Below are 56,450 nucleotides of genomic sequence, written 5' to 3' on the forward strand. Positions count from 1 at the left end.
GCAGGATCGCGAACGACTCGCGCACCGGCAGGTCCCACCACAACTGGGTGCGCTGCCCGAACACCGCCCCCACGTTGCGGGCGTTGCGCTCCCGCTCCCGGTACGGCACCACGCCCGCGACCCGGGCCTCGCCGGACGTGGGCGTGAGGATGCCGGTGAGGATCTTGATGGTGGTGGACTTGCCGGCACCGTTCGGCCCGAGCAGGGCGAGGAGTTCACCGGCGGCCACGTCGAAGGTGATGTCGGAGACGGCGTGCTTGGCCACCCGCTCGGGGTTGACCAGGGAACGGACGGCGCCCGCGAACCCGGGGCGGCGGACGGTGGTGTGGAAGGTACGGGACAGTCCTCGGACCTCGATGGCGACACTCAACTGACCCACCAACTCCCTTGTGGTGAACACAGCGGCGGCCGGTCGGCACAAGGGCCGACCGGCCGCGGATGACACCCCCGACACTCTCGGAATGTCGATCAATCGGTCAATCGATTAATCAGTTTCTTACCTGGCGGTCGAGAACACGAACGAGAACTCCACAGGCTCCGCCTTCAGGAAGTACTGCGGCAGCGGACCCGGACCGCAGGACTGCGAGCCGATGCCGTGCAGCCCGTGGTCGAGGTTGACCCACACCGTGTCCCCGGCCGTGAGGTCGGTGCGGTGCCGCGCGGCATCGAGCTGCTCGGTCGTCCAGCGCCGCGCGGTGAACCAGAACTCCGGGTCCCCCTCGATCCTCAGACCGCCGAGCTCCACCCAGCGCACATCGGCCCGGGCGCCGTTCTCCTGCGGACGGACGTACGGCGTCTGCAGCCCGTCCACCGTGGACTGCCAGCGGCCCACCATGGACGCCGTCCTGGTGTCCGGGTAGGCCTCGCCGGGACCGCCGCCGAACCACTCCACCCGGTCCGCCTGCGGCAGTCCGAAGCGCACGCCGAGCCGGGGCAGCGGCACCGTCCAGTCGCCCTCCGGCGTCACGGACACGCTCAGCCGCAGCCGCTCGCCGTCGGACGTCCAGCGGTACACCGTGTCCAGACCCACCTCGCGGGCGGCGGGCGCCACCCGGGTCCGCACCGTCAGCGCGTCGTCGCCCGCCTCGACCGAGACCAGGCGGTGCCGCATCCGGTGCAGGCCGAGCGTGCGCCACAGCATCCCGTAGCGGGTGTCGGTCTGCCACTCGGCGCCGTCGTCGTTGTCGGTCGTCGCCCGCCACACGTCCAGCCGCGGTGCCGCGCCGACCTCCACGCCGCCGATCGACAGCAGCGCACCGGTACGGGCGTCGAACCCGGCCGGACCGAGCGTGATCCGGTCGCCGTCCCGCACGGGCCGGTCGGTCGCGGGGAAGGACGGCAGCGGCCTCGCCCCCACCGCGAACTGGCCCCAGGCCACCACGTGCCCCTTCGCGGCCCAGGACGTGTCGTCCGCGAGCAGGGCCCGCACCGTCCACTGCCGCTCGCCGCCCCGGCCGTCCGCGGGCGGCTCCGGCAGCTTGACCTCGGCGCTCTCGCCCGGCGCGAGCGCCGGCACCGCGAGCGAACCCGACTCGACCGTCTCACCGTCCACCTGGCACGACCACTCGAAGGCCAGCGCGGACAGGTCGGCGAAGTCGTGCTTGTTGGTGACCCGCACGGTGCCGTTGGTGCCGTCGCCCTCGATCAGGACCGGCTCGATGACCTTCTTGTACTCGATCAGGCCCGGCGACGGCGTCCGGTCCGGGAAGACCAGCCCGTCGCACACGAAGTTGCCGTCGTGCAGCTCCTCGCCGAAGTCACCGCCGTAGGCGTAGCCCAGCTCGGCGTGCTCGACGCCGTGATCGATCCACTCCCAGATGAATCCGCCCTGAAGCCGCTCGTGCTTCTCGAACAGCTCCTGGTAGTCGGCCAGGCCGCCGGGGCCGTTGCCCATGGCGTGGCCGTACTCGCACTGGATGAACGGCAGTTCGCGGCGCTTGTGCGTACCGCCGTCGAGCCGCTGCCCGATCTTGGCGACCTCCTCGTGGGAGGCGTACATCCGCGAGTAGACGTCTGTGTCGCGGCAGTTCCAGTCGCCCTCGTAGTGCACCAGCCGCTCGGGGTCGCGGCCGTGGATCCACTCGGCCATGGCGGTGAGCCCGCGGCCGGTGCCGGCCTCGTTGCCCAGCGACCAGAACACGATGGACGGGTGGTTCTTGTCCCGCTCGACCATGCGCGCGGCGCGGTCCAGCAGGGCCGGGGTCCAGCGCTCGTCGTCGACCGGGTTGTCCCGCCAGTCCTGCTCGACGAAACCGTGGGTCTCCAGGTCGCACTCGTCGATGACCCACAGGCCGTACTCGTCGCACAGGTCCAGGAAGGCCGGGTGCGGCGGGTAGTGCGAGGTGCGCACGGCGTTGAGGTTGTGCCGCTTCATCAGCAGCACGTCCTCGCGCATGGTCTCCAGGTCGAGCGCGCGACCCTGCCGGGGGTGCCACTCGTGCCGGTTGACGCCCCGGAACAGGATCGCCCTGCCGTTGACCTTGACGAGCCCGTCCTCGAGGACGACGGTACGGAAACCGATCCGCAGCGGCACCCGCTCACCCTCGGTGGCCAGCACACCGTCGTACAGCCGCGGGGTCTCGGCGGTCCACGGCTCGACGGCGACCGTGATCGACTCGCCGGTCGCGACATCGATGTCCAGGGCCGGGACGGTCACCCGCCCGTCGACCTCGGAGTCGACGCGCAGGGTGCCCTCGCCGGTGGTGTGGTCGTAGGAGGCGTGCACGAAGAAGTCGCCCGCGCTGCCCGCCGGGCGGTGCAGCAGCGTCACGTCACGGAAGATGCCCGGCAGCCACCACTGGTCCTGGTCCTCCAGGTACGACCCCGCCGACCACTGGTGCACGCGCACGGCGAGCACGTTGCGTCCGGGCTTCAGCAGCTCACCGACCGTGAACTCGTGCGCCAGCCGGGAGCCCTTGAACTCGCCGAGCTCCGTGCCGTTCAGCCAGACGCGGGCGCACGACTCGACACCGTCGAAGCGCAGCACCGCCCCGCCGTCCGACGGCCAGTCGGACGGCAGGTCGAAGACGCGCAGATGGTCACCGGTCGGGTTCTCCGTCGGGACGTACGGCGGGTCCACCGGGAAGGGGTAGAGGTGATTGGTGTAGATCGGGGAGCCGAACGCCCCGTCGCCCTGGAGAACCCAGTGCCCGGGGACCGTGACCTCGGCCCAGTTCCCGGCGTCGTAGCCCTCCTCGGCGAACGAGTCGTCCTCGGCGTCGGCGGTGGCCGACACCCGCAGGCGCCAGCTGCCGTTCAGCGACAGGGACCGCGCGTCGGAGGACGCGTACCAGGCGCGGGGCGGCAGGGCCCCGCTGCCCGGGGAGACGTCTTCGACGTAATCGACGGATGGGGTCGTGCGGTAAGACATCGGTCTCCTAGCTCAGCCCTTGATGCCGGTCTGTGCGATCCCCTGCACCAGCCAGCGCTGGAGGAAGAGGAAGACGAAGACCAGGGGGAGGATGGATACGGCCGTGGCCATGAAGATCAGGTGGAAGACGACGGTCTGGTTGGTCATGTAACTGGACAGCGCGACCTGCACCGTCCAGGAACCGGGGTCCTGGCCGATGACCAGAGGCCACAGGAAGGCGTTCCAGCCGTTGATGAAGGTGATGGTCGCCATCGCCGCGAAGAAGTTCAGCGAGTTCGGCACTACGACGCGCCAGTATGCGCCCCAGTAGCCCAGCCCGTCCATGCGTGCCGCCTCCTCCAGCTCCTTGGGGAACCCCAGGAAGTACTGCCGGAACAGGAAGCAGGTGAAACCACTGAACAGCCCGGGAATGATCAGACCCCGGTAGGTGTCGACCCAGCCGAGCGAGGAGACCAGCACGAAGCTCGGGACGAAGGTGACCGCGGTCGGGACCATCAGGGTCCCCAGGACGGCGTAGAACACCTTGTTGGCGTGCTTGTAGGGGATGCGGGCCAGACCGTAGCCGGCGAGGGAGCACACCAGCAGGACGCCGACGGTGTGCAGGGTGGCCACGACCGCCGAGTTCCACAGGGACTGGGCGAAGGGGACCGTCTCGTCGGTGAAGAGCTCCTTGATGTTGCCCCACTGGATGTCCGTGGGGAAGAACTTCCAGTTCTCTCCGGTGATCTCGGCGTCGGTGGAGAGGGCGTTGCGCACCAGGATGTAGAACGGGATCAGGAACAGGAACGCGGCGACGCCCGTGGCGACGTAGAGGCCGGTGGAGCTCATCACGCCGCCACCGCGCCTGACCCGGCTGGGCGCGTCCGGCGCGGGGGCGGACTTGCGCACCTTGGTCATGGTGGTGGTCACTTGGACTCGTCACCCCTTCCGAAGCCCATGATCTTGCCCTGGAGCAGGGTCACGGCACAGATCAGCACGGTCAGGATGAGTGCCCCCGCGCTGCCGGCGCCGTAGTCCTGGCTCTCGCCCAGGGCCTTGTAGTACAGCTCGACGAGGGGCGGGCGTCCCCAGGTGGTCTTGGACAGCAGGTTGAAGAACTCGTCGAAGGCCTGGTAGGCGGCGATCAGCAGCAGCAGGATCACCGCGGTGGACGTGGCGCGCAGCTGGGGCAGCGTGATGTACCGGAAGGTCTGCCAGCCCGACTTGGCGCCGTCGATGGCGGCGGCCTCGTACAGCTCGTCCGGGATGTTCTGCAGCGCCGCGATGAACAGGATCATGTAGAAGCCGGACTGCAGCCACAGCCGGGCCGTCACGATGACCAGCCAGTACCAGGGCGGGTTGGGGTCGATCAGCCAGGCGATGTTCTCGATCCCGAACCAGCCCAGGACCGTGTTCATCAGACCGAAGCGGACTCCGCTGAAGATGGACATCTTCCAGATGAGCGCCGCGGCGACATAGCTGACCGCGGTCGGCAGGAAGAAGACCGAGCGGAAGAACGCCCGCATGAATCGCAGCCGGTTCACCAGCAGGGCCAGGCCCAGCGACAGCGCCCAGGTGGTGGGCACGATGAACGCGGCGAAGACGGTGAAGGTGCCGAGCGAGCCGACGAAGTCGTCGTTCGTCAGCATGTACACGTAGTTGTCGAAGCCGACGAACTTGTCCGGCGTGACGGTGAAGCGGGCCTCGAAGAAGCTCAGCCAGAGGCTCCAGAGGATCGGCGCGTAGACGAAGATCGCCAGGCCGATCAGGAACGGCCCGGTGAAGAGCCAGAAGGCGTAGGTGGGGCTGCCCCGCAGGCCCCGCCGCGGCTTGGCCGGTGAGGCCTTCGCCGGGGCGGAGCCCGCGAGGTCGAGCTTGGTGGTCGTCGACATGTCGTGGTCCGTCCCGCGGCCTATCCGAACAGCTTCTTGAGCTCGCGGTTCACGGCCACATCGGCCTTGTCGAGTGCCTTCTCCGGGTCCATGTCCTTGCGGACGGAGTTGGCGAAGACGTCCTCCAGAGCGGTGATCATCGCCTGGGTCCAGCCGATGTTGTCGAAGTGGCCGAACTCGTTGAAGAGCCTGACGCCCTCAGCTGCGTTGCCCGACTTGAGCTTGTCGGCCGTCTTGGCGAGCGAGGTGCGCGGCGGGATGTGGAAGCCGTAGGAGGTGGCCCAGTCCTCCTGGTACTGCTTCTGGTCGATCCACAGCCACTTCACGAACTCCTTGGCCGCGTCGACGTTCTTGCCCTTGGCGTTGACGAACATCGACCAGCCGCCGTTGTAGACGGACTGCTTGCCGGAGTCGACGGTCTTCGGGAAGGGGAAGACGCCCCAGTCGTCGCCGAGCGCGTCCTGGATGGCCGGCATCGCCCACATGCCGCAGAACTGGATGGCGCACAGGCCCTGGTTGAACGAGGACGGGTCCCAGGACTCGGTCGGGGCGCCGAGGAGGAGGTCGCCGCTGGTGAACAGCTTGCGCATCTTCTTGATGCCCTCGACGACACCGGGGGTGTGGTAGGCGATCTCGTTCTTCTCGTTGAGGGTGTCCGCGCCGGCCGACCAGATCATCGGGTTGATGACATTGTGCAGGTCGTTGCCCATGTACAGGCCCTTGACCTTGCCGGTGGTGAGCTTGGCGGCGGCCTCCATCAGCTCGTCGAGCGTGGTCGGCACCTCGACCTTGGCCTTCTCCAGCATCGACTTGCGGTAGAAGAAGAACTGCGGGTCGTCGATCATGCGGACGCCGTATATCTTCCCGTCGACCGTGTGCGACTTGATGTCGGCCGGGTTGAAGTCGTCCTTGACCGGGTCGATGATGTCGGTCAGGTCCGCCACCTGGCCGCTCTTCACCATCTGGATCTGCGGGTGGAACTCGAAGAGGTCCGGCGCGTCCTTGGTGAGCAGCGCCGAGAAGAGCTTGCTCTCGAAGTCGGCGCTGGTGATCCACTGCGTGGTCACGTTGGCCTTCTTGTACGCCTTCGCGTACTTCTTGATGGCCTGTTCGGTGCCCGCCTCACCGTAGGCGTGGAACATCTGCGTCAGGTTGGTGCCCGAACCGGAGCCGCCGCCCCGGCCGTTGTTGCCGCCGCACGCGGCCAGCCCGCCCGCGGCGGCCAGGCCCATCGCGGCCCGCAGTACGTTCCGGCGGTCCCAGTTCATGTTGCTCGATGCCGACATGCTGACGTCCTTGTCTCGAGTGCGGCTGCGGCTCTGCGGCTCACTGCCTGATGGCTCACGGCCCGAAGGCTCGCGCCAGATGGCTCAAAGAGAGGTGCGGTGCGGGACGCTAGAGCTTCGACTAAGGCTTCGGCAAGGGGTTGGACGAAGTCTGTGCGAAGCGTTGTGTCCGGTTCGCGATTTCGAACGCGTAGGAGGAGTGGAGGAGTTGGTTCCGCCGTTACGAGGGTGGGGTGGTGGTACGGCTCCTCACGGGGGCGGTGCGTTTGCCGTTCTTCTGCCCGACGGCCTGCAGTGCGCCTTCGAGCGCGAACGTCGCCGCGCCGAGGCACACCGGGTCGGTGGGGATCGGGGAGAGGACGACCTCGGTGGCGGCCAGCGGCCGTGGCAGCGCGTGCCGGGTCACAGCCTCGCGCACCTCGTGCAGCAGCGGCTCGCCCAGGGTGCGGGCCACCCAGCTGCTCAGCACGACGATCTCGGGGTTGAACAGGTTGACCAGGTCCGCGACTCCGGCGCCCAGATAGCGTGCGGTGTCGTGGACGACCCGGCGCGCCAGGGGGTCGTCCGCCGCGACCCCGCGGGCCAGGGCGTCGATGGTCGCCGTCTGGTCCTCGGCGTGCAGCAGCGCGCTGTCGGGACTGAGCTCGCGCAGGTTCAGCATGATGCCGCGCGCGCCGACGTACGTCTCCACGCACCCGTGGTTGCCGCAGCGGCACGGACGTCCGTCCAGCACCATCGTGGTGTGGCCCCACTCGCCGGCGCTGTTGCTGACCCCCCGGTGCAGGCCGCCGCCCAGGACGAGACCGGCGCCCACACCCGTGCCCAGGTTGACCACCACCGCGTTCCCGCGCCCGCGCGCGGCCCCGAACCACAACTCGGCGACCGCGCTGGCGCGCAGCGGGTTGTCCAGGTACAGCGGATAGGCGATGTGCTCGGTGAGCAGGTCGAGCAGCGGTACGTCGTGCCAGTCCCAGTTGGGCGCGTACTCGGAGACGCCGGTGGCGCGGTCCACCTGCCCCGGCACGCTCACCCCGACCCCCAGCACCCGGGCGCCCTCGATGCCGGCCTGCGTGACGACCGAGCCGACGGCGGTGACCACATGGCCGACCACCTGCTCGGGCAGGCTCTCGCCGGGCCGGACGTCCTCCTCGGCGCGGGCCAGCACGTTCAGCCCGAGGTCGAAGAGCTCCACGTGGACGTACGTCTCGGCGATGTCGACGCCGATCAGCGCGCCGCCCGAGGTGTTGACCGCGACCAGGCCCCGGGGGCGGCCGCCCGCCGAGTCCTCGAAGCCGACCTCGGTGATCATGCGCAGGTCGAGCAGCTCGCCGACGAGGGTGGCGACCGTCGCGAGGCTGAGCCCCGTGGCCGCTGCCAGCTCCTGCCGGGAGGTGGGTGACTCCGCGATGATCTGACGCAGCACCTCGTAGCGGTTCGCGGTGCGGATGTCACGTGATGTGCGCTTCACCGGGGTGCCCCATTCCTTCCCAGACCGGCCGGGCCGGATCGACGTCGGCACCGGCGCGGCGCAAGGCTATGGGCTGCCGGGACTTTCGACAAGGGGTTTGGAAAGGGGCTTTATAAAGTCCCCGCCCGATGCGGGCCGGTGAAGGCGGGTCGTGGCCTGACCATGATGCCTCAGTACGGGTGCTCCGGCCCCCGGCAGGTCAGTCCCGCTTCTCCGCGGGACCGCCCGTGGGGTACGCCGGCACCTCGTCCGGACGGTTCGCGCCGGCGACCGCTGCGGCCAGCTGCCGCTGCACCTGCTCCGGCAGTGTCGTGCCGCGTACGGTGCCCACCAGCTCCCCGGCCAGGTCGTGCAGTTTGGTGTTGGTGTTCTGGGAGGTCCTGACCAGCACGCTCCAGGCCGCCTCGGGAGTCAGGCCGAAGGAGGCCATCAGGATGCCGCGGGCCAGGTCGATGGTGGGCCGGGTCTGCATGGCGCGGCGCAACTGGGCGACCTCGGCGCGCAGGTCCTGGCCGTCCTCCTCCGGCGGGGCCGTGCCGGACGGGGCCGGGGGTGCGGCGTCCTCCAGCCGGCCGGAGTCGGTCAACAGCTCCCGCGTGCCGGTCAGCTCGAGAACGCGCTCGACCGCGACCCCGCAGGACCGGACGGTGACCGACTTGCCCAGGTCGACGGCACGGTCGTGCAGCTCCAGCAGGGCGCTGAGGCCGGAGCAGTCGCAGAACCCGACGGCGTCCAGACGCAGGTCGATGCCGTCGTCCGACAGGGTGAGCATGTCGTACAGCTCGGGCAGCAGCCGCCGGCTGCCCAGGTCCAGTTCACCCCACATCGTCACGGTCATCCGGTCGCCGTCCGCGACGACGTCCATGGTCGCCATGCAGGGCGGGATCGCCGTCGGGTCACAGTCGTCCCCCGCGGGTGCGGCGTCTTCCCGGGTATGAGACCGCGCAGAGTACGCAGGCTCCGGCATGGCCCTGTTCTCCCTCCTGCGTTCGCCTTGCCTCCGCTTCCAGCGTTGCCTCTCTACCCCATGCCCGTCAACCAATACATGAAATGCAGTACGTGTTTTTAGGTGCGTGAATGTTCTGTCGCTAGAGTTGGGGACATGGATGGAGTGCCCGAGCCACACACCGGATGGACGTTCCTCACCAACCATGCGCGCGTGCTGGCTGCCATTGCCGACAATCACAGTGCCCGTATCCGGGACATAGCGGCCCACTGCCGGCTCACCGAACGAGCCGTGCAGAAGATCATCGCCGACCTGGAGCAGGACGGGTACCTCTCGCACACGCGGGAGGGGCGCACCAACGCGTACCGGATCGACCCCGGCAAGGTGCTGCGCCACCCGGCCGAGGCGGGGCTGACCGTGGCGTCCCTGATGTCCCTGCTCGTCAAGGACGAGGCCGACCGCGCCACGACCTCGGTCACCCGCCCGCACGCCGCGACCCGACCCCCCGGCACCGAGCGGTCCGCCCTTCGGTGACCTGCCGGCCCGTGCCACCCCCACCTTGCCTACGCCCGCGCGAGCACCTCCCGCACGAAGGCGTTGGTGAACTTCCCCCTCGGGTCCAGCTCCCGCGTCAGCGCCCGGAAGTCGCCGAGGCGCGGGTACAGCTCGAGCAGGGCCGAGGCGGGCAGGGTGAACACCTTCCCCCAGTGCGGGCGGGCTCCGAAGGGGGCCAGCGCCGCCTCGACCCGCCGCACCACCGGCAGCACCGTCCGCGTGTCCTCGACCCAGGTGAAGTGCGCCGCGACGGTGTCCCGCCCGTGCGAGGGGCTCATCCACTGGTCGTCGCCGGCGACCGTGCGCACCTCGCAGGTCTGCAGGACGGGGGCGACATGCTCCCGGATCGCGTCGAGCGCGTGCAGCATCTCCACGGCGTGCCCGCGCGGCAGCAGGTACTCCGACTGCAACTCCGCCCCGCTGCTCGGCACGAACTCCGCCCGGAAGTGCGGAAGCCGCTGGTGCCACGGCCCCGGCACACCGAACTGCTCGGTGCAGTTGACCGCGGGCATGCCGGGCACCGGGTGCATCTTCTCCGCGGCGGGAGCGGCCCAGGGGAAGGCGGGCAGCGGCTGGTCGGTACGCCGCTTGAGCCACACCTGCCGGAAGCCCGGCTCCCGCCAGTCGGTGAACAGGCTGACGCTGTACCCCGTGGCCATCACCGTCTCGAACACCCCGGAGTCCAGGCCCTCCAGCGGCAATTCGGTGAACACGTGCTGCTCGACCTCGTAGGCCGGCTCCAGGTCCAGGGTGAGCGCGGTGACGACGCCGAGCGCGCCGAGCGAGGTGACGGCCCCGCCGAACCGCTCCTCGCCCCGCCCTATGGTCACCACCGAGCCGTCGGCCGTGACCAGCTCCACCTCGCGCACGGACGCCGAGAGCGGGCCGTTGAGCACCCCCGAGCCGTGCGTGCCGGTCGCGACCGACCCGGCCACCGAGATGTGCGGCAGGGATGCCATGTTGTGCAGCGCGAGGCCCAGCCCGTGGATCCGGCGGGCCAGTTCCGCGTAGCGCACACCGCCGCCGACCCGCACGGTCCGGGCCGCCGTGTCGACCTCCACCTGAGGGGGCAGGTCCGCCAGCGACAGCAGGACGCCCTCGGGGCCGGGTTCGGCGATCTCGTTGAACGAGTGCCCGCTGCCCAGGACCCGCACCCGGTCGCTGTCCGCGACGAGCGCTTGCAGCGCGGTCGACGAGGCGGGCCGGTGCAGTTCCTTGGCCGCGTAGGTGATGTTGCCCGCCCAGTTGGTCACGGTCCCGTTCATCCGTCGTCCTTCCCCGAGGCAGCGGGGACAGGTGAGCCCCCGGGGCGGAACCTACCCCGGCCCGGAGTCCATTGCCGCAGCCGTCCGGATCGGCCTACGGTGGGAATGTAGAGAGCGGTTTCTATCCGTGGTGCGGAGCCGTTTCAGCAGTGCCACCCGAGCCGGAAGGTCACCTCCTTGAGCCAGCGCCCCCAGGCACTGTTCGCCCTGGACGCCGAGAACGTGCCGCAGGTCTTCCCGCCCGAGGTGCTGGCACGGCTGCAGAAGTCCCTGGACATCGATCCGGACCTCGTGGTCCGGGACTTCACCGACCCGCGCGTCCTCGATGCGCTGGCCCGGACCGAGGTCCTGGTGACCGGCTGGGGCTGCCCCCGGATCGACGAGACGGTTCTCGACGCCGCTCCCCGGCTGCGGGCGGTGCTGCACTCGGCGGGCTCCGTGAAGTCCTTCGCCACCCACGCCCTCCGGGAGCGGGGCATCGCCGTCTCCTCGGCGGCCGTCGCCAACGCGCTGCCGGTCGCCGAGTACACCCTCGCCATGATCCTGCTCGCCGGGAAGGACGTCCTCGCCGCCCGCGACCGGATGCGCACGGCCCGCACGTCCCCGGGCTGGGGCGTCATCCCCGGCATCGGCAACTACGGCCGCCGGGTCGGCGTCATCGGCGCCTCCCGCATCGGCCGCCGCGTCCTCGAACTGCTCCGCCCCTTCGATCTGCGGCCGGTCCTCACCGACCCCTACGTCGACGAGCGCCGGGCCGCCGCGCTCGGCGTCCCCCTGCTGCCGATGGACGAGCTGCTGCGCACGTCCGGCATCGTCACCGTGCACGCCCCCGAGACGCCCGAGACCCGCCACATGATCGGCCGCCGCGAGCTGGCCCTGATGCCCGACGGGGCGGTGCTGATCAACACCGCGCGCGGTGCGCTGGTCGACCACGACGCCCTCGTGGCGGAACTGCGCACCGGGCGCCTGACCGCGATCCTCGACGTCACCGACCCCGAGCCGCTCCCCGCCGACTCGCCCCTCTACGACCTGCCCGGCGCCTTCGTCACGCCGCACCTCGCGGGCTCCCAGGGCAACGAGCTGGCCCGGCTCGGCCTGACGGTCGCCGAGGAGGCGGAACGCTTGCTGGCCGGGGAGGAGCCGGCGTACGCGGTCGACTGGGCGGCGCTGGAGCGGGAAGCCTGACGATCACCCCAGGACAGAGGGTGATGTACGGGGCGTTCCGTCGCCTCGGGGGGACCCGGGTACCGGCCTCGCGCACCCGGGGGCATACCGTGAGGAGTCGTACGTCCGAACCGGGAGGAGAGACGGGATGGGCAGCCGTACCGCGCTGGTCGAGGATCTGATGGAGCGGTTCCCGCACGTACCGCGGGAGGCCGTCTTCAAGGAGGACCTGCTCCGCGGCGGCGTCGCCTTCGACCCGTCCGCGCTCAGCGACAACGAGGGCGGCGAGGTCAAGCCGAAGTCGTACTTCATCTTCTCCTTCGACCACGGCACCCTGCCCGAACTGGGCGAGGCCGCACTGCGCCGGCCGCCCGAGGAGATCATCCTCACCGGCGGCCCCTACGACCTGCGCCGCACCGTCGTCTCGGTGCGCGTGAACCCGTCCTCGCCGTACCGCGTCGCCGCGAACGAGGACGGCGTGCTCGGCCTCTACCTCGACGGCAAGCGCATCTCCGACGTCGGTGTGCCGCCGATGCCCGAGTACTACCGGCACACCCTCGCCAACGGGAAGTCGGTCATGGAGGTGGCCCCGACCATCCAGTGGGGTTACCTGATCTACCTGACCGCGTTCCGCGTGTGCCAGTACTTCGGTGCCAAGGAGGAGTGCCAGTACTGCGACATCAACCACAACTGGCGCCAGCACAAGGCGGCGGGCCGCCCCTACACGGGCGTGAAGGACGTCGACGAAGTCCTCGAGGCGCTCGAGATCATCAACAGGTACGACACCGCGAAGGTGTCCACCGCGTACACGCTCACCGGTGGAGCGATCACGTCGAAGGTGCAGGGCCTGGACGAGGCGGACTTCTACGGGCGGTACGCCAAGGCCATCGAGGAGCACTTCCCGGGCCGCTGGATCGGCAAGGTCGTGGCCCAGGCGCTGCCCAAGGACGACGTCCAGCGCTTCAAGGACTACGGGGTGCAGATCTACCACCCCAACTACGAGGTGTGGGACGAGTACCTGTTCAAGATGTACTGCCCGGGCAAGGAGCGGTACGTCGGGCGGGACGAGTGGCACAAGCGGATCCTCGACTCGGCCGAGATCTTCGGCGCGCGCAACGTCATCCCCAACTTCGTGGCGGGCGTGGAGATGGCCGAGCCGTTCGGCTTCAAGACGGTCGACGAGGCCATCGACTCCACCACCGAGGGCCTGCGCTTCTTCATGTCGCACGGCATCACGCCCCGCTTCACCACCTGGTGCCCGGAGCCCACGACGCCGCTCGGCAAGGCCAACCCGCAGGGCGCTCCGCTGGAGTACCACATCCGCCTGCTCCAGGCGTACCGGCAGACCATGGAGGACTTCGGCCTCTCCTCGCCCCCCGGCTACGGCCCGCCCGGCGCCGGCAACGCGGTCTTCTCGGTCAGCTCCTTCATGGACAGCCTCCCGGCCGACGCCCCGACCGCCGTTTGATAACGCTTCGATGACATCGCCCCTCGGGGCGACGCGAGGTTGAGTCGCAGGGCGGCCGCATCCGTATGGCACTCCGAGACCGGAGTCGTGGGGTGCGGCCGTCCTGTCGTGATATCTGAACAGGGCGCTTGTCAGTTGTGTGGGAGGCGTGAAAAGCTCTCCCCCTGCCGCGAGGTTCCCCCCAACTCCAATGCCGCTGTGGTGAGTTGACCTCGCTTGTGGATGCAGGAGACCCATGCCCGACCTGCCGACCCCTCAGGACGCCACCGAGGCCGCGCTGTTCTCCGAGTGCTGGGACGCGGTCCTCGCGTACGCGGACCTGTGCACGTCCGGTTCCACGGCCGCCGCACAGCTCGGCCGCGAGGCGTTCGCACACGGCGTGCGCGAGGCCCGCGCCGCCGAGACCGGCCAGGTCCGTGGCACCGCCCGCCGCCCGGCCCGGCTGCCCCGCATACCCCTGCTGCTGACCTCCGTGCGCACCACGGCCGCGGCCTGGGAGGAGGAGGGGCAGGGCCACAAACTCGACCCCGACCTGCGCCTGTGGCTCAACTCGGACGCCGCCGCCCGCTACACCGGCCCGCCCCTGCAGCGCCCGCTCGCGCTGCGCGGCCTGCGCGACCTGCAGCAACCGGACGCCGAACTGCTCTGGTTCGCCGAGGTGGAGGCGCTGCCGCTGCCCCTGGTCGCCCGCCGCCTGGGACTCGATCCGGCCGGCGCCGCCGAGGAACTCCAGCAGGTGCGCACCCTGTTCCGGGACCGCTGCCACCGCAACCACCTCGACACGCCCATGGACGGCCGGTGCCGCAGCTACGCCCGGCTGCTCGACGCCGTCACCCGCTCCTCCGCCGCCGAGGCCCCCGGCGACCTCTCCCGGCACCTCGCCACCTGCGTGCAGTGCGCCGAGGCCGCCGCCTGTCTGCGCCTGCACGGCGGCGCCCTGCCCGGGGCGCTGGCCGGAGGGGTGATCGGCTGGGGAGGCCTCGCCTACCTGGAGCGGCGTCGCCGCGCAGCCGAGGTGCGGCTCGGTGCCGGCCGGGCCGGCTCGACGGGCCGGGCGGGCGCAGAGCCGGAGGACGGCGAGCAGAAGGCGCGCGTCGCCCGCAACGGGCTCCTCGTCGCCGCGGTCCTGGTCTCCGTGCTGGCCCTGGGGGTCTCCCTGATGCCCTTCGGCGGCGACGGCGACGACCTCGGCGCACCCGGCGCCGACCGGCAGCCGGTGGCCGACAGTGCTCCGCCCCTGCCGTCCGTCCCGTCCCTGCCACCCGCGACCTCGAAACCGGCCGACCGGCACACCCCGACCTCGAAGCAGCCGGAGAAACCCGGCAAGCCCGAGGACAAGAACCGCCACACCGAACCGCAGGGCACCTCCTCGCCCACCGACCGGGCCGAACCCGACGAGAACGAGGATCCCGTCTGCAGGGTCGAGTACGACCTGGTCAACCAGTGGCCGGACGGCTTCCAGGCCACGGTCACCGTCACCAGCACCCGGCCCCTCGACACCTGGCGCGTCGCCTGGTCCTTCCGGGACGGCCAGCATGTCGGCCAGATGTGGGACGCCTCCGTCTCCCAGGACGGCTCCCGCGTCAGCGCCACGGCCGCCGACTATAACAAGTCGGTCCCCGCGGGCGGCGACCTGGCCTTCGGCTTCCTGGCCTCCTGGCGCGGCAAGAACTCCCCGCCGTACGACTTCGAACTGAACGGCCACACCTGCGTGAAAAGCGGTTGACGCACCCGCGCCACGGCGGGATACCGTGACGTCGGTTCCGCGCACACCGCGGTTCCGCGCAGAGAAGATCCGAGCGACGAGGAGGTGTCGACCGATGGCTGTCAATGCGATGAGCGCTGCCCGCATCCAGTTCATGAAGTCCACCTCCATGGCCGCCGGCTGATCCGACCGACTGTCGGACCGGGGGCCGACCTCGGAAGGGTCACCCTTGTCTTCCTCCTCCGCTTCATCCGTTTCCTCCGCGCTCGCTCCCTACGGCTGGGACGAGGCCTGGGCCGAGGCGTTCGCCCCGTACGAGGCCGAAGGGCTGCTGCCCGGCCGGGTCGTGCGGGTCGACCGCGGGCAGTGCGACGTGGTCACCGCCGGCGGGCCGCTGCGGGCCGACACCGCGTTCGTCACCCCGCACGACCCCCTGCGGGTGGTGTGCACCGGCGACTGGGTCGCCGTCGAACCCGGCGGGAACCCGCGCTACGTCCGCACCTGCCTGCCGCGCCGCACCGCCTTCGTCCGCTCCACTTCCTCCCAGCGCTCCGAGGGGCAGATCCTCGCGGCCAACGTCGACCACGCCGTCATCGCCGTGTCCCTCGCGGTCGAGCTGGACCTCGGCCGCATCGAGCGCTTCCTCGCGCTCGCCTGGGAATCCGGGGCCCAGCCCGTCGTCGTCCTCACCAAGGCCGACCTCGTGCCGGACCCCGTGACCCTCTCGTACCTCGTCCAGGACGTGGAGACGAGCGCGCCGGGCGTGCCGGTCGTGCCGGTCAGCGCCCTTGACGAGGGGGGCACCTCCCTGCTCGAGCGCAGCCGGGAGCTCGGGGGAGGGCTGGGCGTGCTCGCCGCGATCGCCGGCGGCGGGACGTCCGTGCTGCTCGGGCAGTCCGGCGCGGGCAAGTCGACCCTCGCCAACGCGCTGCTCGGCGAGGACGTCATGGACGTCCGGGCCACCCGCGACGTCGACGGCAAGGGCCGTCACACCACCACCACGCGCAACCTGCTCGTCCTGCCCGGCGGGGGCGTCCTGATCGACACCCCCGGGCTGCGCGGCGTCGGCCTGTGGGACGCCGAGACCGGCGTCGGGCAGGTGTTCTCCGAGATCGAGGAACTGTCCGAGAGGTGCCGCTTCCACGACTGCGCCCACGAGGCGGAACCGGGATGCGCCGTGCTGGCCGCCATCGACAGCGGTGAGCTGCCGCAGCGGCGACTGGAGAGCTACCGCAAGCTGCTGCGGGAGAACCAGCGCATCGTCGCCAAGACCGACGCCCGCCTCCGGGCCGAGATCCGCAAGGACTGGAAGCGGAAGGGGGCGATCGGCCGGGCGGCGATGGAGGCGAAGCGGGGAGCGCACCGGCGCTCGTAGCGGCCCCGCGTCCCGCCGACCGGGCTTCCTGCCCGATCGCGGTGTCCGATTTCCGCCAGCGGCCGCCCGGCCGCCGGTGGAGACTGGACCCGTGATGGAGCAGGAAACGGACGAGGACACCAGGTACGAGGCCGTACGCAGCCGGGACGCCCGTTTCGACGGCGTGTTCTTCTTCGCCGTCGAGACGACCGGCATCTACTGCCGGCCGAGCTGCCCCGCGGTCACCCCGAAGCGGGCCAACGTACGGTTCTTCGCCACGGCCGCCGCCGCGCAGGGCTCGGGCTTCCGGGCCTGCCGGCGGTGCCGCCCGGACGCCGTGCCCGGCTCCGCCGAGTGGAACGTCCGCGCGGACGTGGTGGGCCGGGCCGTGCGGCTGATCGCCGACGGGGTCGTCGACCGGGAGGGCGTCGCCGGGCTCGCCGGACGCCTCGGCTACAGCGCACGGCAGGTGCAGCGGCAGCTCACCGCCGAACTCGGTGCCGGTCCGGTCGCCCTCGCCCGGGCCCAGCGGGCCCACACCGCGCGCGTCCTCGTGCAGACCACCGAGCTGCCCATCACCGAGATCGCGTTCGCGTCGGGCTTCGCCAGCGTGCGGCAGTTCAACGACACGATCCGGGCGGTGTACGCGTCGACGCCGAGCGAACTGCGCGCCACCGCGCCGCGCAACGGCGGGGGCCGCGCGCCGACCCCGAACGCCGGCATCCCGCTGCGGCTCGCCCACCGTGGCCCCTACCGGGCCGGACCCGTCTTCGACCTGCTGGAACAGCAGGCCGTGCCCGGCATCGAAGAGGTGAGCGGACCGTCCGGCGCCCGCACCTACCGGCGCACCCTCCGCCTCCCGTACGGCACCGGCATCGTCGCCGTCGACGAACGCCCGGGAACCGCCCGGACCGGACTCGGGGCCCACCCGGGCGGCTGGCTCGACGCCCGGCTGCACCTCACCGACCCGCGCGACCTGACCACCGCGGTCCAGCGGCTGCGCCGGCTGTTCGACCTCGACGCCGACCCCTACGCCGTCGACGAGCGCCTCGCGTCCGACCCGCGGCTGGCACCCCTGGTCGCAGCCCGGCCCGGGCTGCGCTCGCCGGGCACCGCCGACCCGGAGGAACTCGCGGTACGCGCCCTGACCGGCCGGACGGAGGCGGAACGACTCGTACGCCGCTACGGCAAGGCCCTCGACGCCCCCTGCGGGAGCCTCACCCACCTCTTCCCCGAGCCGGCCGTGCTGGCCGGGGCCGAGCCCGCCGGCACCCTCGGCGCGCTCACCGCCGCCCTCGCCGACCAGGCCGTACGCCTGGACCCGGGCGCCGACCGGGACGACGCGCAGGAGGCCCTGCGGGCCGTGCCCGGTCTGGACGCCCGTACCGTCGCCGAGATCCGCACCCGCGCCCTCGGCGACCCGGACGTGGCCCCTCCGGGCCTTGACGCCCCCGACAGCTGGCGCCCCTGGCGCTCGTACGCCGTGAACCACCTGCGCGCAGCAGGGGAGTGGGAGTGGTGATGACCTGCCCGACCTACTGGACGAGTGTGCCGGGCCCCCTCGGGCCGCTGCTCCTGACCGCCGCCCCGACCGGCGAGCTGACCTCCCTGTCCGTGCCCGGACAGAAGGGCGGACGCGTGGTGCGGGACGACTGGCGGCGCGACGCCGGGCCCTTCCGTGAGGCCGAGGAGCAGCTCGCCGCGTACTTCGCCGGGGAACTGAAGGAGTTCCGCCTGGCCTGGCGCACCGAGGGCACCGCCTTCCGCGAGAAGGTCTGGGCCGCGCTGGACGACATCCCGTACGGCTCGACGGCCACGTACGGCGAGATCGCCGCGCGCATCGGAGCGCCCCGGGCCGCCGTGCGGGCGGTCGGCGGTGCGATCGGGGCGAACCCGCTGCTGGTGGTCCGCCCGTGCCACCGGGTGATCGGGGCGGACGGCGCGCTGACCGGGTATGCGGGCGGCCTGGACCGCAAGATCCGGCTGCTGACCCACGAGGGGGTGCTGCCCGCGTGAGGGCTGCCCGCTCAGGGGCCCCGCTCAGGGGCCGCGTGAGGGCCGCCGGCTCAGCGGGGCCGCGTGAGGGCCGCCGGCTCAGCCCCAGAGGACCGCGCCCAGCCAGGCCGCCGCTATCAGCTGGCAGGTGAACAGTTCGGTCAGGATGCCGGAGCCGCCCGCGCGCATGACCGTGCGCAGGGCGGCCACCGCGTCGGTGTGGCGGCCGAGGCGCAGCCGTTCGAAGAGGTAGACACCGCCCAGGAAGCCGGGGATCGAACCGATGACGGGCACCAGGACGAAGCCCAGGACGGATCCGGTCCCGGCGCAGGCCAGCATGCGACGGGTGGTCCTGTTCATACGCAGCCGCCGGGGCGGGAGCGCCCAGCGGACGGCCTGGGAGGCGAGCAGCAGGACCGTGGATCCGACCAGCACCCACCACGCGACGGGTTGCGGATCCTTCAGCGCCCACCACATGACCGCTGCCCACACCAGCAACGATCCCGGCATGGCAGGCAGCAGCACTCCGCACAGCCCGAGCAGGATGACCAGCCCGACGAGCAGGAGGTCCCACACTCCCATCTGACCAGACTGCCGGAAAACGGGAGAACGCGCAGGTCAGAAGCGTGGCCGGGGCTCAGACCCGCAGGTCAGCCACGCGCGCCGCGCCGGGCTCCGTTTTTCGCATGACCGTTCTACAACTCACTCGACGTGCCGTTCACCGCACCTCAGTGGGCCGGTTTTTTCCACAAGCCCCGTTTTCATCCGGCTCGTGCGGTGGACAATTACGGGCATGAGCCAGCAGGGGGGAAGGCCCACCGGTCACGAGGACGACTGGTGGAGGGAGTTGTACGACGACTCCACCGACGACACGGGCCCGACACCGGCTCGGGATTCCCTCGACGACCGGTTCGCGTCGGCGTCGGGGGCGGTGGGAGACGGAACAGAGACGCGCACCGACCCCTCGGACCAGCCGGGCTCTTCGGACCGGCCGAGCTCTTCGGAGCGGTCGGGCTCCTCGGACTGGTCGGGCTCTTCGGACCGTCCGAGCTCTTCGGACCGGCTGGGCTCTTCGGAGCGGTCGGGCTCCTCGGACTGGTCGGGCTCTTCGGACCGTCCGAGCTCCTCGGACCGGCTGGGCTCTTCGGAGCGGTCAGGCTCCTCGGTCCGGCCGGGTTCCTCGGACCCGTCGGGCTCTTCACAGCGGTCGGCGGGGCGGGGCTTCGGAGCGGAGCCGGTGGTCCCGGCGCCGCGGGCCGGGGTCGACGACATGCCGGACACGCCCCGCCCGAACGGCGGGCCTCCGCAACGCGCGCCCTGGGAGCCACCACCGCCCGGCCCCACCGGGCCGATGAGCTTCCCGGCCACGGCGCGCCCACCGCAGCGGGCCGACCAGCCCTGCGCCCAGGCACCCCCGGACGAGCCCCCGGGCCCCTCCGCCTCGGCCTCGGAGAGCTCCGGGCAGCCGCCCGCGCCGACCGTTCCCGGCGCGGGGACGCCCCGGGTCCCGCCCCCTCCCACGGCCCCTCCGATCTGGCCGGACCCCGAGGTCCACCCGGATACGGGGGCCGCCCCGGCGCCCCCCGCCACCGGGTCCACCAACCCCTCTCCCGACGAGCACATCCCCCGGATCGAGCGCCCCGCGCCCGTCTCCCGGTCCCGCGGTCACGTCGGCACACGACCGCCCACGTACGACGCCGAACCCACCGCTCTCCCGGCCGCCGATCCGGACGATCTCGACGATCTCGTGGCGGACACCGTGCTGGACGGTGCCCGGTACGGGGCCTGTACGGTGCGGGCCGTCTCCCTGCGGGGGGACTCCGCGCGGTATCGCGGAGAACCCCGCCGGGACGCGCTGCTCACCGCCCGGTTCGGCGCGGGGGAGCACGCGCTCCTGCTGGTGGCGATGGCGACCGGCGCCCGGGCCGCGCCCGGGGCGCACCGGGCCGCCGCCGAGGCCTGTCACTGGATCGGTCGAGCCGTCGGGCGCAGCCACGCACGGCTGGTCGAGGACATAAGGGACGGCCGGCGCGGCGACCTGAAGTCCGGGCTGCACCGGCTCACCGACCGCAGCCTCGGCAAGCTGCGGGCCAGCGCCTCCGAGCAGGGCGTCGACCCCGGTCAGTACGCGGCCAGCCTGCGCTGCCTGCTGCTGCCGGCCGACCCCGGGTGCCGGACGCGGGTGTTCTTCGGGGTCGGACCGGGCGGGTTGTTCCGGCTGCGGGAGGGGGAGTGGCAGGACATCGAGCCGCAGGTCGCCGAGGTCAAGGGCGACCCCGTCGTGGGCTTCGGTTCGCCGCCCTCCGAGACCCCCGAGGGTGACCGGCTCACCATGGACCTGGGCATCCCGACCCCGCCCAGCCCGTACGAACCGGCCCCGGAGCCGCCCCGCGAGCCCTTCCGCTTCCGGACGTCCGTCGCCCGCCCGGGTGACACGCTCCTGATGTGCAGCGGAGGCCTCGCCGACCCCCTGCGCGGCGAGCCCGAACTGGGCGAGTACCTCGCCGAGCGGTGGTCCCGTCCCGACCCGCCCGGTCTCGCCGCGTTCCTCGCCGATTCCCAAGTACGGGTCAAGGGTTATGCGGACGACCGTACGGCCGCCGCGGTGTGGGAGGCGTGAGCGCTGCCCGTGTGACTTGATGGAACCCGGAGGGATCCCAGGAGACCGAAGGGGCAGACGACAACCATGGCCAAACAGAACGTCGCGGAACAGTTCGTCGACATCCTGACCCGCGCCGGAGTCAAACGCCTCTACGGCGTCGTCGGCGACAGCCTCAACCCCGTGGTCGACGCCGTCCGCCGCAACTCCGCCATCGACTGGATCCACGTCCGGCACGAGGAGACCGCCGCCTTCGCCGCCAGTGCCGAGGCGCAGATCACCGGCGGGCTCGCCGCCTGCGCCGGCTCCTGCGGCCCCGGCAACCTCCACCTCATCAACGGTCTCTACGACGCCCACCGCTCCATGGCCCCGGTCCTCGCCCTCGCCTCGCACATCCCGTCCAGCGAGATCGGCCTCGGCTACTTCCAGGAGACCCACCCCGACCGGCTGTTCGCCGAGTGCAGCCACTACAGCGAGATGATCTCCAGCCCGCAGCAGATGCCGCGGCTGCTCCAGACCGCCATCCAGAACGCCGTCGGCCGCAGCGGCGTCAGCGTCGTCACCCTGCCCGGCGACATCGCCGACCGGCCCGCCCCGGAGAAGGCCGCCGAGACCGCCCTTGTGACCTCCCGTCCGACGGTCCGCCCGGGCGACGCCGAGATCGACCGGCTCGTCGAGATGATCGACGAGGCCGGAAAGGTCACCCTCTTCTGCGGCAGCGGCACCGCCGGTGCGCACGCCGAGGTCATGGAGTTCGCCGCGAAGGTCAAGTCCCCGGTGGGGCACGCACTGCGCGGCAAGGAGTGGATCCAGTACGACAATCCCTTCGACGTCGGCATGAGCGGACTGCTCGGCTACGGCGCCGCCTACGAGGCCACCCACGAGTGCGACCTGCTGATCCTGCTCGGCACCGACTTCCCCTACAACGCCTTCCTCCCCGACGACGTGAAGATCGCCCAGGTCGACGTCCGGCCCGAACACCTCGGCCGGCGCTCGAAACTGGACCTCGCGGTGTGGGGCGACGTACGGGAGACGCTGCGCTGCCTGATCCCTCGCGTGAAGGAGAAGAAGAACCGGCGCTTCCTCGACCGGATGCTGAAGAAGCACGCGGACGCGCTGGAGGGGGTGGTCAAGGCGTACACCCGCAAGGTCGAGAAGCACACGCCGATCCACCCCGAGTACGTGGCGTCCGTGCTCGACGAAGTGGCATCCGACGACGCCGTGTTCACCGTCGACACCGGCATGTGCAACGTCTGGGCCGCCCGCTACATCTCACCCAACGGCCGTCGCCGCGTCATCGGTTCCTTCTCCCACGGCTCGATGGCCAACGCGCTGCCCATGGCGATCGGCGCCCAGTTCACCGACCGCAAGCGGCAGGTCGTGTCGATGTCCGGCGACGGCGGCTTCTCCATGCTGATGGGCGACTTCCTGACGCTGGTGCAGTACGACCTGCCCGTGAAGGTCGTACTGTTCAACAACTCCTCGCTCGGCATGGTCGAGTTGGAGATGCTGGTCGCCGGCCTCCCGTCGTACGGCACCACGAACAAGAACCCCGACTTCGCAGCCGTCGCCCGTGCCTGCGGTGCGTACGGGGTGCGTGTCGAGAAGCCCAAGGACCTCCCCGGGGCCCTGAAGGACGCCTTCAAGCACAAGGGACCCGCGCTGGTCGACATCGTCACCGACCCCAACGCGCTGTCCATCCCCCCGAAGATCAAGGCCGAGATGGTGACCGGGTTCGCCCTGTCCGCCTCGAAGATCGTGCTGGACGGCGGGGTGGGCCGGATGCTGCAGATGGCCCGCTCCAACCTGCGCAACATGCCCCGGCCCTGACCCTGACATCTGTCAGGACCGGCCCGGTCGGCATCCTCCTAGCCTGGTGGGGGCGTGAGCACGCCCCCACCAGTCCAGCCGCAAGGAGCGCCATGCCGAGCGAGGAGGGCCGGTCCGATGAGGCGTCAGCACTCGCCCCGCCACCGCACCTTCGTGACGTAGGCCTGGGCTCCCGGATAGTCCGCGACCATCGAGTGGCCATTCGGGTCGGGGTTGTAGTGCAGGCACTGGACCCGGGTCGTGTCCCCCGCCCAGTGCCAGTGGACCTCGATGTGGTCCAGACCCGGATAGGGCACGCCGTTGTTGAAAATGGAGCGGAACGGAACGCTTCCGGACCAGTCGCCGCCGCTGCGCAGCACCAGCCCCGTGAAATTGGCGTTGCTGTACACACAGAAATTGCCCTTGCTGCAGCCTTCCGGGTCGGGTGCCGCCGACGCCGTCGGCGCGGTGACCAGAATGCTGGTGAAAGCGGCCGCCAGCAGCGACCCCCACATACGCTTCTTCACTTTCCCTGTCTCCTTCGTTTCGCTGGTTCGGTGTTGTGTCGATGACTGGTAGTGAGGCTGAGCCCAGCATTCACCAATTACGCTTGTTCATCGTTCTCGGGGAAATGCGCCATTTCGGGCGCGCTGCCGCCTCTCTTTTCATCACCCAATCCGCGTTGAGCCAGCAGATCCGTGGCCTGGAGAAACGCCTGGGGGTGCGCTTGTTCGAGCGCACCAACCGGATGGTCGATCTGACAGACGCCGGGCGGACGCTGCTCCCCGCGGCCAGGGCGGCGGTCGACGCCATGGTTCAGCTGCGCCGCACCGCCGACTCGCAGGTGCGTCGGGTCTCGGGCCGGCTCGTTGTGGGGACCGTCGGAGCAGAGGCCGCCATGCCTCATACGCACGCCGTGCTGCGGGCCCTGCAGGAGGAAGGCCACCCGCTGCTGACGGTGCACATGGTCACCCTGGACGCCTACCGGTTCGCTGCCGCCCTGCAGGACAAGGAAGTCGACGTGGTGTTCGGACGCCCTCCTGTGCCGGAGGGCATCGAGCAACAGCATCTGGCCACCGAGCCCCGGGTGGCGTGTCTTCCGGCCGACGATCCCCTGGCCCGGCCGGCCGACAGCGCTCTCGCCCAGTTCGCCGGCCACCCCGTGGTCGACTGGCCCGCGCAGGTGCCGCGCGCCTGGAGGGAGTTCTGGGCCGTCGATCCCCGCCCTGACGGCAGCCCCGTGCGGTACGGGCCCGTCGTCACGGACATGGAGACGCTGCTGCACACCGTGGCCCGGGGGGAAGCCATGGCCTTCCTGCCGGCCGCGGCCCGTGACCTGTTTCCCCGTCCAGGCGTTCGCTACGTCGATGTCAGGGACCTGCCGCCCTGCACGTCGGCCCTGGCCTGGCTCGCCGAGCGCCGTGACGAGCCCGCCATCACCGCCATCCGGCAAGCCGCCCGCAGCGCCACCCGCAGCTGCGGACTCCAGGAAGCGGGCGGCCGGTGAGCGGGAGGCCGGAGGTGGCGACGGTCAGCCGACTTCGCCGGCGGACCGCCCCCCGTGGCGTTCCCGCTAGACGTTCGTGACCCGGTAGCCGCTGACCCACGCACCGATGGCGTAGTAGCCGGATCCGTCGATGACGATCGAGCCACCGGTGCAGTCGGAGTTGTCCCACAACTCCACCCTGGTGGTGGCGCTCGACGACTTGGCGGACCGGGTCTTGTCGTTCCAGTTGTCGCCGACGTACTTACATGCACCGACCTCCCCGGAGAACGTCGTGTCCGGGCCCTCGTAGTTGGTCTCGCTGTAGGCGCGCCAGCTGCCGCTCGCCTGGGGCTGGGCGAAGGCCGGCTGGGTGGTGATGACGATTCCGGCCAGAGCCGCAACCGTGAGCATGGTCTTCCGAATGGCGGGCAAGACATCTCCTTTTCGATCACGCGATGCCCGAATGAGAAACTGTGAAAGAGATGGTGTTTCCACCCTCTGTCAGTCCTCTCGGTGCGGTGCTCGGATACTTTCAGCCCGAGCGCACCGTTGTCAGTGGCCGTGATCAGACATAATTCCCGCCGGTTGATAAGTATCAGCTTATGACTGCAGGCCGCGGAACCGGTGACGCCGTGACGACGCACCACGAACAGACCAACGCACCGAACACTTTGCGGACACGACCTAGCGGTACGGCTTCCACTGGCGTGCCGAGGTGTCGTACAGGTAGCGGGGCAACCCCGCGATGCCGCTGGTGCGGAACGGGCGGCCGCCGTCGTCGATGCGGACCGTGCCGCTGCGGCCCTGGGAGGACCAGTCCAGCTCCAGATACCAACGGCAGTCGCAGCCCCGCGTCCGTGCGTTGACCAGCAGCACCTCGGGGTCCTGCGCCGAGACGCGGTACGGCATGCTCACCGCCGGGATCGGCGTGCCGGCGTCGCTCCCGGCGACCGCGCGGGCGATGGGGCGGTTCTTGTCCAGGTCCACGTCGAAGGACCGCGGGGTGAGCGAACCGCCGCAGCCCTGGTCCATGGCGTAGGCGTTGCCCTGGACGGGTGCCGCGCGCCCCACCACGCGCACACGCAGGGCGGTCAGCACGACGGCCGCGTCGCTCCGCCCCTGCACGGACAGCCGCACGAGCGTCTCGCCGCCGTGCACCGCGTTCTCGGACGCCGCCCACGCCCCGGCGTCCTGCGGGACCGGTGGCGGCGGGACCTGGGCCGGCGGTCTGGTGATCACGTAGTCGTGACCGCAGCCGAGCTGCCACGCCTGGGAGTCCGCGGACCAGGTGAGCGGTGCGGCCGGGTCCGCCCCGCTCTGCGGCGGGGCGGTGGTGCGGCCGGAGGGCGCGGGTGCGGGCCTCCCCCTCTCCTTCTCCTCCCGCTTTCCCTTCTCTTTCGGGTCGGCGGAGGGCGAGGAACCCTCGGGGGTGGGGGAGGCGCTCGGCGAGCGGGAGGCACCGCCCCGCCCGGGTGCCCCGGTTTCCGTCGCCCCGGGTGTGACCGGACCCGTCTCGCGGGCACCGTCGTCGGCGGCCGCACGCCGCCCGTCCGGCAGCGCGGCCAGACTCCCGAGCGTCGCGAACACGGCACAGGCGGCGGCCAGCCCGACCGCGAGGCGCCTGCGGCGGTACCAGGGGCGACGGGGGAGCGCACCTTCGCCGGCCGGCAGAACCACCGGCTCCACGTCGGTGGTGGCGGGCAGGCCGCTGAAGCCGAGCTCTGCGACACCTGCCACCTCCTCCGGGGCGCCTGTGTCCCGAGCCGCGCCTGCGGCCGTGCCCCCCTGGTCGCGCGCCGGGTCCGCCTCCCCCGTCGAGCCGTCCGCTGCCGCCCCCCGCGGTCGCTGACGGGCCGCCACTGCGAGGAGCCAGCGGCGGTGGAGCTCCAGGCGTTCCTCCGCGGACGCCCCGCACAGGGCGGCGAAGCGCTCCACGGGGGCGAAGTCGACCGGGACCGCGTCGCCCGCGCAGTAGCGGTGCAGGGTCGAGGTGTTCATGGCCAGGCGGCGGGCCAGCGAACCGTAACTGCGGTCCGTGCGTTCCTTGAACGTCCTCAGCAGCGCCGCGAACTCCCTGACGCCGTCGACGTCGTCCTGTGCCGACACCGTTCCCCCGTCTCATAGGTCCGACCCGGCCCGGAACGGCATCCCAGGCACCCCATGTACCTGCACGTCAGATGGGCTGGGATGGTTCCACCGGGGCCGATCCGATGCGGGCTGTTGCATCCGCCCGGTGGGACCGCTGATGCTCTTGGTGTCGCACCGACCAGGTCCGGGCCGACCAGCCGGCCTCGGGGCGGCATCCGACATCCACGCATTCACCACGGGGGACACCCATGCCCAAGCACATCCGAGCGAGCGCGCTCACCGCACTCACCGTCGCCGCCCTCGCGGCGGGCACGGTCCTCACGGCACCGGCCGCCGGTGCCGCGCCGAAGGCCGCCGCACCGAAGTTCCTGTCGGCGTCCCAGCTGCCGCCGCACCCGGCCTCGGCCTGGACGGCCGGCCCGGTCACCGAAGGGTTCCCGGAGGGACTCGGCTCCTGCGTGAGCACGGAGGGCGTGCCCTCCTACGACTACCGGCACCGGGAGTTCCGGACCGACCTGGACGCCAACGCCGTGCAGTTGACCGTCGTGGCGGACACGACCGCCCTGGCCAAGGCCCTGGCGAAGCACTACGACGACCTGATCCGCACCTGCGCGGACCGCATCGAGAAGAACGACCCCGACGTCGAGGCCGAGGGCCGGGACTACGGCACCCTGCCGGTCGAGGAGGGCGCCCGCGTCCGCGGCCTGCACACCGAGACGTCGTGGGGCGCCACGGACATCTCGCTGCTGTCCGTCGGGCGCGACGGCAGGACGGTCACCGTCGTGCGGTGGGGGCAGATGGGCGACTTCGACGACGCCCCCGTCGGAGCCTTCAAGAAGACGACGACCACCGCAGTCGACAAGCTGTACTGACCGCGCCCGACGGAAGACCGGGGCCGTCCTCCCGCCACGGGGGTGGGGAGGACGGCCCCGTACCGGTCGCGGTGCCCGTCAAGACCGTCGTACTTCGGCCAACTTCACCGGAGCGCCCCGCAGGGGGCCGGTCGCCCCGGCCCTTCACCGTGTACGCAGGGATCGGCAGCCGGCCGTCGGCCCATCGTCCGATCTCCGGCGGTCAGGATCCGTCCGGGGACGATGACCGGCTACCCTCTTGTCCCCCTGCCCTCCATCGCCGTACCGCTCGGCGACCCGCCGCCCGGGCCATCCGCCGCGTTCCGGTGGCCGAACACCCGGTCGTTGACGATTCGACATGACTGCCGCGTTTCCGATGGGGCATGGATCCCCGTGAACGTGTTCGAGCAGGAGGGGAACCGACATCGGCGCGCGGGCGGGGGTCATGGAGAGGCAGGCACGACGAGGCGGTCCCATAGCGATCAGGGGCTTCTCGGCGAAGACGGTGGAGGACAGGACCGACGATGTCACGGAACACGATCGGGCGCCGCAGTTGAGGCGCCGACTCGGACGGGCGGACCTGCGGGCCGTCCCGGAAGCCCGTAGGGCCCTGCGGGAGCTGCTCGGCCAGTGGGGGAAGCAAGGGCAGTCCGACGTGGCGGAACTGCTCACCAGCGAGCTCGTCACCAACGCGATCGTCCACACCGACCACGACGCGGTCCTCACGGCCACCGTCGGACCCCGCGGACTGCGGGTGGAAGTCCGGGACTTCGTCGCCCGCAGACCCCGACTGCGCGCACCGGTCGCCGACGAGGGCACGAACGGCAGGGGCCTGTTCCTGGTGCAGTCCCTCGCGGACGCCTGGGGTGTCCGGCCGCACGGCGTGGGCAAGGCCGTCTGGTTCGAGCTGGGGGCCGGCGCGGCGTGAACGCCGAAGGGGCGCGGCCCGCAGGCCACGCCCCTTCGCCGCTGTGCTGCGGCTCGGCTAACCGAACTGCTGCTCGAGGTCCTTGAGCTTGCGCTCCAGGGAGTCCAGACGGGGCAGCGCCATGGTGTCGTCCTCCGCGGTGAGGTCGACGGTCACCGGGTCAGCTCCTTTGCGCACCGGCTGAAGGGAGGGACGCGAGCGGACGGGCAGGGGCTCCGGCGCGGATATGGCAGGCTCCGCGGAGACCTGCGAGGAGCCGCGCTCCACCTGCACCTCCAGCTCACGTCCGCCACCCCGGCCGAAGTGACCGCGGTGACCGCGGCTGAGCGCCTTCAGCTGGGCCCGCTCCACGCGCTGCTGGTCGCGCCGCCGCTGCCGGGTCTCTTCCTTCTTGCGCCTGTCGTCGCGCACCTCGTCGACCGCCTCGTCCAGGCTGCGCACACCTTCGAGGAGCATCAGCGACCAGGCGCGGTAGGTCTCGCGGGGGGCCCGCAGCCAGCGCACCATCCGGATCTGCGGCAGCGGACGGGGCACGAGACCCTGCTCCCGCAGGGCCGCACGGCGGGTCTGCTTCAGCGCGCGGTCGAAGAGGACCGCCGCCGACAGGGACATGCCCGCGAAGAAGTGGGGGGCACCCGCGTGGCCGATGCCGCGGGGCGCGTGCACCCAGTTGAACCACGCCGCGGCGAAGGCGAACGTCCAGACCAGTATCCGGGAGCCGAGCGCCGCGTCACCGTGGCTGGCCTCGCGCACCGCGAGGACGGAGCAGAACATCGCCGCGCCGTCCAGGCCGAACGGGACGAGGTACTGCCAGCCGCCGGACAGTCCGAGATTCTGCTCGCCGAAGCCGACCAGGCCGTGGAAGGAGAGCAGGGCGGCGACGGCCGCACAGCAGAAGAGGAGGAGATAGGAGAGGGTGCCGTAGAGGGCTTCCTTGCGTCTGCGGCGTTCCTCGCTGCGCTCCCAGGAGTCGTCCGCGCTCGTGTCCTTGACCGAGGAGCGCTTGCCGCGCGCGAGCACCGCCACCGCCGCCAGCATGCCCAGGAGAAGCACGGCGCCCGGAAGCAGCCAGTTCAGCGATATGTCGGTCAGTCTCATCTGGGTGGTCCCTTGCATTGGGATAGGGCGTAACGCCCGCCATAGTGGCCCAATCCCATCGACCCTCAGGGGGTTTCGGGGCAAGAGGCCGCCAAGGAAGTGCAAGGGAATGCCCAAGGCGGCGTTCTGCTCGAACTGCCGCTTGAGGCTCGGGAGTTGAGTTCGAACAAGACTACCCGTACGAGTGGTTCTCCGGAAAGTTCCCGTGACACGTGGGGATGACGTGAATCGCCTGTGGTTACGTGGGTGCCCGATCTCGCGGTGATCTTACGGAGCGGTGATCTTACGGAGCGGTGATCTTACGGGGCGGCGGAGGAGGCGGACCCCGCCCCTGCCTCAACCGGCCGTCGCCAGCAGCTTGGTGACGCGGTCCGTGTCGCAGGTGCGCGGGCAGGTGGCGCAGGTGTCCTCCGGGCGCAGCGTGTAGAACATGCAGCAGCTCGCGCGGTCCCGGGTGAGCAGCGGCTCGCCGCCCGGGCCGGTCAGCTCCCGGAACGCCGCCGTGCCGACGTACGGCTTGGTCGCGCCCGGCAGGAGCAGCTCCAGCTCGCGCATCGCACGCCGCTCCTCGATCTCGCCGAGCAGCTGGGCGATGTACCACAGCCCTTCGACGATCTCGTCGGTCGCCATACCCCACAGGGCGCGCCCGCGGCGCCGCATCCGGGGGCCGAAACCGGTCAGTACCGGTTCCAGGTGCTCGGCGACCGCGGCCCGTACCTCCGCCCGTAGCGCCTCCTCGTCGGGGACGACCCGGGCGCCCGGCAACGCGGCCGCCTCGTCGCCGGGCAGGCAGGCGAAGCCGGCGGGGCGGACGGCCAGGTGCCCGAGGGCGTGGCCCGGGGCGGTGCGGTCGTAGGAGACATGGGTCACGGGGTAGCGGGGGACCCGGCGGTGCAGGAACCACGGCACGGTGATCAGGAGGCAGGCGGGCCAGGCGTAGCGGTGCAGGCCGAAGCCGGCGACGACGTCGGGGCGGGCCCGCGTGCCGTAGTCCCGCTGGATCTGGTCCACGTCCCACGCCAGGAAGCGGTCGAGGGCGGGACCGGCGGCCGCGAGGTCGGCGGCCGTGGTCCAGCCGCGGCCGTGCGGGGCCTCGTGCGCTGCGTCCAGTTCGGTGACGGCGAGCCCCGGGAGGACCTCGGCCAGGCGGGCGTAGGCGCCGGAGACGGCCGAAAGGGGCGCAGGCATGTGATCACCGATCCGTCGGGTGAGAACGGGTTCTTGAAGGTAAGCCTAACCTTACTCAAGATCTCGGGGCGTCGAACGAGGATTTGAACTCGGGGCCCGGACGCTTATGGTGCTTGACGGACGAGTAACAACCCGCCGTAATGACCCCAAGTACCGACACGTCCGGAGGAGGACCCGTGAGGCAGGGAGCGCAGGGCTCCGCGGAAACGGGGACTCCGTGGGCAGCGGCGGGAGCGGCCGCGCCGGGCGGGCCGGCCACGTCGGGCGGGCCGGGTGGTCCGGTGGGGTCGGCGGAGCAGGCGCGGATGCCGCGGCAGGCCGGGACGGTGCGGGGCGAGCACACCCACAGTGAGCCGCCCGCGCCGGTAGCCCCGCGGGTGCGGCCGGTGGTCCAGCGGGCCTCGGTGCGCGGGCAGATCCTCGACGCGCTGCGTGCCGCGCTGGTGGCGGGGGACCTGCGGCCCGGAGAGGTGTACTCGGCGCCGGTGCTGGGCGAGCGGTTCGGGGTGTCGGCGACGCCGGTCCGGGAGGCCATGCAGCAACTGGCCCTCGAGGGGGCCGTCGAGGTCGTGCCGAACCGTGGGTTCCGGGTGGTCGAGCGAGGTGTGCGGGAACTGGCCGAGCTGGCCGAGGTCCGGGCGCTGATCGAAGTCCCGGTGATGCTGCGGCTGGCCCGTACCGTGCCCGCCGAACGCTGGGCCGAGCTGCGCCCTCTCGCCGATGCGACGGTCCGCGCGGCGTCCTCGGGCTGCCGCGCGACCTACGCGGAGTCCGACCGGGGGTTCCACCGGGCCGTGCTGTCCCTGTCGGGCAACGTGCAGCTGGTCCAGATCGCGGAGGACCTGCACCGCAGGGCGCAGTGGCCGCTGGTCGGGGGTGGTCGGGTACCTCGGGGGCGTGCCGAGCTGCTGGCGGACGCGCACGAGCACACGGCGTTGCTGGACGCGCTGGTCGCCCGGGACCTGGATGTGGTGCGGGCGCTGGTGGGCGAGCACTTCGCGGGGGCGGCTGCTGCGGGCTGAGTGGCGGTGTCGCGCCTTCTCTGGTCGGGGGCCGGGCCTTCTCTTGATTGGGGGGCCGGGCCTTCTCGGTGGTGGGGGCGGGCTGGCCGCGCCGCGTGGGGGTGCGCGTCTTCGAAACGCCCCGCCCTCGGCGACACCGCCGAGTACCCCGCACCCCCCTCAAACCGTCGCAGCCGGCGGTACCGGCGGAGCCAACTGGCGGGCCAGCCAGGTCGGTACGCCCCCCAGCAGGCGGAACAGCCGGCGGGCCTCCTCCCGCAGCCGGGACGCCTCCGGCTCCGTCTCCGTGTCGGCCAGGGACACCAACGCCGGTGCCGTGCCCACCAGATAGCCGAGCTCCTCCCGGATCCGCAGCGACTCCGCGAATCCGTGCCGCGCTTCCGCCAGCTCCCCTTCACGCAGGGCGAGCCCGGCCAGGTGACGCCAGGTGAACGACAGCAGCAGCGGGTCGGAGTGCGCCGTCGCGCCCGCGTGGGCGCGGCGGTACGCGGCGCGGGCGGCCTGGGGCGCGCTCGTCAGGTTCTCGGCCAGGAGCCCGCGCCGGAAGTCGAGCAGAGCCCGCGCCGGAGCTCCCGGAGGGACCAGCGCCGCCGCCCGGCCGAGCGCGGCCCGTGCCTCGTCGGCCCGGTCCCGTACCGCGAGCAGAGTCGCCGCGTAGGCCAAGTACCCGCGTTCACAAGCGGCCGCGCCCCGTTCGTCGTCGCTGTGGGCCATCGCCTCGGCCGTGCGCAGCGCGTCCTCGGCCTCCTCCCAGCCCTGCTCCGTGTACAGACACCGCTCCACCAGCAGCGACGCGCGCTGGAGCGCCGCCGCCGGTGTGGACGGCAGGAGCAGGGCTGCCGCGTCGGCCCAGCACCCGCGGGAGCGCAGCCGCCATACCGCGGTCTGGAGGGGATCGTCACCGGCGGTCGTTCCGTTACCAGACATGGCGGTATGCGCCACGTTGCCCTCCCCGAGCACGCCATCGAGCTGTTGAGTGGTGGCGGCATCTCAGCATGAATCGGCGGGCCGGGCCAAGGGGGTGGGTGAAGGATTTCACAAAGTCGTGGGACTCGGGGGTGCCCCGGGTTTGCCGCCGGGACACCCCGCGTATCAGCTCATGCGCAGTGCGAGGAAGAAGTCCAGCTTGTCCTCGAGACGTGACAGGTCACGGCTCGTCAACTGCTCGATTCGGCCGACCCGGTAGCGCAGCGTGTTGACGTGCAGGTGCAGACGGGCGGCGCAGCGGGTCCAGGAGCCGTCGCAGTCGAGGAAGGCCTCCAGCGTCGGGATCAGCTCTGCGCGATGGCGGCGGTCGTAGTCGCGCAGGGGGTCCAGGAGGCGGGCCGTGAAGGCCCGGCGGACGTCGTCCGGGACGAAGGGCAGCAGCAGGACGTGCGAGGCCAGTTCCTGGTGACCCGCCGCGCAGACCCGGCCCGGCCGGGCGGCGGCGACGCGCCTGGCGTGGCGGGCCTCCTCCAGCGCTCCGCGCAGGCCCTCCGCCGAGTGGACGGCCGCGCTGACACCCAGGGTGAGCCGGCCGTCGTCGTCGAGGCCCGCCGTGAGGGGGTCCCGCACCGATGCCAGGAGCGTGTCCGCGAGGACGCCCGTCTCCGAGCCGTCGTGCTCCGTCGAGACGGCCGGTAGGGGGACCAGGGCGATGGCCTCGTCGCCCGTGTGGGCCACCGCGATGCGGTCGGAGTGCTCCGGCCCCGCGACCGCCGGATCGACGAGGACCTCCTCCAGCAGGGCCTGTGCCACCGGTCCGCCCTCGATCTCCCCGCCCTCCCAGTCGACGCGGGCCACGACCACCTGCCAGTGTGGCGCGGCGCCCAGACCGGGCAGCAGCACCGGCGCGGCCACGCGCAGGCGGGCGGCGATCTCGGCGGGCGCCGCGCCCGTCTGGACCAGTTCCAGGACCTCCTGGGCCAGGCGGCGGCGGACCGTGCGGGCCGCGTCGCGGCGGTCGCGTTCGACCGCGATCAGCTGGGTGACGCCGTAGAGCAGGTCCAGGCGCTCCTCGGGCCAGTCCCCGGCGTCCGCCTCCACGGCCAGCAGCCAGTCCGCCAGGACGGTCTCGCGCACGTCCCGGGCCGACTGCGGGGAACGGCCCGTGGAGCGGACCGGGAACAGGGAGTACGTCGTGGCGCCCAGGACGACGCGGTGGGGACCGCGGCGGCCCGTCCGGGTGGCGGCCAGGTGCTCCCCGGCGAGCCGGGCGCACGTCTCGGCCGGCAGGGCGGGACCCGTCGCCTTCGAGCCCGCGATCAGGCGGCCGGTGGGGGAGAGGACCCAGGCCCGCAGGTCCAGGTCCGTGCCGAGCAGGTCCAGGACCACGTCGGGGCCGCCGCCCGCCGGGCCCGCGGTCATCATGCGGCGGTGGCGGTCGACCACCGCCGCGAGGTCTCCGGCGCGCTCGCCGGAGACCTGCCGTACGACGTGCTCGGTGATCGTCGCGAAGGCCACCGACTCGTGCACCGCGAAGAGCGGGAGACGATGGCGGGCGCAGGCCACGACCAGGTCCTCGGGCACGTCCCCGAGCTCGGCCTCGCCCGCGGCGAGCGCCGTCACGCCCGCCTGCACCAGGATCCGGACGAACGGCTCCGAGTCGCCCGCGCCCCGGCGCCAGGCCAGGCCGGTGAGCACCAGTTCGCCGCCCGCGAGGTAGCGGCTCGGGTCACGCAGGTCGGTGGTCATCACGCCCCGCACGGTGCGGTCCAGCTCGTCCTCGCCGCCGAGCAGCTTGAGGCCCAGCGCGTCGGTGTCCAGCAGTGCGCGCAGCCGCATTCTCGTCGCCGCCGTTCTTTGTCTCGAAATCTATGGTGGATCTAGGGAAGGGGTGCGGGGAACGCCTGTTCGGCGGGCTGTGGGCGATGCCCGCCGCCCCCGGACCGTGCTCCGGCTGTGTCCCAGGTCACGCGGCTGTGTCGCGCGTTTCCACAGGAGAACGAGGAGGTTTCCGAGGGCCTCCGTTCATACGAATCTACAAGATGCCTGTCCTGGCCAGCCAACTCCTTCATGGTTTCCGTGACTGACTCGCTCGGCGCAGCGCGCTGTGTACTGAGGCCACTACGCGTGAACAGAACATGAACGAGCCGGGACCGCCGCACACGGATTGGCTCAATCTGAACGCCCCACGAGAAGACGAAGAAGAGAGCCGGTCATGGACTTCCTTCGCCCCGCCAGCTGGGAGGAGGCGCTCGCCGCGAAAGCCGAGCACCCCACAGCTGTGCCGATTGCGGGTGGCACCGACGTGATGGTCGAGATCAACTTCGACCACCGCCGGCCCGAGTACCTCCTGGACCTGAACCGCATCGGCGACCTCTCCGAGTGGGAGGTCGGCGAGGAGAGCGTGCGACTGGGTGCCTCCGTGCCGTACACGAAGATCATGGAGAACCTCCGCGCCGAGCTGCCGGGTCTCGCCCTCGCCTCGCACACGGTCGCCTCCCCGCAGATCCGCAACCGCGGCGGCGTCGGCGGCAACCTCGGCACCGCCTCCCCGGCCGGTGACGCCCACCCCGCCCTGCTCGCCGCGGGCGCCGAGGTGGAGGTCGAGTCGGTGCGCGGCAGCCGTCTCATTCCGATCGACGCGTTCTACACCGGCGTGAAGCGCAATGCGCTCGCGGCCGACGAGCTGATCCGCGCCGTGCACGTGAAGAAGGCCGACGGGCCGCAGCAGTTCTCCAAGGTGGGGACCAGGAACGCGATGGTCATCGCCGTGTGCGCCTTCGGGCTCGCGCTGCACCCCGGGACGCGGACCGTGCGCACCGGGATCGGCTCGGCCGCCCCGACACCCGTCCGGGCCAAGGCCGCCGAGGAGTTCCTGAACGCCGCGCTGGAGGAGGGCGGCTTCTGGGACAACGGGCAGATCATCACCCCGTCGGTCGCCAAGCAGTTCGCGGACCTGTGCTCCGCCGCCTGCAACCCGATCGACGACGTCCGGGGCACGGCGAGCTACCGCCGCCACGCGGTCGGCGTCATGGCCCGCCGCACGCTGACCTGGACCTGGGAGTCCTACCGCGGCGCCCGCCGCACCACCGAGGGAGCTGCCTGATGCGCGTCAACTTCACGGTCAACGGCCGTCAGCAGGAAGCCGACGACGTGTGGGAGGGCGAGTCCCTGCTGTACGTGCTGCGGGAGCGGCTCGGGCTGCCGGGCTCGAAGAACGCCTGCGAGCAGGGCGAGTGCGGCTCGTGCACGGTCCGTCTGGACGGTGTGCCGGTGTGCTCCTGCCTGGTCGCCGCCGGGCAGGTGGAGGGCCGCGAGGTCGTCACCGTCGAGGGGCTCGCCGACTTCGCCAAGCAGCGCGCCGAGGGTGGCGGCTGCGCATCCGGGGCCTGCGGCACGACGCTGCAGAACGCCCAGCTGGGGGTCCCCCCGGGCGAAGCCTCGGGGAGGGAGGCCGGGGGCACCGACTCGCAGACCGGCGAGGGCACCGAGCTGTCGCCGATCCAGCAGGCGTTCATCGACGCCGGCGCCGTGCAGTGCGGCTTCTGCACCCCCGGCCTGCTGGTCGCCGCCGACGAGATGCTGGAGCGCAACCCGACCCCGACCGACGCGGACATCCGCGAGGCGCTGTCGGGCAACCTGTGCCGCTGCACCGGCTACGAGAAGATCATGGACGCGGTCCGCCTCGCGGCCGCCCGGCAGTCAGAGGCGGTCTGATCATGGCTTCTCCCAGCGGGACCCCCACGAAGATCACCCAGGGCTCCCGGACCAAGGGCGGCATCGGCGAGTCCACGCTCCGCCCCGACGGCACCCTCAAGGTCACCGGCGAGTTCGCGTACTCGTCCGACATGTGGCACGAGGACATGCTGTGGGGGCAGATCCTCCGCTCGACCGTCGCGCACGCCGAGATCGTGTCCATCGACACGGGCGAGGCCCTGGCCATGCCGGGCGTCTACGCCGTACTGACGTACGACGACCTGCCCACCGACGTGAAGAACTACGGCCTGGAGATCCAGGACACCCCGGTCCTCGCCCACGGCAAGGTCCGCCACCACGGTGAGCCGGTCGCGCTCGTCGCCGCCGACCACCCGGAGACGGCCCGCCGGGCCGCCGCGAAGATCAAGGTCGACTACCGCGAGCTGCCCGTCATCACCGACGAGGCCTCCGCGACCGCCCCGGACGCGCTCCTCGTCCACGAGAACCGCGACGACCACCACGCCGGTCACGTCCCGCACCCCAACATCGTGCACCGCCAGCCGATCGTCCGCGGCGACGTGGCGGCGGCGCGCGAGCGGGCCGACGTGATCGTCACCGGCGAGTACACCTTCGGCATGCAGGACCAGGCCTTCCTCGGCCCCGAGTCCGGCCTCGCCGTGCCGGAGGAGGACGGCGGCGTCCACCTCTACATCGCCACCCAGTGGCTGCACAGCGACCTGCGCCAGATCGCCCCCGTGCTCGGCCTGCCCGAGGACAAGGTGCGGATGACGCTCTCCGGCGTCGGCGGCGCGTTCGGCGGCCGCGAGGACCTGTCGATGCAGATCCACGCCTGCCTGCTGGCCCTGCGCACCGGCAAGCCCGTCAAGATCGTCTACAACCGGTTCGAGTCGTTCTTCGGGCACGTCCACCGCCACCCCGCCAAGCTCCACTACGAGCACGGGGCCACCAAGGACGGCAAGCTCACCCACCTGAAGTGCCGGATCGTCCTGGACGGCGGTGCCTACGCCTCGGCCTCCCCGGCCGTCGTCGGCAACGCCTCCTCCCTGTCCGTCGGCCCGTACGTGGTCGACGACGTGGACATCGAGGCCATCGCCCTCTACACCAACAACCCGCCCTGCGGCGCCATGCGCGGCTTCGGCGCGGTCCAGGCGTGCTTCGCCTACGAGGCGCAGATGGACAAGCTCGCCGCGAAGCTCGGCATGGACCCGGTGGAGTTCCGCCGGCTCAACGCCATGGAGCAGGGCACGCTCCTGCCGACCGGGCAGCCCGTCGACTCCCCGGCCCCCGTCGCCGAACTGCTGCGCCGCGTCAAGGCGATGCCGATGCCGCCGGAGCGCCAGTGGGAGTCCAGCGAGGGCGCCGACGTACGGCAACTGCCGGGCGGCCTGTCCAACACCACGCACGGCGAGGGTGTCGTCCGCGGGGTCGGCTACGCGGTCGGCATCAAGAACGTCGGCTTCTCCGAGGGCTTCGACGACTACTCCACCGCCAAGGTCCGCATGGAGGTCGTCGCCGGCGAGCCCGTCGCCACCGTGCACACCGCCATGGCGGAGGTCGGGCAGGGCGGTGTCACCGTCCACGCGCAGATCGCCCGCACCGAGCTGGGCGTCACGCAGGTGACCATCCACCCGGCCGACACCCAGGTGGGCAGCGCCGGTTCGACGTCGGCCTCTCGGCAGACGTACGTCACCGGTGGCGCGGTGAAGAACTCCTGTGAGCTGGTCCGCGAGAAGGTCCTGGAGATCGGGCGCCGCAAGTTCGGCTCCTACCACCCGGCCTGGGCGACGGCGGAACTGCTCCTGGAGGGCGGCAAGGTCGTCACCGACGGCGGCGAGGTCCTCTCCGACCTGGCCGACGTCCTGGAGGGCGAGACCGTGGAGGTCGAGGCGGAGTGGCGGCACCGGCCGACCGAGCCCTTCGACCTGCGCACCGGACAGGGCAACGGGCACGTGCAGTACTCCTTTGCCGCGCACCGGGCCGTCGTCGAGGTCGACACCGAGCTCGGCCTGGTCAAGGTCATCGAACTGGCCTGCGCCCAGGACGTCGGCAAGGCGCTCAACCCGCTGTCGGTGCTCGGCCAGATCCAGGGCGGCACCACCCAGGGCCTGGGCGTGGCGGTCATGGAGGAGATCGTCGTCGACCCGAAGACGGCGAAGGTCAAGAACCCGTCCTTCACCGACTACCTGATCCCGACCATCCTCGACACGCCGACCATCCCGGTCGACGTGCTCGAACTCGCCGACGAGCACGCCCCGTACGGGCTGCGCGGCATCGGCGAGGCACCCACCCTGTCGTCGACTCCTGCGGTCCTCGCGGCGATCCGCGCTGCGACCGGTCTGGAGCTGAACAGGACGCCGGTCCGCCCCGAGCACCTGACCGGCACCGCGTAAGAGCTCTCCGGGCGGCGCAAGGGAACGTCACACACTCCGCGCCGCCCGGAGTACCCGGGCACCGCACCGCTCGCGGTCCCCGGAAGACCCCATCGTTCGCCTCGGGCCGTCCCCCGGGTCGTGCGGCCGCAGCACCTTCCCAAATCCCGCAAGCGCAGAGGCAAGACGCGGGTGCCCCTTTGAACCTTGGGAGTAGGCCCACATGACCCAGCAGTCCGTAGAGCCGAGGACCACAGCCGACGACGCGGGCGAAGGCACCCGCGTCCCGGCCGGACGGTCCTGGCTCGACCGGTACTTCCACATATCCCACAGAGGGTCCAGCGTCGCCCGTGAAGTGCGCGGCGGCGTCACGACCTTCATGGCGATGGCGTACATCCTCCTGCTCAACCCCCTGATCCTGTCCGGCAAGGACGCCGCCGGGGACACGCTCGCCCAGCCGGCCCTGATCACCGCGACCGCGTTCGCGGCGGCCTTCACCACCCTGCTGATGGGCTTCGTCGGCAAGGTGCCGCTCGCGCTCGCCGCCGGCCTCTCCGTCTCCGGAGTGCTCGCCTCCCAGGTCGCACCCCAGATGACCTGGCCGCAGGCGATGGGCATGTGCGTGATGTACGGCGTGGTCATCATGCTGCTGGTCGTCACCGGCCTGCGCGAGATGATCATGAACGCCATTCCACTCGCGCTCAAGCACGGCATCACGATGGGCATCGGCCTGTTCATCGCCCTCATCGGCTTCTACAAGTCGGGCTTCGTGCACCAGGGCGAGGCGACCCCCCTCGCGCTCGGCCCGGCGGGCGAACTGGCCGGCTGGCCCGTGCTGCTCTTCGCCGGGACCCTGCTGCTGATCTTCATGCTCCAGGCCCGGAACGTCCCGGGCGCCATCCTCATCGGCATCGTCGGCGGCACGGTCGTCGCGGCGATCCTGAACGCCGCCGGCGTCATCGACCCCAGGCAGTGGGCCGGTGGCGCACCCGAACTGCACGGCAGTGCCGTCTCCATGCCCGACTTCTCGCTCTTCGGGGACGTGCGGTTCGGTGGCTGGGGCGAGGTCGGCGCGATGACCGTCGGCATGATCGTGTTCACCCTGGTGCTCGCCGGGTTCTTCGACGCGATGGCCACCATCATCGGCGTCGGCACCGAGGCCAAGCTCGCCGACGACAAGGGCCGCATGCCGGGCCTGTCCAAGGCGCTGTTCATCGACGGGGCCGGCGGCGCGATCGGAGGCGTGTCCGGCGGTTCCGGCCAGACGGTGTTCATCGAGTCGGCCACGGGCGTCGGAGAGGGCGCCCGCACGGGCCTCGCCTCCGTGGTCACCGGCCTGTTCTTCGCGGCCTGCCTGTTCTTCACCCCGCTCACCGCGATCGTGCCCCAGGAGGTCGCGTCCGCCGCCCTCGTCGTCATCGGCGCCATGATGCTGATGAACGCCCGGCACGTCGACTGGGCCGACCGGGCCACCGCCGTCCCGGTGTTCCTCACCGTCGTGCTGATGCCGTTCACCTACACCATCACCACCGGTGTCGCCGCGGGCGTCATCTCCTACGTCGCCATCAAGACCGCCCAGGGCAAGTGGCGTGAGATCGGCGCCTTCATGTGGATCCTCACAGGGGTGTTCCTCGTGTACTTCGCCCTCAACCCGATCGAGAGCTGGCTGGGCGTCCACTGACGCCCACCCCTCCCGCGACCTCAAGGAGACCGAGACAGATGCTGGACATCGCCGAGGAGCTGAACCGGTGGGTCGAGCAGGGCCGTGACTTCGCCGTGGCCACCGTGGTGGCCGTCGGCGGCAGCGCGCCCCGGCAGCCCGGCGCCGCGCTCGCGGTGGACGCCGACGGCACGGCGATCGGCTCGGTCTCCGGGGGCTGCGTGGAGGGCGCGGTCTACGAACTGTGCGAGCAGGCGCTGCGGGACGGCGAGACCGTCCTGGAGCGCTTCGGATACAGCGACGACGACGCCTTCGCCGTGGGCCTGACCTGCGGCGGCGTCATCGACATCCTGGTCACCCCGGTACGGGCCGCCGATCCGGTCCGCCCGGTGGTCGCCTCCGCGCTCACCGCCGCCGCCCGAGGGGAGGCGGCGGCGGTGGCGCGGATCGTGTCGGGCCCGCCCCAACTGACGGGCCTGGCCCTCCTGGTCCGCCCCGGCGGTTCCCACGACGGCGGCTTCGGCGCCCATCCGGAACTGGACCGCACGGTCGCCGCCGAGGCCCGCGCCTTCCTCGACGCGGGCCGCACCGGCACCCTGGAGATCGGCGAGCAGGGTTCACGCTGCGGGGCCCCGCTCACGGTCCTGGTCGAGTCCTCGGTCCCCCCACCCCGCATGATCGTCTTCGGCGCCATCGACTTCGTCTCCGCCCTGGTCCGCATGGGCAAGTTCCTCGGCTACCACGTCACGGTGTGCGACGCGCGCCCCGTCTTCGCGACCCGGACGCGCTTCCCCGAGGCCGACGAGATCGTGGTCGACTGGCCCCACCGCTACCTGGAGGGCACCGACGTCGACGCCCGCACGGTCCTGTGCGTGCTGACCCACGACGCCAAGTTCGACGTGCCCCTGCTGAAGCTGGCACTGCGCCTGCCGGTGGCGTACGTCGGTGCCATGGGGTCCCGGCGCACCCACCTGGACCGCAACGCCCGGTTGCGTGAAGTCGGCGTCACCGAAATGGAGTTGAGCCGCCTGCACTCGCCGATCGGCCTGGATCTCGGGGCCCGTACGCCCGAGGAGACGGCCCTGTCGATCGCGTCGGAGATCGTCGCCGGACGGCGGGGCGGCAGCGGGGTCTCCCTGACCGGGTCGCACACGCCGATCCACCACGGGCCGGATGCGGGCACCGTAGGCCGGATCGGGTCGGTGGCCTGAGGCCCCGGCAGGGGAGGCCGCGCCCCGGCCGGTGCTTCAGGGTTGCCGGAGCAGATGATTCAGGGCCCGCCCGAACACGTACCGGGAGGAGCGCCGCACCGTGCCGTCGAAGAGCGACGGCAGGAACCGGACCCGGATCTCCTCCCGCCAGATCACCCGCGTACGGCCCCCCGGGCCGGGCCGCACCTCGAGTTCGGCCCACCCCAGCACCACCCGGCCCCGCTTCTCCAGCCGGCACATCCCCGCTGCCCCGCCCTCGGGCGGCTGCCACACGGTGACCTCCATCGGGTCGTCGAAACCCAGCGGACCCACGCCCGAGCGGGCCACGACGAGGGTGCCCTCGCGGGTCGGCTCGGGCGGTACGACCCTGACCACCGTCAGCGGCACCGCGTCACCGTGCCGTTGCCACCGGGTGATGCGCCGCCACGCCTCGTCGAGGGGGAGCGGGGCCGTGCGTTCGAGCAGGAAGTTCGCCACGGCACGATCGTAGGGAACCCTCGGGGCGTCACCGGTACACCTCGCCCGGCTCCGCCTTCCCCGGTGCCAGCAGCTGAGGCACCGTCACGAAGACGTAGCCGCGTTCCTTCAGGGCGTCGATGATCCCGGGCACCGCCGGCACCGTGCCGTCGTAGAGGTCGTGGAGGAGAATGATGCCGTCCCGGGAGGACTGGGCGAGGACGCGGCGGGTGATCAGGTCGGAGTCGGTCGTCTGATAGTCCTTCGCCGTCACGCTCCACAGCACCTCGGCGAGGCCGAGTTCGCGGCAGATGGCGTGCACGGTGTCGTCGGTGCGGCCCTGCGGCGGGCGCATCAGGGTGGGGCGCCGGCCGGTGAGGCGCTCTATCTCCTCGTTGGGGCGTTCCAGTTCCTCGCGTATCTCGTCGGGTCTCAGCTCGGTCAGGATCTTGTGGTCCCAGGTGTGGCTGGCCACTTCGTGGCCCTCGTCGGCCATGCGCCGCACCAGCTCCGGGTACTTCTCGATGTGCCGCTTCCCGAGGAGGAAGAAGGTCGCCGGGACCTGCTTCTCCTTCAGGATGTCCAGCAGCCGCGCGGAGTGCTCGCTCGGCCCGGCGTCGAAGGTGAGTGCGATGCACTTGACTTCGCGGCAGTCCACGGTGCCGAAACGGGCCGGTTGCACGTCCGTGGCCGGGCGGGCCCGGACGGCGCTGGGTGCGGTGGTGTCGGTCCCCGTGCAGCCGCTCAGGGTGAGGGCGAGGGCGGCGGTCGCCGCGAGCGTTCCGGCGGTTCGGAACGTGGTCCCCGTTTTCTTCATCTTCTTGGTCGGAGAAGGCATGGCGGGACTATATATCGCGTGTATACGCGCGGTTTATAGTCTCCTGGGTGTCCCCTGACGGCCTGACCTGGTGTTTGAAAGGAGCCGTAGCGCGGCACTCGCCAGCACGGCAGTCCGCGCACGCCGTCGGAGGGAGGGCCGCCGTATGACCTCGTACGCCGTCGTGATCCCCACCCTCGTGCCGGACACCCTCGCCGACTGTCTCGCCGCGCTCGCCGCCGCGATCGGGCCGCGTCCCGAGGAGATCGTCCTGGTCGACGACCGGACCGACCCCGAACCCGGGCCGCTGCAGCACCCGTTGAGCGTCCTCGGCGACCTGCGGGAGCGGACCGTCGTGCTGGACGGCGGCGGTCGTGGGCCCGCCGCCGCCCGCAACACCGGGCTGCGCGCCGTGAGTACGCCGTGGACCGTGTTCCTCGACGACGACGTCCAGGTGGGGGCCCACTGGTGCGACCAGCTGGCCGAGGACCTCGCCGGGGCGTCCCCCGACATCGCGGGCGTCCAGGGCGTCCTCGCCGTGCCGCTGCCCGGCGAACGCCGCCCCACCGACTGGGAACGCGGCACCGCGGGACTCGTCCGGGCCCACTGGGTCACCGCCGACATGGCCTACCGCACCGAGGTCCTCAAGCAGGTCGGCGGCTTCGACGAGCGCTTCCGGCGCGCCTTCCGCGAGGACGCCGACCTCGCGCTGCGGGTCCTCGACTCCGGCTGGCGCATCCGGCAGGGCCGCCGCACCGCCCGCCACCCCGTGCACTCCGCCTCCCGCTGGGCGTCCGTACGCCAGCAGCGCGGCAACGCCGACGACGCCCTGATGCGGCATCTGCACGGCCCCGACTGGTGGGACAAGGCCGTCGCGCCGCGCGGCCGGATCCGCACTCACGCGGCCATCACGACCGCCGGCCTGGCCGCCTGCGCCCTCGCCGCCACCGGGCACGGCCGGGCCGCCACGGCCTGCGCGCTCGGCTGGGCGGCCGGCACGGCGGAGTTCGCCCGCGCCCGTATCGTCCCCGGCCCGCGCACCCGTCACGAGGTCACGACGATGCTGGCGACCAGCGTGCTCATCCCGCCCACCGCGACCTGGCACCGGCTGGCAGGTGCCTGGCGCCACCGTCACACCCCCGCCTGGCAGGAGGAGGCCACCCCGTGAGCCCGGTGAAGGCCGTGCTGTTCGACCGCGACGGCACGCTCGTCGAGGACGTCCCCGACAACGCCGACCCCGACCGCGTACGCCCCGTCGAGGGCGCTCGCGAGGCGCTCGCGCTGCTGCGGGAGCGCGGCATCCGCACCGGTGTCGTCACCGACCAGCCGGGTGTCGCGAGCGGGCTGCTCACCGACGCCGACCTCCGCCGTGTCCATCACCGCGTCGACGAACTGCTCGGCCCCTTCGATGTGTTCGCCGTCTGCCCGCACGGCCCCGACGACGGCTGCCACTGCCGCAGGCCACAGCCCGGCATGCTGCTGTGGGCGGGCGGACGGATCTGCACCGGGCCCGCCGAGCTCGTCGTCATCGGCTCCACCTCCGCGGACGCCGAGGCCGCGCGCCGGGCGGGCGCCCACGGCATCCTCGTCCCGAACGGGCACACCGGCCCCGAGGAGGCCGTCCGGGCCGACCACGTCGCCCCGGACCTGCTCACCGCCGTCCGGGCGGTGCTGGACGGACCGCCGAAGGGCCGCGTCCTCGCCGACGAACGCCCCATCCAGCAGGCGTTCACGACCGGCCCGTGACCGGGCGGGCGCGCCCGTGACGACCGATGCCGCATCCGAGAAGCCGGCATCCGAGAAGCCGGCATCCGAGAAGCCGGCACCCGAGAAGCCGGGGCCCGTCCCTGACGGTCACCCGCGACGGCCGCCTCACCCGCGACGGCCGCCTCACCCCCGACGGCCGTCCCACCCCCGACGGCCGCCCCACCTCCGGCGGGCGCCTGCGGCGTCGGGTCTCGTGCCAGGACGGCAATGGTGACGGTCGGCCCACCCTTGGCGGGTGTCCGCGGCGCCGGGTGTCGTGTCAGGGCGGGTGTCCGTGACCGTCGGCTCGCGCCCGGCGGGCGTCTGCGGCGGCCGGTGCCGCGGAGTCGTCGGTCGCACCGGGTCGGCCACAGAGGTGCCGTACGGCACCCGATGGGCGGGCCTGCGGCGGCGGCCGCGGCGTGTGCGGGGCAGGCTGCTGACATGACCCCGGACCGGACAGCGCAGCCCGTACGCCCCCGCCTCCTCGTCCTGCGCGCCCTCGGGCTCGGGGACCTCCTCGCAGGTGTCCCCGCGCTGCGCGCGCTACGGCGGGCCCACCCGGAGTACGAACTCGTGCTGGCGGCGCCCGCCGAGCTCGCTCCGGTCGCGGACGCCTCGGGGGCCGTGGACCGGCTGCTGCCGGCGAGTGCCCCCGGCCGGGCCGTCCCGCGCACGCTCGACTGGACCGGTCCGCCCCCGGACATCGCCGTCGACCTGCACGGCAACGGACCGCCCAGCCACCGGCTGCTGCTGAGCCTGCGCCCGCTGAAGCTGCTCGCCTTCGCCCACCCGGACCTGCCCGGCGTCGAGGGCCCGCCCTGGTACCCGGAGGAGCACGAACGCGACCGCTGGTGCCGACTGCTGCGGGCCTACGGCATCGACGCCGACCCGGGCGATCTGCTGCTGCCCCGTCCGGGGACCGCGTCCCCGGCGCCCGGGGCGGTCGTACTGCATCCCGGCGCCGGGTCGCCCGCGCGCTGCTGGCCCGTCGAGCGGTACGCGGCCGTCGCGGCCGAACTGCGCGCCCGGGGCCTGCGGGTCGTGGTGACGGGCGGTGCGGCCGAGAGCGACCTGGTGGCCCGGCTCGCCAAGGAAGCCGGCCTGCCGGACACCGACGTGTTCGGCGGCGGCATCCCGTTCGAACGACTGTCCGCGCTGGTCGCCGGTTCCCACGCCGTGATCAGTGGCGACACCGGCATCGCTCACCTCGCGGTCGCCCACGGCGCGTGTTCCGTCACCCTGTTCGGCCCGGTCGCGCCGAGCCGCTGGGGCCCGCCGCCCGACCCGCGCCACCGTGCCCTGTGGTACGGCCCGGAGGGCGATCCGCACGGCCGCCGCCCCGACCCGGCGCTCCTGCGCATCACCGCCGACGACGTCCTGCGCGCCGTCGGTGAACTGCCCGGCGCGCAGCGGACGTAGCGGTGACGGCCGCGCTCAGCTCCCGCACCACCGGCACATCAACCGGAACCCGGCGAACATCGTCAGGGGCCATATCGCGGCGAACGCCCAGATCACACCCGGCTCGGATGTGACGATCCCGGCCACCATCAGCCCGGTCGACATCGCGAGCAGGACCGCCACGGTCCAGACACGAGGGCGGTAGGTGGCCAGCCGGGCCAGGACACGGGCGGGGTCGGGGCGGCGGCTCACTCGATGGGTACGCAGCTTGCGGTCGAGGCGACGGTCGCGGCGCAGGGCCCGTTCCATCTCGTCGAGGATGCGCTGCTCGTTCTCGGGAAGTCGGCCGATGGACACGCTCTCTCCTTCCGGGCGGCCGGACCGTCTCTCCCTCGGGGGGACGTGCGGCGGGGAAGTACAGCGGGGGGACGTACAAGCGTGTGCCCCGTGGTGCCGCCGAGCTAACCGGGCACCGGCCGCGCCAGCGCCTCGACGAGCCGGTCCGCGCTGTCCGGCACGGAGCCCTCGCGGAACCCGTCGCGGATCTGCCGCGCGGTCACCCGGCCGCCGGTCAGGCACCAGTCCCACCAGCGGTCCAACTGCCGCACGTCCAGCCGCTCGGCGGGCACCAGCGCGGGCCAGCCGCAGGCCCGGGCCTGCGCGGTCAGCTTGGCGCCGCCCGCGACCGGGTCGACGGCCAGCACCGGCGTGCCCACCCGCAGCGCGATCACCAGCCCGTGCAGCCGGTCGGTGACGACCAGGTCCAGCCGGGCCAGCACGGACTGCAGTTGCGCGGGCGTCGCGCTCAGATGCCAGTCGTGCGTGTCCAGCCGGGTCTCCAGCTCCAGCCTGCCGCAGTCCTTGGAGGCAAGCCAGCGCGTCACCTCCTCGGCGACCTGCCCGTGCCGCCGCAGCTGCCCGTACTCGTGCTGCCCGTGCGCGAGGATCACCCCGACCACGGGCCGCGCCGGCACGTCCGGGGCGCGGGCCGCGAGGTCCTCCACCGGCTCGCTGTCCGGCCCGTCCCGGGGCAGCACCCGGTGGAAGCCGGTCACGGCCGGGCTGCCGGGGTCGATCACCGAGGTGCCGACGGCGATCCGCACGCAGTGCGCGAACCGCCGGTGCAGCTCCTCCACCTGCGGCCCGTGCAGCGGGCCGCACACGAACACGAGATGGGTGTAGTCCTCGGGCCACAGCCGGTCCAGATGCAAAGCCTCCGGACGGAAGCGGGGGCTCCAGGCGACGTCGTAGGGGATGCCCGTCCCCCGCAGTACGTCCTCCACCCGGCGCAGGGCCAGCACGTCCCCGGCGGTCGCCTCCCTGTCCCGGAAGCTGAACCAGCCGGCGAGCAGCACCCTGCGCGGTCGCTTGCCCTGTTGTGTGTGCACATGCCCTGAGTGCCCGCCTCTCGGCAAGGCATTCAGGGCATTACACGCATTTACCGTGCCGTCACTGGGCGTAGAAGGTGGCGTCCGCCCGGTCGGTGGCGGTGCTCACCGCCTGCACGTTCAGCAGGTACTCCCAGTGGCGGACGTATCGCCCCGGGTAGTTGTACGACTCGTACGACACGCCCGCCGGGTCCGCGAGTCCGGCGCGCTGCCGGAAGCTCGCGTCGGACGCGAACTGCGCGCTGCCGTCGTTCTTGCGCAGCCACACCTCGAAGTTCTCGTGCCGCAGGTAGTAGCCGGGGAAGTTGGCCGATTCCAGCGAGACCGTGCCGCTGCCGGCGAGGCCCGGCACGACGCGGAACTGCGAGTCGGCGAGCTTGGTGACGTTCGCCTCGATCCGGGCCCGGTAGTCGTAGTGCCGGACGAACCGGTCCGGGAAGTTGTACGAGGAGAAGCGCTGCGGGGTGACGCCGTCGGCCACCGGGATGCCGAAGTTCGGTGTGCCGTCGGCGTTCCAGTAGACCTTCTGCACCCGGGTGCGGCGGTTGGGGTCGTAGAGCGGGTCGCCGCTGATGTCCTTGTAGCTGCGGTCGTGGTAGACGAGGATGTCGCTCTTCCCGTCCTCGGAGACCGTGAAGGAGTTGTGGCCCGGGCCGTACTGGCTGGTCGCGGCGCTGCTGGCGAACACCGGGGTGGGGCTCTTGCTCCAGGACGCCTGGCTGAGCAGGTTCGCGCTCGCGGAGGCGGTGAGCATGCCCAGGCAGTAGTTGGCGTCGGTGGCGCTCGCGGAGTACGTCATGAACACCTTGCCGCCGCGCTGGATCACGGCCGGGCCCTCGTTGACCTTGAAGCCGACGGTCTCCCAGGAGTAGGTGGGCCGCGACAGCATCACCGGAGTGCCGGTGATCGTCCAGGGGTTGGCCATCTTCGCGAGGTAGACGTCGGTGTTGTTGTTCACCGACGGGTCGCGCTGCGCCCACGCCAGGTAGCGCACGCCGTTCACGACGAAGGTGGTGGCGTCCAGGGAGAAGCTCTCCCACTGGGTCCTGATCTGCCCCTTCTCGGTCCAGGAGGCGGTGAGCGGGTTGGCGCCGGTGCCCTCCAGGACGTACATCCGGATCGCCCAGATGTCGTCGGTGGCGCCGGCGGCGAAGTACACGTACCACTTGCCGTCGATGAAGTGGATCTCCGGCGCCCAGATGTGGGCGCCCATCGCACCGCTGGCGTGCTTCGTCCAGATGGTCGTCTCGGGTGCCGTCGTCAGGCCCTGGATGGTGGTCGCCCGGCGCAGCACGATGCGGTCGTACTCGGGGACGGACGCGGTGAAGTAGTAGTAGCCGTCGGTGTGCTTGAAGATGTGCGGGTCGGCGCGCTTCTCCGCGATCGGGTTGGTGTACGTGACGGCGGGGGAGTCGGGCACGGCGGCCCGGGCGGGCGCTGACGCCAGGCAGGTCGCGAAGGCCATCAGGGCGGCCAACAGCAGCCGAACGGCTATGCGTCTCAAGGGGGTTCTCCAGCGGGTGATCGGGGTGGGAACGAGCCGCCTCTGTCCGTCATTTCGAACATGGTTCGTGAATTCGGCCAAGAAGTGGTCAGAAGATAGAGGCGCCTCTCACCGTCGTCAACGGTTCGCGCAGGTGTGACGCACGAGGACGACGAACGGCCCGGTTCCGGGGCGGCAGGGGTCAGCCGCTGAAGCGGGCCGTTCCCGTGAGGATGCGTACGTCGAGGTCGGTGACCCCGGCCGCGGCGATCCGGGTGGTGAACTCGGCGCGCACCCGCTCCACGGCGGCCGGTGAGAGCCCGGTGAGCATCCCGCGCGTGCCGCTGCCGGTGGCGAGGACCCAGGCCGTGTGCGGGGTCAGCGGAGTGTCGAACTGCCGTCGGACGACGCGGGGCACGCTGCCACCGAGGTTCTGGAGCCAGTCCGCGAGGGTGTCCGCCGTGTCGATCCGGGCGAGTTGGTCCCGCTGCGGCGGGCGCGGGAGGTCGCGCTCCGTCAGGACGGCCTCCCGGAGCGCCGACTGCCAGCCGTCCAGCGCGCCCTTCTCCCAGACCGTCACGACGAACCGTCCGCCGGGGCGCACCTTCCGGATCAGTGCCGCGGCGTCCCGGTCCATGTCCGGGAAGAAGAACACGCCGAGGGCGCACTGCACGAGGTCGTAGCCGTCACCGGTCACGGGCCACGAGATGACGTCGTGGCGGTGGAAGCGGAGGTGGTCCAGGCCTTCCTCCAGCGCCCGGCGCTCGCCGATCGACAGCAGCCCGGCCGCGAGGTCCACGGCGTCCACCCGCCCCGCCGGACCCACGGCCCGCGCGGCCGGCAGCGCCGACGCGCCCGCCCCGCAGCAGGCGTCCAGCACCGACTCGCCGGGGGCCGGGGCGGCCACGGCGGCCGTCGCCGCCCCGACCGGGTCCCACAGCGCCCCGGACCAGAGGTGGAACTCCTCCGCTCCCGCGCTGAAGACGTCTCCGACGGTGTTCGCCCCGCTGGTCATACGGCAGCCCCCTCGTGTGGGAGCGAGTCTAGGCGGGGCGCTCGTCGAGCCGCCCTGATTTCCTTCAGTCCGGCGGTGGTTGAGGCTCGGATCGTGGCCCGGGAGGCGGGGCCGTGGTGGTCCGGGGGATGACATGAGTCGGCAGCACGAGGTGCCGCTCGCGGTCCGCACCCGGGTCGTCGATGAGGGACAGGGCCAGTTCACCGGCCTCCCGCCCGATCCGCGACGGCGACTGGGCCACCGTGGTCAGATCGAACCACTGCGCGACCGGCTGGTCGTCGAAGCCCACGACCGACATCTGCCCGGGCACCTCGATCCGCGTCGCCCGCAGCGTCCAGATCACGGCGACGGCCACCTCGTCCTGCTCGGCGAAGACCGCGGTGGGCGGCTCCCGCAGCCCGAGCAGCCGGCCGACCGCCTCTGCCGCACCCCTCTTGTCGCCCGCCGGGGTGGCGACCACCAGGTCGTCGTCGAGGGGCAGGCCGGCCTCGGCCAGCGCCTGCCGGTACCCGACCAGCCGCTCCTGCGAACTGAAGGAGAACCCGCGGGCACCCTCTGTCCGCACGTAGGCGATCCGGCGGTGGCCGAGGTTCAGCAGATGCCGGGTGCCGTGCAGGGCACCGGCCACGTCGTCGACGTACACGCTGGGGCGCCCGTCGACGTGCTGGCTGACATAGACGACCGGCATGGCGAGGTCGTCCAGCCGGGCCGTCTCCTCGTCGGTGAGGTCGAAGGAGAACACCAGCAGCGCGTCCGCGTTGCGCCGGGCCGGGAGGTGCTCGAAGAACGCGGTGCGTTCGGCCATGTCGGGGATCACATACACCGTCAGTTCCATGCCCGCCGCCCGCAGGACGCGGGCGAGGCCCGACAGGGCCGTGCCCATGAACCACGAGCTGAGCGTGGGCACCAGCACCGCCACGTTGCGGGTCCGGCCCGTCACCAGGCTCGCGGCATGGCGGGAGACCGCGAAGTCCAGCTCCCGGGCGGCCTGTTCGACCCGGGCGCGGACCTCGGGGGAGACGGTGGACAGGCCGCGCAGGGTGCGCGAGACGGTGGAGGTGGACACCCCGGCCCGCTCCGCGACGTCAGCCATCGTGGGGTGCCGCTGACCTGGTGGCATGCGCCGAACGCTAGCACGCCGACCTCACATCCGGCGGCTGCCGATGGCAGCGCTGTCTCACCGGATTCTTGCCTTCTTACGACGTCGGTCCGCATTGACTTCCCGATGACTGCGCTTCTAGCGTGCAAACGTTGTCTCGACAGGTTCGAAGTCGCCCTAGGAGGGCCGCCTCCCATCCGTTGTGACCTGCTGTTTTTAGCAGTGCAATGCCGTGGCAACGCAATCTCGTGACCAAAGCCATCCCGGGGGAACAGACACGACTTCGGTTCGTCAGACCAGGAGCGACAGTGAAGACCAGCACCGCCAGAGCGATTCAATGTTGCGCAGCGCTCGCCGCCGCCGGACTCCTCCTCACCGCCTGCGGCTCGTCCGGCGGCAGCGGCGGCTCGGGCGGGTCGGCGCAGGCCGCGCCGGCCACCTTCAAGGGCCGCGGCCCCATCACCTACGTCGCGGGCAAGGACACCACCGGCACCGTCCAGACCATCATCGACCGCTGGAACAAGGCCCACCCCAAGGAGAAGGTCACCTTCATCCAGCTGCCGACGGACGCCGACTCACAGCGCCAGCAGATGATCCAGAACGCGGAGACGAAGTCCGACGCCTACACGGTGCTCGCCACCGACGTCGTGTGGACGTCCGAGTTCGCCGCCCACCAGTGGATCGAGCCGCTGCCCGCGCAGCAGTTCCCGCTCGGCAGGATGCTCAAGCCGGTCGTGGAGACCGGCCAGTACCGCGGCAGGCTGTACGCGGTCCCCGCCAGCTCCAACGGCGGCCTGCTGTTCTACCGCACCGACCTGCTCAAGAAGGCCGGCATCACCGAGCCACCCACCACCTGGGCGCAGATGACCGCCGACTGCGCCAAGGTGAAGAAGCTCCCCGAGGCGAAGAACATGTCCTGCTACGCCGGGCAGTTCCAGAAGTACGAAGGCCTCACCGTCAACTTCGCCGAGGCCGTCAACTCCGCCGGCGGCCGCATCGTCGACGCCGACGGCAAGCCCGACGTCGACACCCCGCAGGCGAAGAAGGGCCTGGACTTCCTCGTCAAGTCCTTCAAGGACGGGACGATCCCCAAGGAGGCCATCACCTACCAGGAGGAGGACGGCCGACAGGCGTTCCAGTCCGGCAAGCTGGTCTTCCTGAACAACTGGCCCTACGTGTACTCCCTGGCCCAGAAGAGCGCCGTCAGGGGCAAGTTCGCCGTCGCCCCCCTGCCCGGCCTGAACGGCCCCGGCGCCTCCAGCCTCGGCGGCGCCAACCTGGCCCTGTCGTCCTTCGCCAAGAACAAGGCCACCGCGCTGGACTTCATGAAGTTCTTCACCAGCGAGGAGAGCTCCACCTACTTCCTCAAGAACGCCTCCCTCGCCTCGCCCTACGCCGACCTGTACGACAACGCCGCGCTGGACAAGCAGTTCCCGTACCTGCCCGACCTGAAGCAGTCCATCACCAAGGCCGTGCCCCGCCCCCGCGTCGTGCAGTACGGCGATGTCACCGCCGCCGTCCAGAACGAGGTCTACGCCGCCCTCACCGGCAAGAAGAGCAGCGCACAGGCGCTGAAGGACCTCCAGGCGGACCTGCGGAAGCTGACAGCTCAGTGAGGGCGTGGCTCATGGCCGACACCGCGATCCCGCCCGGCACCGCCGCGCACCGGCCCGGGACGGCGGCCGCCCGCCGCCCCGGGCGGCCCCCCGCGTCCGCGCAGCCGCGACGCCGCCCCCGGGCCACCGCCGGCGCGGGCCGCCTCGCCGCCCTCCTGGTCTCCCCGACGCTGCTGGTCCTCACGATCGTCGTCCTCTACCCGACGCTCATGGCGCTCGACGAGTCCCTCTACGGAGTCAAGGGGCTCGACCCCAGAACGGGGTTCATCAGCGACACCGAGCCGTTCGTCGGGCTGAAGAACTACACCGACATCTTCACCCAGGCCGGCGACCGCTTCTGGAACGCCTTCTGGAACACCACCTTCTTCACCGTCGTCACGGTCTCGCTGGAGACGGTGATCGGCGTGGCCATGGCCCTGATCATGCACCGGGCGTTCCGGGGCCGCGGCCTGGTCCGGGCGAGCATCCTGGTGCCCTGGGCCATCCCGACGGCCATCTCCGGACTGCTCTGGAAGTGGATCTTCAACGCCGACGGCATCGCCAACGTCCTCCTCGGCCACCAAGTGCTGTGGACCGCCGACGGCTTCTCCGCCAAGGTCGCCGTCGTCATCGCCGACGTGTGGAAGACCGCACCCTTCATCGGACTCCTCGTCCTGGCCGGCCTCCAGGTCATCCCCAAGGAGGTCTACGAGGCGGCCCGGCTCGACGGAGCGAGCGCCTTCCAGCAGTTCCGGCGCATCACCCTGCCCCTGGTGAAACCCGCCCTGCTGGTGGCGGTACTGTTCCGCTGCCTCGACGCGCTGCGCATGTTCGACCTGCCCTACATCCTCATCGGCGCCCAGAAGGGCTCCGTGGAAACCCTGTCGATGCTCGCCCAGAACGAGGCGTCCAACGTCCGCTTCGGCCCCGCCTCCGCCTACGCGGTCCTCCTTTTCCTCTACGTCTTCCTCATCGCGCTCGCCTTCGTACGGCTGCTCGGCGCCGACATCGTCGGGGACGCCGGCGGCACGAGGAAGAGCAGAAGCCGGCGCGCCGGGGTGCGCGGCCGCCGTGCCCGGGAGGTGACGGCATGACCCTCACCGCCAAGTGGCGGCAGTGGCTGCCCCATCTGGGCATCGCCCTGGTGGTGGCCTACTGCCTGGCCCCGTTCTACTGGATGCTGGTCTCCAGCCTGCGCAGCACGAACGACGTCTTCAGCACCTCGCTGCTCCCGTCCCCGGTGTCCTTCGCGAACTACCGCTCGGTGTTCGGCCCGGCCCAGGGCTTCACCAGGGCACTCCTCAACAGCCTGATCGTCGCCGGTGTCACCACCGCGCTGTCGCTGGTCCTCGCCACCTTCACCGCGTACGCCATGGCCCGGCTGGAGTTCCGCTTCAAACGGTTCATCCTCACCCTGATCATCGCCACGTCGATGTTCCCCGTGGTGTCGATCGTCGTGCCGCTGCTGAAACTGTTCACCGACATCGGCTGGATCAACACCTACCAGGCGATGATCGTGCCCAGCATGTCCTTCACGCTGCCGCTCGCGGTGTGGAACCTGACCACGTTCTTCCGGCAGATGCCCGACGAGCTGGAGCAGGCCGCGATGGTGGACGGCTGCACCCGCGGCCAGGCCTTCCGCAAGGTCATCGTGCCGCTGGCGGCGCCGGGCATCTTCACCACCGCCATCATCACGTTCATCGCGGCCTGGAACGAGTTCCTCATCGCCCTGTCGATGACCAACAAGCCCGGCATGCAGACCGCCACGGTCGCCATCTCCAAGTTCTCCGGCGCCACGACCTACCAGACGCCGTTCGGCAGCCAGATGGCCGCGGGCGTCGTCGTCACCATTCCGCTGGTGGTCATGGTGCTGCTCTTCCAGCGCCGTATCGTCGCCGGGCTCACCGCCGGCGCGGCCAAGTAGACACCTCACCCCCGAGGAGCCGGATCCACCGTGTCCTTCACCGCACCCTGGTGGCGCAGCGCCGTCATCTACCAGGTCTACATCCGCAGCTTCGCCGACGGGAACGGCGACGGCGTCGGCGACATCGCCGGACTCCGCTCGCGCCTGCCCTATCTGAAGTCGCTGGGCGTGGACGCCCTTTGGATCAACCCCTGGTACAAGTCGCCCATGGCCGACCACGGTTACGACGTGGCCGACTACCGGGACATCGACCCGCTGTTCGGCACGCTGTCCGACGCCGAGCGGCTCATCGAGGAGGCGCACGCGCTGGGGATCCGGGTGATCCCCGACATCGTCCCGAACCACACCTCCGACCGGCACGCCTGGTTCCGCACGGCGCTGGAGGCCGGCCCGGGCAGCCCGGAGCGCGAGCTTTACGTCTTCCGTCCCGGCCGCGGCCCCGACGGGGCGCAGCCCCCGAACGACTGGGTGTCCTGCTTCGGCGGCCCGGCCTGGACCCGGCTGCCCGACGGCGACTGGTACCTGCACCTGTTCGCGCCGCAGCAGCCCGACCTGAACTGGCGACACCCGAAGGTACGGGAGGAGTTCGAGTCGATCCTGCGGTTCTGGTTCGCCCGCGGCGTGGACGGCTTCCGAATCGACGTCGCCCACGGGCTGGTCAAGCACCCGGACCTGCCCGACCTGCCGCCGCGCGCGGAACCGGCGGTGCTCGGGCCGCTCACCCGCCGCGACGAGGTGCGCCGGCACCTCGACCACCCGCACTGGGACCGCGACGAGGTGCACGAGATATACCGGGCCTGGCGCAAGGTCGCCGACGAGTTCCCCGGCGACCGCTCCTTCGTCGCCGAGGCCTGGGCGGACACCCCCGAGCGCCTCGCGGCCTACGTCCGGGCGGACGGCCTGCACACCGCCTTCAACTTCGACTTCCTCATGTGCCGTTGGGACGCCGGAGACCTCAGGGCCGTCATCGACGACTCCCTCGCGATGCTCGGCGCGGTGGGCGCACCGGCCACCTGGGTCCTCTCCAACCACGACGTCATGCGCCACCCCAGCCGCTACGGCCGTGCCCCGGGGCGCAGCTGGACGGTCGACACGCGCTACGAACCCGAGGGCCCGCTCGACCTCGCCCTGGGCACCCGGCGCGCCCGCGCCGCCGCCCTGCTGATGCTCGCCCTGCCCGGTGGCGCCTACGTCTACCAGGGCGAGGAACTCGGCCTGCCCGAGGTCGAGGACCTGCCCGAATCCGCCCTCCAGGACCCGATCTGGGATCGCTCCGGCCACACCGACCGCGGCCGCGACGGCTGCCGCGTCCCGATCCCCTGGTCGGGCCCGGCGGCCCCCTACGGCTTCGGCACCGGGGCGGAACCCTGGCTGCCGCAGCCGGACGACTGGGCGGGGCTCTGCGTCGAGGCCCAGACCGGCGACCCCGCCTCCATGCTGGAGCTCTACCGCGCGGCCCTGCGCATCCGCCGTGACCACCCCGCCCTCGGCGACGGCGGCATGACCTGGCTGGACACCCCCGAGGGGGTGCTGGCCTTCCGCCGCGAGCCGGGCTTCGTCTGCGTGGTCAACCTCTCCGGAGCGCCGTACGAGCTGCCCGCGCACACCGCGCTCCTGCTGGCCGGCGGCCCCGTCGAGGGCGGCGTGCTGGAGCCGGACCGGGCGGTGTGGCTGGCGGTGTAGCCCCCGCACCGGCGTCGCCCGGCCGTAGGCTGGACCCATGACCCGTCCGGCCCGTCCGGCTCCCGCGGCGGAGCAGGCGCCGGCCCCGCTCACCGTCCGGCCGTCGGCAGCGGCCCTGGCGCCGCTGATCGGCGCGATGGGCTACGCCGAGGTGCGGTTCGCGCACACCGCCGAGCTGGCCCTGCCGACGGGCGGGGCACAGCTGCTGGTCAACCTCGACGGGGACGCCCTGTCCTCCTCCCCGCTGCGCGGCCCGGACCGGCGAACCGGGGGCGCTGCCGTGCACGGCCCGTACACGCAGCCGGCCCTGATCGACCCGGCGCAGCAGCGGGCCGTCGTCTGGGTGGCGTTCCGGCCCGCGGGCGCCCACCCCTTCCTCACCGCCCCTCTCTCCGCGGTCCGCGACGACCTGGTCGGCCTCGACGAGCTGTGGGGCACGGACG

The 56,450-nt window shown here is 71.7% G+C and carries 49 protein-coding genes (2 of these 49 only partly in view); 26 read left to right on the plus strand and 23 right to left on the minus strand.

Annotated features, from left to right (window positions below; translation table 11 throughout):
• From ACFY5B_RS08285 to ACFY5B_RS08315, 7 genes are all read right to left on the minus strand, one after another.
• Positions 1 to 370, minus strand: partial view of an ATP-binding cassette domain-containing protein gene (locus ACFY5B_RS08285; protein WP_389966471.1) — the 5' portion only. The gene continues 626 nt to the left of window position 1, outside the view; the window shows 370 of its 996 coding nt (coding positions 1–370); it begins with the start codon at positions 368 to 370; the stop codon falls past the left edge of the window.
• Positions 371 to 496: 126 nt separating this feature from the next.
• Positions 497 to 3,370: a glycoside hydrolase family 2 TIM barrel-domain containing protein gene (locus tag ACFY5B_RS08290; protein ID WP_389966266.1), complete on the minus strand. Its 2,874-nt coding sequence runs from the start codon at positions 3,368 to 3,370 to the stop codon at positions 497 to 499.
• Between the two features lie 12 nt (positions 3,371 to 3,382).
• Positions 3,383 to 4,267, minus strand: a complete 885-nt coding sequence (locus ACFY5B_RS08295; protein WP_389966474.1) for a carbohydrate ABC transporter permease — start codon at positions 4,265 to 4,267, stop codon at positions 3,383 to 3,385.
• Between the two features lie 8 nt (positions 4,268 to 4,275).
• Positions 4,276 to 5,241 carry a carbohydrate ABC transporter permease gene (locus ACFY5B_RS08300; protein WP_389966269.1) on the minus strand — a complete coding sequence of 322 codons (966 nt, stop codon included), beginning with the start codon at positions 5,239 to 5,241 and terminating at the stop codon, positions 4,276 to 4,278.
• Positions 5,242 to 5,261: 20 nt separating this feature from the next.
• Entirely contained in the window at positions 5,262 to 6,527 is a 1,266-nt protein-coding gene (locus ACFY5B_RS08305; RefSeq protein ID WP_389966272.1) for an ABC transporter substrate-binding protein, read from the minus strand.
• A gap of 220 nt (positions 6,528 to 6,747) precedes the next feature.
• Positions 6,748 to 7,995: an ROK family transcriptional regulator gene (locus tag ACFY5B_RS08310; RefSeq protein ID WP_389966275.1), complete on the minus strand. Its 1,248-nt coding sequence runs from the start codon at positions 7,993 to 7,995 to the stop codon at positions 6,748 to 6,750.
• Positions 7,996 to 8,194: 199 nt separating this feature from the next.
• Entirely contained in the window at positions 8,195 to 8,869 is a 675-nt protein-coding gene (locus ACFY5B_RS08315; protein ID WP_389966278.1) for an ANTAR domain-containing protein, read from the minus strand.
• Positions 8,870 to 9,097: 228 nt separating this feature from the next.
• Here ACFY5B_RS08315 and ACFY5B_RS08320 point away from each other — a divergent pair, with 228 nt between their 5' ends.
• A complete protein-coding gene (locus tag ACFY5B_RS08320) occupies positions 9,098 to 9,475 on the plus strand; it encodes a helix-turn-helix transcriptional regulator (RefSeq protein WP_389966281.1) in 378 nt (125 codons plus the stop codon).
• A 29-nt stretch (positions 9,476 to 9,504) separates the two neighbouring features.
• Here ACFY5B_RS08320 and ACFY5B_RS08325 read toward each other — a convergent pair whose 3' ends face one another.
• Entirely contained in the window at positions 9,505 to 10,761 is a 1,257-nt protein-coding gene (locus ACFY5B_RS08325; RefSeq protein ID WP_389966284.1) for a D-arabinono-1,4-lactone oxidase, read from the minus strand.
• Positions 10,762 to 10,938: 177 nt separating this feature from the next.
• On the opposite strand from ACFY5B_RS08325, the gene ACFY5B_RS08330 reads away from it, so the two are divergent.
• From ACFY5B_RS08330 to ACFY5B_RS08355, 6 genes are all read left to right on the plus strand, one after another.
• A complete protein-coding gene (locus ACFY5B_RS08330; protein WP_389966287.1) occupies positions 10,939 to 11,946 on the plus strand; it encodes a hydroxyacid dehydrogenase in 1,008 nt (335 codons plus the stop codon).
• Positions 11,947 to 12,073: 127 nt separating this feature from the next.
• Entirely contained in the window at positions 12,074 to 13,393 is a 1,320-nt protein-coding gene (locus ACFY5B_RS08335) for a radical SAM protein (RefSeq protein WP_389966290.1), read from the plus strand.
• A 235-nt stretch (positions 13,394 to 13,628) separates the two neighbouring features.
• Positions 13,629 to 15,119: a cellulose binding domain-containing protein gene (locus ACFY5B_RS08340; protein WP_389966292.1), complete on the plus strand. Its 1,491-nt coding sequence runs from the start codon at positions 13,629 to 13,631 to the stop codon at positions 15,117 to 15,119.
• A gap of 208 nt (positions 15,120 to 15,327) precedes the next feature.
• On the plus strand, positions 15,328 to 16,473 hold the full coding sequence (gene rsgA, locus ACFY5B_RS08345; RefSeq protein WP_389966295.1) for a ribosome small subunit-dependent GTPase A: 1,146 nt from the start codon (positions 15,328 to 15,330) through the stop codon (positions 16,471 to 16,473).
• A gap of 94 nt (positions 16,474 to 16,567) precedes the next feature.
• On the plus strand, positions 16,568 to 17,974 hold the full coding sequence (locus ACFY5B_RS08350) for a DNA-3-methyladenine glycosylase 2 family protein (RefSeq protein WP_389966477.1): 1,407 nt from the start codon (positions 16,568 to 16,570) through the stop codon (positions 17,972 to 17,974).
• On the plus strand, positions 17,974 to 18,468 hold the full coding sequence (locus tag ACFY5B_RS08355) for a methylated-DNA--[protein]-cysteine S-methyltransferase (RefSeq protein WP_389966298.1): 495 nt from the start codon (positions 17,974 to 17,976) through the stop codon (positions 18,466 to 18,468). Before ACFY5B_RS08350 ends, ACFY5B_RS08355 begins: the two co-directional genes overlap by 1 nt.
• Positions 18,469 to 18,546: 78 nt before the next feature.
• On the opposite strand, the gene ACFY5B_RS08360 is transcribed toward ACFY5B_RS08355, so the two are convergent.
• The gene (locus ACFY5B_RS08360; protein WP_389966300.1) at positions 18,547 to 19,029 is read right to left on the minus strand and encodes a DUF456 domain-containing protein; all 483 of its coding nucleotides are present in this window, start codon (positions 19,027 to 19,029) and stop codon (positions 18,547 to 18,549) included.
• 211 nt (positions 19,030 to 19,240) lie between these two features.
• On the opposite strand from ACFY5B_RS08360, the gene ACFY5B_RS08365 reads away from it, so the two are divergent.
• Together ACFY5B_RS08365 and ACFY5B_RS08370 are read left to right on the plus strand one after the other, a co-directional pair.
• Entirely contained in the window at positions 19,241 to 21,067 is a 1,827-nt protein-coding gene (locus tag ACFY5B_RS08365; protein ID WP_389966303.1) for a protein phosphatase 2C domain-containing protein, read from the plus strand.
• Between the two features lie 66 nt (positions 21,068 to 21,133).
• Complete coding sequence (locus tag ACFY5B_RS08370) at positions 21,134 to 22,876, plus strand: pyruvate dehydrogenase (protein WP_389966306.1); 1,743 nt, start codon at positions 21,134 to 21,136, stop codon at positions 22,874 to 22,876.
• A 125-nt stretch (positions 22,877 to 23,001) separates the two neighbouring features.
• On the opposite strand, the gene ACFY5B_RS08375 is transcribed toward ACFY5B_RS08370, so the two are convergent.
• Complete coding sequence (locus tag ACFY5B_RS08375; RefSeq protein ID WP_389966308.1) at positions 23,002 to 23,382, minus strand: peptidase inhibitor family I36 protein; 381 nt, start codon at positions 23,380 to 23,382, stop codon at positions 23,002 to 23,004.
• Between the two features lie 41 nt (positions 23,383 to 23,423).
• Between ACFY5B_RS08375 and ACFY5B_RS08380 the strand changes: the two genes are divergently transcribed.
• Complete coding sequence (locus ACFY5B_RS08380; protein WP_389966480.1) at positions 23,424 to 24,362, plus strand: LysR family transcriptional regulator; 939 nt, start codon at positions 23,424 to 23,426, stop codon at positions 24,360 to 24,362.
• Between the two features lie 66 nt (positions 24,363 to 24,428).
• On the opposite strand, the gene ACFY5B_RS08385 is transcribed toward ACFY5B_RS08380, so the two are convergent.
• Both ACFY5B_RS08385 and ACFY5B_RS08390 read right to left on the minus strand, forming a co-directional pair.
• On the minus strand, positions 24,429 to 24,773 hold the full coding sequence (locus tag ACFY5B_RS08385) for a peptidase inhibitor family I36 protein (protein WP_389966311.1): 345 nt from the start codon (positions 24,771 to 24,773) through the stop codon (positions 24,429 to 24,431).
• A 252-nt stretch (positions 24,774 to 25,025) separates the two neighbouring features.
• On the minus strand, positions 25,026 to 26,447 hold the full coding sequence (locus tag ACFY5B_RS08390) for a helix-turn-helix domain-containing protein (protein WP_389966314.1): 1,422 nt from the start codon (positions 26,445 to 26,447) through the stop codon (positions 25,026 to 25,028).
• A 230-nt stretch (positions 26,448 to 26,677) separates the two neighbouring features.
• Here ACFY5B_RS08390 and ACFY5B_RS08395 point away from each other — a divergent pair, with 230 nt between their 5' ends.
• Together ACFY5B_RS08395 and ACFY5B_RS08400 are read left to right on the plus strand one after the other, a co-directional pair.
• Positions 26,678 to 27,301 carry a hypothetical protein gene (locus ACFY5B_RS08395; RefSeq protein ID WP_389966317.1) on the plus strand — a complete coding sequence of 208 codons (624 nt, stop codon included), beginning with the start codon at positions 26,678 to 26,680 and terminating at the stop codon, positions 27,299 to 27,301.
• A 424-nt stretch (positions 27,302 to 27,725) separates the two neighbouring features.
• Positions 27,726 to 28,208 carry an ATP-binding protein gene (locus tag ACFY5B_RS08400; RefSeq protein ID WP_389966319.1) on the plus strand — a complete coding sequence of 161 codons (483 nt, stop codon included), beginning with the start codon at positions 27,726 to 27,728 and terminating at the stop codon, positions 28,206 to 28,208.
• Between the two features lie 57 nt (positions 28,209 to 28,265).
• Here the strand turns inward: ACFY5B_RS08400 and ACFY5B_RS08405 are convergent, their stop codons facing one another.
• Both ACFY5B_RS08405 and ACFY5B_RS08410 read right to left on the minus strand, forming a co-directional pair.
• The gene (locus ACFY5B_RS08405) at positions 28,266 to 29,306 is read right to left on the minus strand and encodes a DUF2637 domain-containing protein (protein ID WP_361879793.1); all 1,041 of its coding nucleotides are present in this window, start codon (positions 29,304 to 29,306) and stop codon (positions 28,266 to 28,268) included.
• 336 nt (positions 29,307 to 29,642) lie between these two features.
• Positions 29,643 to 30,494 carry a (2Fe-2S)-binding protein gene (locus ACFY5B_RS08410; RefSeq protein ID WP_389966323.1) on the minus strand — a complete coding sequence of 284 codons (852 nt, stop codon included), beginning with the start codon at positions 30,492 to 30,494 and terminating at the stop codon, positions 29,643 to 29,645.
• Positions 30,495 to 30,670: 176 nt separating this feature from the next.
• On the opposite strand from ACFY5B_RS08410, the gene ACFY5B_RS08415 reads away from it, so the two are divergent.
• Positions 30,671 to 31,516: a GntR family transcriptional regulator gene (locus tag ACFY5B_RS08415; protein WP_389966326.1), complete on the plus strand. Its 846-nt coding sequence runs from the start codon at positions 30,671 to 30,673 to the stop codon at positions 31,514 to 31,516.
• Positions 31,517 to 31,675: 159 nt separating this feature from the next.
• Here ACFY5B_RS08415 and ACFY5B_RS08420 read toward each other — a convergent pair whose 3' ends face one another.
• The gene (locus tag ACFY5B_RS08420) at positions 31,676 to 32,443 is read right to left on the minus strand and encodes a hypothetical protein (RefSeq protein WP_389966329.1); all 768 of its coding nucleotides are present in this window, start codon (positions 32,441 to 32,443) and stop codon (positions 31,676 to 31,678) included.
• A gap of 165 nt (positions 32,444 to 32,608) precedes the next feature.
• The gene (locus ACFY5B_RS08425; RefSeq protein ID WP_389966332.1) at positions 32,609 to 34,282 is read right to left on the minus strand and encodes a PucR family transcriptional regulator; all 1,674 of its coding nucleotides are present in this window, start codon (positions 34,280 to 34,282) and stop codon (positions 32,609 to 32,611) included.
• Between the two features lie 376 nt (positions 34,283 to 34,658).
• Between ACFY5B_RS08425 and ACFY5B_RS08430 the strand changes: the two genes are divergently transcribed.
• The 5 genes from ACFY5B_RS08430 (at position 34,659) to ACFY5B_RS08450 (ending at position 41,400) form a co-directional block, all read left to right on the plus strand.
• Positions 34,659 to 35,549, plus strand: coding sequence for an FAD binding domain-containing protein (locus ACFY5B_RS08430; protein ID WP_389966335.1), 891 nt, complete (start codon positions 34,659 to 34,661; stop codon positions 35,547 to 35,549).
• Positions 35,549 to 36,160 carry a (2Fe-2S)-binding protein gene (locus ACFY5B_RS08435; protein WP_389966338.1) on the plus strand — a complete coding sequence of 204 codons (612 nt, stop codon included), beginning with the start codon at positions 35,549 to 35,551 and terminating at the stop codon, positions 36,158 to 36,160. Before ACFY5B_RS08430 ends, ACFY5B_RS08435 begins: the two co-directional genes overlap by 1 nt.
• Before the next feature lie 2 nt (positions 36,161 to 36,162).
• Positions 36,163 to 38,550, plus strand: a complete 2,388-nt coding sequence (locus ACFY5B_RS08440) for a xanthine dehydrogenase family protein molybdopterin-binding subunit (RefSeq protein WP_389966341.1) — start codon at positions 36,163 to 36,165, stop codon at positions 38,548 to 38,550.
• Positions 38,551 to 38,752: 202 nt separating this feature from the next.
• The gene (locus ACFY5B_RS08445) at positions 38,753 to 40,210 is read left to right on the plus strand and encodes an NCS2 family permease (RefSeq protein ID WP_389966344.1); all 1,458 of its coding nucleotides are present in this window, start codon (positions 38,753 to 38,755) and stop codon (positions 40,208 to 40,210) included.
• A 38-nt stretch (positions 40,211 to 40,248) separates the two neighbouring features.
• Positions 40,249 to 41,400 (plus strand): XdhC family protein, encoded by a 1,152-nt coding sequence (locus tag ACFY5B_RS08450; RefSeq protein WP_389966347.1) that lies wholly within the window; start codon positions 40,249 to 40,251, stop codon positions 41,398 to 41,400.
• A 36-nt stretch (positions 41,401 to 41,436) separates the two neighbouring features.
• Here the strand turns inward: ACFY5B_RS08450 and ACFY5B_RS08455 are convergent, their stop codons facing one another.
• The gene (locus ACFY5B_RS08455) at positions 41,437 to 41,877 is read right to left on the minus strand and encodes an SRPBCC family protein (RefSeq protein ID WP_389966350.1); all 441 of its coding nucleotides are present in this window, start codon (positions 41,875 to 41,877) and stop codon (positions 41,437 to 41,439) included.
• A 28-nt stretch (positions 41,878 to 41,905) separates the two neighbouring features.
• Positions 41,906 to 42,673, minus strand: coding sequence for a polysaccharide deacetylase family protein (locus ACFY5B_RS08460; RefSeq protein WP_389966483.1), 768 nt, complete (start codon positions 42,671 to 42,673; stop codon positions 41,906 to 41,908).
• Positions 42,674 to 42,839: 166 nt separating this feature from the next.
• Here ACFY5B_RS08460 and ACFY5B_RS08465 point away from each other — a divergent pair, with 166 nt between their 5' ends.
• From ACFY5B_RS08465 to ACFY5B_RS08475, 3 genes are all read left to right on the plus strand, one after another.
• Entirely contained in the window at positions 42,840 to 43,841 is a 1,002-nt protein-coding gene (locus ACFY5B_RS08465; protein WP_389966353.1) for a glycosyltransferase family 2 protein, read from the plus strand.
• Complete coding sequence (locus ACFY5B_RS08470; RefSeq protein WP_389966356.1) at positions 43,838 to 44,419, plus strand: D-glycero-alpha-D-manno-heptose-1,7-bisphosphate 7-phosphatase; 582 nt, start codon at positions 43,838 to 43,840, stop codon at positions 44,417 to 44,419. Before ACFY5B_RS08465 ends, ACFY5B_RS08470 begins: the two co-directional genes overlap by 4 nt.
• Before the next feature lie 444 nt (positions 44,420 to 44,863).
• On the plus strand, positions 44,864 to 45,841 hold the full coding sequence (locus ACFY5B_RS08475; protein ID WP_389966359.1) for a glycosyltransferase family 9 protein: 978 nt from the start codon (positions 44,864 to 44,866) through the stop codon (positions 45,839 to 45,841).
• A gap of 15 nt (positions 45,842 to 45,856) precedes the next feature.
• Here the strand turns inward: ACFY5B_RS08475 and ACFY5B_RS08480 are convergent, their stop codons facing one another.
• The 5 genes from ACFY5B_RS08480 to ACFY5B_RS08500 form a co-directional block, all read right to left on the minus strand.
• The gene (locus tag ACFY5B_RS08480) at positions 45,857 to 46,177 is read right to left on the minus strand and encodes a DUF3040 domain-containing protein (protein ID WP_389966362.1); all 321 of its coding nucleotides are present in this window, start codon (positions 46,175 to 46,177) and stop codon (positions 45,857 to 45,859) included.
• A 104-nt stretch (positions 46,178 to 46,281) separates the two neighbouring features.
• Positions 46,282 to 47,208: a polysaccharide pyruvyl transferase family protein gene (locus ACFY5B_RS08485; protein ID WP_389966365.1), complete on the minus strand. Its 927-nt coding sequence runs from the start codon at positions 47,206 to 47,208 to the stop codon at positions 46,282 to 46,284.
• A 61-nt stretch (positions 47,209 to 47,269) separates the two neighbouring features.
• Positions 47,270 to 48,673, minus strand: coding sequence for a family 43 glycosylhydrolase (locus tag ACFY5B_RS08490; RefSeq protein ID WP_389966486.1), 1,404 nt, complete (start codon positions 48,671 to 48,673; stop codon positions 47,270 to 47,272).
• 220 nt (positions 48,674 to 48,893) lie between these two features.
• Entirely contained in the window at positions 48,894 to 49,706 is an 813-nt protein-coding gene (locus tag ACFY5B_RS08495) for a class I SAM-dependent methyltransferase (RefSeq protein WP_389966368.1), read from the minus strand.
• A 64-nt stretch (positions 49,707 to 49,770) separates the two neighbouring features.
• A complete protein-coding gene (locus ACFY5B_RS08500; RefSeq protein WP_389966489.1) occupies positions 49,771 to 50,799 on the minus strand; it encodes a LacI family DNA-binding transcriptional regulator in 1,029 nt (342 codons plus the stop codon).
• A 314-nt stretch (positions 50,800 to 51,113) separates the two neighbouring features.
• Here ACFY5B_RS08500 and ACFY5B_RS08505 point away from each other — a divergent pair, with 314 nt between their 5' ends.
• The 5 genes in view from ACFY5B_RS08505 to ACFY5B_RS08525 are tightly spaced (at most 37 nt apart) and all read left to right on the plus strand, a layout consistent with a single transcriptional unit that may run on beyond the window.
• On the plus strand, positions 51,114 to 52,421 hold the full coding sequence (locus tag ACFY5B_RS08505; RefSeq protein ID WP_389966371.1) for an ABC transporter substrate-binding protein: 1,308 nt from the start codon (positions 51,114 to 51,116) through the stop codon (positions 52,419 to 52,421).
• Between the two features lie 11 nt (positions 52,422 to 52,432).
• A complete protein-coding gene (locus ACFY5B_RS08510) occupies positions 52,433 to 53,494 on the plus strand; it encodes a carbohydrate ABC transporter permease (RefSeq protein ID WP_389966374.1) in 1,062 nt (353 codons plus the stop codon).
• A complete protein-coding gene (locus ACFY5B_RS08515; protein WP_389966377.1) occupies positions 53,491 to 54,324 on the plus strand; it encodes a carbohydrate ABC transporter permease in 834 nt (277 codons plus the stop codon). Before ACFY5B_RS08510 ends, ACFY5B_RS08515 begins: the two co-directional genes overlap by 4 nt.
• 30 nt (positions 54,325 to 54,354) lie before the next feature.
• Positions 54,355 to 56,007: a glycoside hydrolase family 13 protein gene (locus tag ACFY5B_RS08520; RefSeq protein WP_389966380.1), complete on the plus strand. Its 1,653-nt coding sequence runs from the start codon at positions 54,355 to 54,357 to the stop codon at positions 56,005 to 56,007.
• Positions 56,008 to 56,044: 37 nt separating this feature from the next.
• Positions 56,045 to 56,450, plus strand: the beginning of a protein-coding gene (locus ACFY5B_RS08525; protein WP_389966383.1) for a helix-turn-helix domain-containing protein. Its footprint extends 455 nt past the window's final position; only the first 406 of its 861 coding nucleotides appear in the window; the start codon lies at positions 56,045 to 56,047; its stop codon lies off the right edge, out of view.

The sequence above is a fragment of the Streptomyces sp. NPDC013187 genome (genome assembly GCF_042899705.1).
GTDB lineage: Bacteria > Actinomycetota > Actinomycetes > Streptomycetales > Streptomycetaceae > Streptomyces > Streptomyces hawaiiensis_A.

What these genes read in the sequence shown, in the direction of transcription:
- ACFY5B_RS08290 (WP_389966266.1), bottom strand. Translation starts at nt 3,370, where the DNA reads ATGTCTTACCGCACGACCCCATCCGTCGATTACGTCGAAGACGTCTCC.
- ACFY5B_RS08295 (WP_389966474.1), bottom strand. Translation starts at nt 4,267, where the DNA reads ATGACCAAGGTGCGCAAGTCCGCCCCCGCGCCGGACGCGCCCAGCCGG.
- ACFY5B_RS08300 (WP_389966269.1), bottom strand. Translation starts at nt 5,241, where the DNA reads ATGTCGACGACCACCAAGCTCGACCTCGCGGGCTCCGCCCCGGCGAAG.
- ACFY5B_RS08305 (WP_389966272.1), bottom strand. Translation starts at nt 6,527, where the DNA reads ATGTCGGCATCGAGCAACATGAACTGGGACCGCCGGAACGTACTGCGG.
- ACFY5B_RS08315 (WP_389966278.1), bottom strand. Translation starts at nt 8,869, where the DNA reads ATGGCGACCATGGACGTCGTCGCGGACGGCGACCGGATGACCGTGACG.
- ACFY5B_RS08320 (WP_389966281.1), top strand. Translation starts at nt 9,098, where the DNA reads ATGGATGGAGTGCCCGAGCCACACACCGGATGGACGTTCCTCACCAAC.
- ACFY5B_RS08325 (WP_389966284.1), bottom strand. Translation starts at nt 10,761, where the DNA reads ATGAACGGGACCGTGACCAACTGGGCGGGCAACATCACCTACGCGGCC.
- ACFY5B_RS08335 (WP_389966290.1), top strand. Translation starts at nt 12,074, where the DNA reads ATGGGCAGCCGTACCGCGCTGGTCGAGGATCTGATGGAGCGGTTCCCG.
- ACFY5B_RS08340 (WP_389966292.1), top strand. Translation starts at nt 13,629, where the DNA reads ATGCCCGACCTGCCGACCCCTCAGGACGCCACCGAGGCCGCGCTGTTC.
- ACFY5B_RS08350 (WP_389966477.1), top strand. Translation starts at nt 16,568, where the DNA reads ATGGAGCAGGAAACGGACGAGGACACCAGGTACGAGGCCGTACGCAGC.
- ACFY5B_RS08355 (WP_389966298.1), top strand. Translation starts at nt 17,974, where the DNA reads ATGACCTGCCCGACCTACTGGACGAGTGTGCCGGGCCCCCTCGGGCCG.
- ACFY5B_RS08360 (WP_389966300.1), bottom strand. Translation starts at nt 19,029, where the DNA reads ATGGGAGTGTGGGACCTCCTGCTCGTCGGGCTGGTCATCCTGCTCGGG.
- ACFY5B_RS08365 (WP_389966303.1), top strand. Translation starts at nt 19,241, where the DNA reads ATGAGCCAGCAGGGGGGAAGGCCCACCGGTCACGAGGACGACTGGTGG.
- ACFY5B_RS08370 (WP_389966306.1), top strand. Translation starts at nt 21,134, where the DNA reads ATGGCCAAACAGAACGTCGCGGAACAGTTCGTCGACATCCTGACCCGC.
- ACFY5B_RS08380 (WP_389966480.1), top strand. Translation starts at nt 23,424, where the DNA reads ATGACTGGTAGTGAGGCTGAGCCCAGCATTCACCAATTACGCTTGTTC.
- ACFY5B_RS08395 (WP_389966317.1), top strand. Translation starts at nt 26,678, where the DNA reads ATGCCCAAGCACATCCGAGCGAGCGCGCTCACCGCACTCACCGTCGCC.
- ACFY5B_RS08400 (WP_389966319.1), top strand. Translation starts at nt 27,726, where the DNA reads ATGGAGAGGCAGGCACGACGAGGCGGTCCCATAGCGATCAGGGGCTTC.
- ACFY5B_RS08405 (WP_361879793.1), bottom strand. Translation starts at nt 29,306, where the DNA reads ATGAGACTGACCGACATATCGCTGAACTGGCTGCTTCCGGGCGCCGTG.
- ACFY5B_RS08410 (WP_389966323.1), bottom strand. Translation starts at nt 30,494, where the DNA reads ATGCCTGCGCCCCTTTCGGCCGTCTCCGGCGCCTACGCCCGCCTGGCC.
- ACFY5B_RS08420 (WP_389966329.1), bottom strand. Translation starts at nt 32,443, where the DNA reads ATGTCTGGTAACGGAACGACCGCCGGTGACGATCCCCTCCAGACCGCG.
- ACFY5B_RS08425 (WP_389966332.1), bottom strand. Translation starts at nt 34,282, where the DNA reads ATGCGGCTGCGCGCACTGCTGGACACCGACGCGCTGGGCCTCAAGCTG.
- ACFY5B_RS08430 (WP_389966335.1), top strand. Translation starts at nt 34,659, where the DNA reads ATGGACTTCCTTCGCCCCGCCAGCTGGGAGGAGGCGCTCGCCGCGAAA.
- ACFY5B_RS08435 (WP_389966338.1), top strand. Translation starts at nt 35,549, where the DNA reads ATGCGCGTCAACTTCACGGTCAACGGCCGTCAGCAGGAAGCCGACGAC.
- ACFY5B_RS08440 (WP_389966341.1), top strand. Translation starts at nt 36,163, where the DNA reads ATGGCTTCTCCCAGCGGGACCCCCACGAAGATCACCCAGGGCTCCCGG.
- ACFY5B_RS08445 (WP_389966344.1), top strand. Translation starts at nt 38,753, where the DNA reads ATGACCCAGCAGTCCGTAGAGCCGAGGACCACAGCCGACGACGCGGGC.
- ACFY5B_RS08450 (WP_389966347.1), top strand. Translation starts at nt 40,249, where the DNA reads ATGCTGGACATCGCCGAGGAGCTGAACCGGTGGGTCGAGCAGGGCCGT.
- ACFY5B_RS08460 (WP_389966483.1), bottom strand. Translation starts at nt 42,673, where the DNA reads ATGAAGAAAACGGGGACCACGTTCCGAACCGCCGGAACGCTCGCGGCG.
- ACFY5B_RS08465 (WP_389966353.1), top strand. Translation starts at nt 42,840, where the DNA reads ATGACCTCGTACGCCGTCGTGATCCCCACCCTCGTGCCGGACACCCTC.
- ACFY5B_RS08475 (WP_389966359.1), top strand. Translation starts at nt 44,864, where the DNA reads ATGACCCCGGACCGGACAGCGCAGCCCGTACGCCCCCGCCTCCTCGTC.
- ACFY5B_RS08490 (WP_389966486.1), bottom strand. Translation starts at nt 48,673, where the DNA reads ATGGCCTTCGCGACCTGCCTGGCGTCAGCGCCCGCCCGGGCCGCCGTG.
- ACFY5B_RS08495 (WP_389966368.1), bottom strand. Translation starts at nt 49,706, where the DNA reads ATGACCAGCGGGGCGAACACCGTCGGAGACGTCTTCAGCGCGGGAGCG.
- ACFY5B_RS08500 (WP_389966489.1), bottom strand. Translation starts at nt 50,799, where the DNA reads ATGGCTGACGTCGCGGAGCGGGCCGGGGTGTCCACCTCCACCGTCTCG.
- ACFY5B_RS08510 (WP_389966374.1), top strand. Translation starts at nt 52,433, where the DNA reads ATGGCCGACACCGCGATCCCGCCCGGCACCGCCGCGCACCGGCCCGGG.
- ACFY5B_RS08515 (WP_389966377.1), top strand. Translation starts at nt 53,491, where the DNA reads ATGACCCTCACCGCCAAGTGGCGGCAGTGGCTGCCCCATCTGGGCATC.